Genomic DNA, 57,671 nt, shown 5'->3' with positions numbered 1-57,671 from the left:
CACGATGCCCGCCGTCACGCCGAGGCCCAGCGTCAGCAGTTTCGGGTCGGTGATCGACACCGGATCGGTCGAAATGTTCCCCGGCATCACCCACACCACGAGGATGGTGAAGATGACGACCAGGTTGTTGATCACCGGCGCCCACGCTGTCGGGCCGAAGATGTTCTTCGCGTTCAGGATCGCCGAGAGCAGCGCGAACACGCCGTAGAAGAAGATCTGCGGCAGCAGCAGGTAGGCGAACGCGGTGACCAGCGCGGGATTGGCGTCACCGTTGTCGTCGACGTAGAGCTTGGTGATCAGCGGCGCCGCGAAGACCGCGATCGCCGTCCCGGCGACGAGCAGCGTGCCCGCCACCGTGACCAACCGCTGGGTGTACTCCTCTCCGCCGTCCTTGTCGTCCTGGGACCGCACGAGCAGCGGGACCACGAGGCTGGAGAGCACACCGCCCATCAGCAGTTCGAAGATGATGTTCGGCATCGTGTTGGCGACGTTGAACGAGTCGTTCTCCACCTGGGCGCCGATGGCCGCGACCAGCAGCAGCTTCCACGCGAAACCGGTGATGCGGCTGATCAGCGAGGCGATCGCCATCCGGCCGCTGGACTTCGCGATCGACGGCGCCTTCGCCGGGGCGGCGACATCCTGCTCGCCTGTCTCCCCCGGCCGCGGTTTGACCAGCGGCGCGTCCTTGATCGCCGGCATGACCTGCGTGGCGAGCTGGTCGTACGGGCGGAGGACGTCGGGGTCGGCGACCGGCCAGCGCGATCCCATCGGGACGCCGGGGGTGCGCGGGATGAACCGGGTCGCGTCGGGTTCGTCGCGCCGGTCCTGCTGCCACGGGCGGACCGGTGGCGGCTGGCGACGACCACGATGCGGCGGAGGCGGTGTCTGGTTGAGCGCCTGCGGTGCCGTCGTCGGACGGCGCGGCGGCGGTTTCGGCGTTGGCGTCGACGCCGGCGGGTTCTGGGACGGCTGCGGCCCCTGCGGTGGCGGAACCGGCTGACGCCGGGTCGGCGGCGGTGGTGTCCCCTGTGGCGGTGTCCCCTGCGCCGGGGGCACCTTCCGCGGCGGCACCTGCACCGGCGGCGGGTTCTGGGGTGGCCTCAGCCGCCGTGTCTCGTCGTCGGGACGGCCGGCGATCCGCTGACGCCTGCCGTCGGGCGGTGGCTGCTGAGGAGGCGGTGGCTGCTGAGGAGGCGGTGGCTGCTGAGGAGGCGGTGGCTGCTGAGGAGGGGGCGGCTGCTGGGAAGGCGGCGGCACCGCCCGCCGCGGCCGCTCACCGCGTTCGGGCGGGAGCTGCTGCGGGGGCGGCGGACGACGTTCGGGACGTCGTGCCGGACCATCGGGGCGGCGGGGCGGGGGCGGAGTACCTTCGCGCCGGGGACGGCCTGCACGCTCGGGCGGTACACCCGGCTCTCTTTCCAACGCGTGCCCAATCCTCGGTGCTCGGCTACGTGATGCCCGGTGGCATCGTTCGACCCAGGGTAATCGGCAACGGCCGGAAACACTTAAACCTGTGCGTCCTCGGTCACACGTGGGGTGGTTTCGTCCGCCGGATCGGCTCGCGAGTCCTTGATCCTCCGGTAGATCCGGCGGGACGCGAGCAGCAGCAACGCGCCCGCCGCGGTGATCGTGATGATGATGGTGATCGCGCCGTATTCGGTGGAGGTCAGCTCGAACCGCGCGTCGGTGCCGAGTCTGGTCCCGTCGGGCGTGGTCAGGGAGACGTCGACGCTGAACCGGCCCGCCCGGAGCGCCTCGACCGGGAGCAGCTGGTTGACGGCGCCGTTGGCCGGGACGGTCCGCTCCGGGACCGCTTCGGTGGGGCGCAGGCCCACGTTGTTCTTCAGCACGGTGCGGACGCTGATGCCGACCGGCAGGCCGTTGGTGATGTACGCGGGCAGCGGTGACGCGCCGGAAGCCAGCGCGATCGTCTGCTTCGGCCGCTCCACGGTGACCTGGCCGCGGATCGCGTCGAGGTCGCCGCGGGCGTTGCCGGTGACGGTCGCGGCGTCCGCACCACGCCACGACGTCGAGGCGGCCCGGATGAGGGCGAGCCGGACCGGGGCGATCACGTCGGCCGGATTCACCCGTTTGGTGGCATCCATCTTCATCGCCGACGACAGGCTCAGCGTCTCGTTGTCGATCTGGGACATCTTCGCGGTGACGTCGCCGCTGGTCGCGGCCGTCAGATCCTGCGGGTCGTAATTGACCGACGCCGTCCCGGACGGGCTTTCACCGAGCAGGTCGGGCAGCGGCGCCGACTTGACGAGGCCCGCGGCGTAGAACTCGCCCATCCGCTCCAGGAACGTGGTGAGTTCGGCGCGGGTCGCGTCCCAATGCCGCGGCGGTGCGATCAGCAGCTGCGAACGCTCCTGGCCGGTCTGCCCGCCGAGCCCGGCACGGAAGGCGATGGCGCCGAGCCCGTTCTGGGTGGACTCCGAACCGTTCAGCGCGGACGTGATCAGCGCGTCGATCGGCTGCGCGCGCAGGTCCGTGCCTTCGAGGGCGACCATGCCCGAGAGGGGTGAATCGGACTGGAGCTTGCCCGAATCGGTCAGCACGGTTTTGACGCCCGCCTCGCCGATCGCTTCGACGGTCTGCGCGTCGAGGGCGCCGCCAGGCCAGAGCACGCCGTCCTGCGGCTGGATGCCGAGCAGGTTCTTGATCGTCGAGGCGCCACCGATCGCGCTGGCCAGGAGCGCGGTGTCGGTGGCGTCGCCGGCACGGACCTTCGTCAGCGCGGTGAGGTCGGCGTCGGCGAACGGGAGGGTGACCACGCAGCGGCCCGCGACCAGCGCCTTCAGCTGGCCGAGCCAGTTCTTCGCGGTGTCGGCCCCCTTGCCGGGGACGGGTCCGCCGCCGGTGGCGATCTGGTAACCGCGGGTCATCCCGTCCACGGTCACGACCAGGTCGGGGTCGATGGCCAGGCACAACGACGACGAGACCTTCGTGTCCGCCTCGGCCGCGCGCGCCGCCGCGACCAGTGAGTCCAGCCGTCCACCGGGGGCCAGCTCATCCGCGAGCCGCTCGTCCGCCAGGGTCAGCGGGCCGCCGAACGGGGCCGAGACGACGTGCACGGTGCTGTTCGCGATCGGCCACAGCAGGCTCGCAGACGGCGCAGGCGGCGCGGACGGCGGACGCGACGCCGGCGCCCTGCCGGGGATGCCGAGCACCGGCATCAGCAGGGTGACCGCCGCGAGCCGTTCCGGCCCGCCGAAGTCCGGGGTGCCGTTGACGTTGACCAGCAGCGGATACACGCCGGGCTTCGGGAACTGAAGCTTCGAGGACTGGCCGAGCGGGACGGCGAGGTTCAGCGCGGCGCTCTGGCCCGGCTCCAGGGTGTCCGGCACTAGGTCGACGAACTCCGTCGCCGCGAGGTCCTTGAACTTGTCGCCCGCGAGGACGTCGCCGATCTGCTGCTCGGTCTGCAACCGGGTGCCCAGTTGCAGCCGGACGCCCAGTTTGCTGATCGTCCGGTCGCCGACGTTGGTGACGCGGCCGGTGACGGTGAGCGAAGTCGAGGTCGTGGAGACCACACGGGGGTTCAACTCGTCGAGGTCCACGCGCAGCCGGGGCTGCTCCTGCGCCTGCGCGACCGCACCGGGCAACGCGGGCAGAACCAGGAACAGGATCGACAGGACAGTGGCGGCAAGCCGCTTCACTCAGGTGCTCCCTCGGCGGTGTGCTGTTGCGCGAAGAATTCTTTGGCCTTCCGGACCAGCTTGCGCTCGTCGGAGTAGGCGAGTTTGGTCTCCAGGTCGGCGAGCGGCACCCAGGCGACTTCGGTCACCTCGACATCCTCGTCCGAAAGTTCGCCGCCGGTGGATTCCAGGATGAAATGGTGCACCGTCTTGTGCACCCGCCGACGCTCGGCCACGAACCAGTAGTCGATGGTGCCGAGTGGCTGGAGGACCTGCGCGGAGATGCCGGTCTCTTCGCGCACCTCGCGCACCGCTGTCTGCGCATGAGTCTCCCCGTCCTCGATGTGGCCCTTCGGCAGCGACCACAACAATCTGCCGTGCCGATCGAGCCGCCCGATCAGCGCGGCGTTCGCCCGTTCGGCGTCGACGACGAGTCCACCGGCCGAGGTTTCGTCGACCGTGGTCAGCCGCCTTCCCCGCCTGCGCCTCCGCCGGCGGCCCGGCTTCGAAGCGCCGGAGCGGCCGGCTGATCCAGACATGCTGCGATGCTAGAGCAAACGGCGGTACGGGTACGCTGGCTCACCGTGCCCGTGTTGGGCCCGGCCGTAGTAAGTACATCCAAATCGTGGTGGGATTGTCGTGAACAAGGTGGTCGCCGGGCAGGCGATTGCGGGGAAGAGCACTGCGATGCAGAAAGCCGTGATCGAGCTGATGCGCGTCTCCCCGCTGGCGGACGAGCTCGCGAAGCTCTTCGCGAAGGCGGGGCACAGCCTGTACCTCGTCGGCGGCAGCGTCCGCGACATGATGCTCCGCAGGCTGTCGAACGACCTCGACTTCACCACCGACGCCCGGCCGGACCAGGTGCTCAAGATCGTCAGCGCCTGGGGCGACGCGGTCTGGGACGTCGGTATCGCGTTCGGCACGGTCGGCGTGACCAAACAGGGCATGACGCTGGAAATCACCACGTTCCGCGCCGACAGCTACGACCGCGTCGGCCGCAACCCCCAGGTCACCTTCGGCGACAGCATCGAGGGAGATTTGCTTCGCCGCGACTTCACCGTCAACGCGATGGCGATCGACCTGGCGAACAAGACCTTCGTCGACCCGTACGGCGGGCTCCAGGCACTGCAGGACAAGGTGCTCGACACGCCGGCGACCCCGCAGGAGTCCTTCGCGGACGACCCGCTGCGCATGCTGCGGGCCGCGCGGTTCGCCGCGCAGCTCGAGTTCACCGCGGCACCGCGGGTGATCGACGCGATGACGTCGATGGCCGACGAGATCGACCGGATCACCGCCGAACGCGTCCAGGCCGAACTGTCGAAGCTGCTGCTGGCGGACGACCCGCGGCCCGGTATCGAGCTGCTGGTCGACACCCACCTCGCCGACCGTGTGCTGCCCGAGGTGCCCGGCATGCGGCTGGCGATCGACGAACACCATCAGCACAAGGACGTCTACCAGCACTCGCTGACCGTGCTCGCGCAGGCGATCGACCTGGAGAAGACCCACGAACCGACGTCGGAACCGGATCTGATCCTGCGGCTCGCGGCGCTCCTGCACGACGTCGGCAAGCCCGCGACGCGCGAGTTCCAACCCGGCGGTGGGGTGAGCTTCCACCATCACGAGGTCGTCGGCGCGAAGATGGCCCGCAAGCGTTTGCGTGCCCTGAAGTTCTCGAAGGAGATCGTCCAGGACGTCAGCCAGCTCGTGTTCCTGCACCTGCGGTTCCACGGCTACGGCAAGGGCGAATGGACCGATTCGGCGGTGCGGCGTTACGTCACCGACGCCGGCGACCTGCTGCCCCGGCTGCACAAGCTGGTGCGCGCCGACTGCACCACGCGCAACCGCAAGAAGGCGGCCGCGCTGCAGGCGACCTACGACGACCTCGAGCGGCGGATCGAATTGATCCAGGCGCAGGAGGACCTCGACCGGGTCCGGCCGGACCTCAACGGCGAGGAGATCATGCGGATCCTCGGGCTCAAGCCGGGGCCGGACGTCGGCAAGGCGTGGAAGCACCTGAAGGAACTGCGGCTCGACCGCGGTCCGCTGGAGCACGACGAAGCGGTCGCCGAGTTGAGGAAGTGGGCAGCCGAAAACGACATCGGCTGAGATGGACCCCGTTGGTCTCTGGATCCATCCGGCGTGAACGGGGATACTCCTGCCGGTGCTCCGGGCAGGGGGAAAGTCCATGGCGAAGCGGCCGCCCAGTTTTCTGGTGACGTTGCTGCGTCGTGGCGCGCCCGCGCTGGCCACGGCGACGAGCGAGCTGTCCGACGAGGTCGGCGACCCGACACCGATGCGCGCGCTCCGGCGGATCCAGCACATGTCCGGCCCGATCGACACCGCCCATCGCGACAACCTCCTGCTCAGAGCGGCCCGCTACGTCGCGCTCGTCCCGTTGGTCTATCGGCTCTTCGCGGTGCCCGGCGCGTTCGGCGTCTACGTCTCCACGCACGGCATGATCGGGATCGGCCCGGTCGGGCTGGTGGCACTCGGGTCGGTCGCGCTCTCGCTGTACGGCATCCGGTGGATGCTGCGCTCGGCGCCGTTCCGCCCGCAGCACGCCGTCCGCCTGCTGGCGCTCGACCTCGTGTTCACGCTGCTCGCGCCGCTCGCGGTGGGGGCGCTGGTGCCGGCGTCGGTCTTCACCGAGGCGATGGCGGTGCCCGGCAAACACCTGCTCGGTGAGGTCGCGTTGTTGGCGCTGGCGCTGGGCATGCCCGCCGCCGCGATGCTCGCCGTCGTCAGCTTCCCGGTGCGGATGCTCGCGTCCCTGTTCGGCACCGGCCAAGCCGCACCCGGCGACGCCATGGCCACCTTCCCGTCGATCCTCGGCGTGCTCTTCACCGCGAGCGGCGCCCTCGTCCTGATCGGGCTCGGGACCCGGCTCGCTCTCGCGTACGGCATCCGCAACGGCCGGATCGCCGAACGCGCCCGCCAGCACCGGATGCTGCACGACTCGGTGCTGCAGACCCTCGAAGCCATCGCGCTGACCAACAAGGGCGACGCGGCCACGCGGCTCGCCGAGGTACAACGGCTGGCACGGGCGCAGTCGATGGAACTGCGGCGGACGATCGAGAACGAGGCTTCGGAACGTTCGGAGGCCGGGTCTCGGCCGCTGGGTGAGAAGCTCGCGTCGCTGGCGGCGGAGATGGCGCGCGACGGCCTGCGCGCCCAGCTCGTGATCGCCGAACTCGACGACGACACGCTTTCGGAGGTCCGGCAGATCGCCATCCGTGACGCCGTCCGCGAGTCCCTGCGCAACACCCTCAAACACGCCGGGACGGACAAGGTCGTCGTACGCGTCGAGGAGCAGGACGGCGGTGTCACGGTGATCACCCGTGATCACGGTGCCGGATTCAGCATCGATTCCCGGCCGGCCGGATTCGGGATCAGCGAGTCCATCACCGCCCGGCTGAACGAGGTCGGCGGGACCGCGAGGGTGGAGTCGGCTCCGGGCAATGGCACCAGAGTCACCCTGTGGGTGCCGTTCTGACGGTAAACAGGAGAACATGAAGAGAACGGACGTCCTGGCCGAAGCGCTCACCGCGTACCGCGACGGTGACCGGGCCAAGGCAGCGGACCTCGCCGAGCGCGCCGGATCCACACTCGGCCGTGAATTGCACCGGTACCTGACCGAAGGCGGCGGCGGAGAAGGGGTGTACGACCAGCCCGCCGCGTTCACGGCGTTCATCCGCGGCGGCGGGAACGTCAAGCTCTACCGCTCGCTCAGCGCCATGCTCGCCCGGCGCTACGGCAGCGTCGGCTCCCTGCTCGACCTCGGTTGCGGCGACGGGCTCGCCGTCGTCCCCGCCCTCGAACAGGCGGACCGGCAGCCGGGCCGCATCGACCTCGTCGAGCCGTCGAGCGCGCTGCTCGCGGAAACGCGCAAGCACCTCGACGGCACCCACGGCCTGCACACCTGGGACGCCACCGCGCAGGACTTCCTCGCTCGCGACGACGACAGGCAGTGGCAGCTGACGCAGTCGACGTTCGCGCTCCAATCGATCCCGACCGCCGAGCGCACCGAGGTCCTCCGCGCGCTCCGGCCGCGCACCGCCTGCCTGGTGCTCGCCGAGTTCGACGTGCCCGAGTACGACGAAGACTCCACCGAGTATCTCCTTTCCCTGGTCACCCGCTACGAACGCGGGATCTCGGAGTACGGCAAGGACGCGTCACTGGTGGCGCAGGGGTTCCTGCTGCCGATCCTGCTCGGCCTCGTCAAACCGGGGACGGGCCGCACGAACTGGGAGCAGCCCGCCACCGATTGGGCCTCGCAGCTGAAGGAAGCGGGCTTCACCGGAATCCGGATCGAGCCGCTGGCGGACTACTGGTGGTCGCCCGCGGTGCTCATCAGCGCGTCCTGAGTTTGGCTACGTTGGGGGTATGGGGATCCCGCTTTCCGCGCTCGAACTCGCCATCGTCGAGGACGGCCGCGCGGCCACCGAAGTACTCGCTTCGACAGCCGCCGTCACCGAAAAACTGGAGGAACTGGGATATAACCGCGTCTGGATCGCGGAGCATCACGGCTCGCCCGCCATCGCGACGGCCTCACCGTCGGTGCTGGCCGCGCATCTCGCCGCGGTGACGTCGTCGATCCGGATCGGTTCCGGCGGGGTGATGGTGCCGAACCACGCCCCGCTCGCGATCGCCGAGCAGTTCGCGACGCTTTCGGCGTTGAACCCCGGCCGGATCGACCTCGGCGTCGGGCGCGGCCCCGGCACGTTCGACGAGAAGATCATCCGCGTGCTGCGACGGGGCGCGGACCCGGCGACGGACGACGAGTACCGCGCCGACGTCGCCGAGTTGCTGGGTCATCTGGCCGGAGAGACCGGTATCCGGGTGTTGCCAGGAGAGGCGCCGGCGCCGGAACCGTGGCTGCTGTGTTCCAGCGCGGCCGGCGCCTCGCTCGCGGCCGAACTCGGTTTGCCGATCGCGGTCGCGCACCACATCCGTCCGCAGCACACGGCCGAGGTGCTGCAGGCCTATCGCGCGAATTTCAAGCCGTCACAGTGGCGCGGAAAACCGTACGTGATCCTCTGCGTCGAGACGATCTGCGCGGACACCGACGCGGAAGCGGCCCATCTCGCCGGACCCTGCGCGGTGATCAAGTCGTACCTGCTCAAGGGCGAAGGCGGCGACCTCGCCTTCCCGACCCCGGATCGGGCGGCCGCGCACGAGATCGCGCCGGAATCCGCCGAGCTGGTCGCGCAGTTCACCGCCGTGCAGGCACACGGCGGGCCCGAGAAGGTGGGGCGGGCGCTGAGGGACCTCGCCGCGGCCACCGGTGCCGACGAGCTGATGCTGACGACACCGGTGTACGACCCGGCAGCGCGGACCCGGTCCTACGAGCTGGCCGCCAAGTCGATTTAGCGTGCGAAGACCCGCATTCAGAGGACTAAATGCGGGAGAGCGCGCCGGTTTCGAGGTGCTGGGCGAGCGGCCGCGGCAGGACGTAGGCCACGGCCCCGCCCGGTGTCCCGTTCCACGGCGCGGTGATGCCGGTGACCACGCGCAGCGGCCGCAGGACGCGGTACAGACGGCGCTCGCGTTCGCGGTCCGCGGCCAGCGACGTCTCGATGAAGCGCGCCGCTTCGGCGTGCACGAGGTTGCCGGTCTCGTTCCCGAACCGCTGCACCGTGGTGCCCGCCGGCAGGACGACGATCCGCTTGCGGCGGAAGAAGTTCAGCGGTGGTTCGCCCCGCAGCGGCAGGATCGGCCAGTCGGCCGGGTTGTCGGCCTCCTCGTTCGCGCCCACCGCGGCCCGTGCCGGGTACAGCAGCAGGGTGCCGAGGAAGAACCGCGCCGCCTCTTCGAGTTTGGCGAACGCCACCGGCTCGTCCGTCGGCGGACGCGAGACCTCCCAGCCGTTCTCGGTGCGGCGCAACGTCCACCGGCCCGGCTCCGGGACCGCGTTCGCGCCGATCCGGTACGACGTCGGCGCGACCCCGTGTTCCGCCAGCCGCTGGTACAGCACGTCCAGCACCTCGACGGCCCGGATGTCGCGGGTGGGTTCGCCGTCCCGTTCGACGCGGGTGCGGATGCTTTCGTCCGGCAGGTCCGCGGCGGTCTGCGGCGGCCGCGGCTTGCCGACGATCTCCGCCTCGGCGGTCGCCCGCACCAGCTCACCGACCAGCGGCGGCCGGAATCCGGCGGCCCGGATGTGCTCGACCAGTTCCGGCTCCGGCGGCACGCCGTATTTGCGCAGGTAGTGCGGCACGGCCGCGGGCCAGACCCAGACGCCGTCGGTGTGGAAGGCGTTCGGCACGTCCGGCGGGCCGTTCGGGGTGAAGATGTCCGGCTGCGGACCCGGGCGGGTCAGCGCCACCGGCGAGCGGAAGAGGTAGTCCAGGACGCCGCGCATCATTTCCGGCGGCACCGGCGGCCGGGTGACGACCGGCCGTTCGCCCTCGTTGTGCGCGTCGACGACCTTCGCGTGCCGGAACACCACGTCCAGCGGCAGGCCCGCCTTGGCCGAGAGCCAGGCCGGGACGTGCTTCTTGTCGCGCGGGAAGATGGTGAGTTCGGTGGCGTACGCGCGCGGCGACGGCTTTCCGCCCTCGTTCGGCGCCAGCCGCCACGTGGGTTCCTGCTCGGCGTCGAAGTCGAAGTCGAAACGCGATTCCGAGTCGAGCGTGAAGGTGCCCTGGAACCAGGTGCCGGTCTCGGGCTGGTGCATCGCCGCACGCAACCGCGCGAACAGCGAGCCGAGCTCCGGCGGGGCCGCGATCGACACCGACACCGGGCCGTTGCCCTCGTCGCCGACCGAGCGGACCTCGAGTTCGGAATAGTCGCCGACCTGCCGGAACTGGGCGCCGACCCGCTGCCAGCCCGGCGGCAGCACCCGCAGCAGGGTCCGGCCGATGGCGCGCAGCAGCGCGGCCTGGTCACCCGTTCCGGGCGCCGGCCGGGCTTCCGGCGTCTCGACGAAGTCGTGCCTGGTCTGCCACAACGCCGTCAGCCGTGACGGCGCGGCCGTGGTCGAGAAGTCCGTCAGCCCCAGTTCCGCCGCGCGGGCCGCGTCCTCGCCCGCCCAGCGCAAGGTCAGGTCGCCGCCGCCGGTGTTCGGCGCGATCTGGAAGTGCTCGTCGTCGAACCGGCCGTACGACTGGAGGCTGAAGGTCGCCCCGGTTTCGCCGTTCAGCACCACGCGGGCGGGCCGCCCGTTCCAGTCGCGGTCGAATCCCTCCGGCGCCGCTTCCCCCGGCGGCGCGATGAGCAGCAGCGTGCCGTCTTCGGTCGACCGTTGGGCCGCGAAGACGGTGTCCCCCCAGACGGCGTACAGGCCATCCGGCCGCTCCGCCGCTTGTACCCGGTAACGCACGATGTGTCCCCTCCCCAAGTTCCCCAAACCGGAGGTAAATCTAGTGGGCCGGATAGCGGGCGTACCACCGGTCGTCACCCGGCGCGTTTCCGCCGAATTCCGCGAGCGCGTCGTCCGCCAGCTGTCCGATCACTTCGCTCAGCTCCAGCTCCGCGAGCCAGCCGGTCTCGAGTTCTTCCTCGCCGTACATCGCGCCGACGAGGTTCCCGCAGACCGATCCCGTCGAGTCGCTGTCGCCGCTGTGGTTCACCGACGCGAGCAGCGCGACGTTCGGGTCCGTGGTGGTCAGGGCGACGTAGACCGACATGGAGAGCGCGGTTTCGCCGATGTTCCCCTGTCCGAGCGTCTCGAGCTTCTCCGGCGTCGGCGGCCCCTCCTCGGAGAGGGCGAGTGCCTGGTCCAGCGCGACGCTCTGCTCCTCGTGCCCCGGGTACTTCTCCAGTTCGGCACGGGCGGTCGTGATGGCGTCGAGCAGCGGTTTCCCGCGCAGCAGTTCGTGCACGATCACCGCGAAAGCACCCGACGAGAGATACCCGCTCGGGTGACCATGGGTCAGCGCCGCGCTCTCCGCGCCGAGCCGGAACACCTCGGCGAGGTCGTCCGACCACAGCGCGACCGGCGCCGCGCGCATGATCCCGCCACAGCCCTTCGAGTTGTTCACCGGCTTGGCCATGCCGGCGCGCACTCCCGTCTTTCCGTACGCCTCCAGCTCGCTGAAGCAGGTGAGGCCGGGCGCGCGACGGCTGAACAGCTCCCGGTTCGTGATCAGCCAGCCGTCCGGTTCCGGGCTCGTGTTCTCCGGGCCGCGAGCCCGCTCCCAGGAGACGCCTTGGGTGTGCAGCCAGCGCTGGTAGGCCAGCTGCAACGACTGTTCGACGGGCTCTGTGCCGTGCGCGGTAGCAAAGGTCCCCTGCTGCCTCCGGCCGCTGACACTAGCCCTGATCAGGCCTTCCAGGGTGAACAGCGTCATCTGGGTGTCGTCGGTGATCCGCCCGAGGCCGCCGTACGCGGGGATGAGGCCGGTGATCCCGGTCGGTCCGGCGATCTCTCGGATGCGGTCGATCGAGTCGAACTCGGTCTTCGCGCCGAGCGCGTCGCCGAGCGCCCCGGCGTACAGGCTGCCGCGCAGCCGCGACCTGGTCGCCGGGTTCTGAAGCCACTCGCGCATTTCTTTACTGATCTCCTCTTGGGTACCGTTTCGCGTCCCAGCGCCGCCGCTCTTCGGGTTCGCGGGGCAGGCCGAAGCGGTTGAAGTAGTAATAGGCGTCGCCCGCCATGGCGTCGACGACGCCGAGGTCGGGATACGCGGCGAGCCAGGCCTCCGGCAGACCGGGCACGGTGAGCCTGGCGCCCACCATCGCCCCGGTCAGCGCCCCGGTCACCGCGCCGCCACGAGCGGCAAGCGCGAGCGCCGCCTCGGGGTCGTGGCCTCGTTTGGCGGCGGCGAACAGCGCCCTGCCGAGCACCGAAAGCGGCGCCCGGCCGTCTCCGATGCTGTCGAATTGCTCGACGTCAGCGGCACTACCGCCGTCGACGTCGTTCCTGAGGTCGAGCACGGTTTTGACCAGGTCGCCCACCTCGCCGCTGTAGTCGTCGAACCCTTCGAGGAAGTTCGCGACCGCCGGTTGGCCGTCGCGGGCCGCGAGCTGGGCGCGGAACAGGTTGACCAGCAGTTCGGCGCCGTGGACGACCTCGTGGCCCGCCGCGGAACCGACCAGCTCACGGACCACCTTCATCGCGTAGAAGGCACTGTCGGCGGGGCCTTGAACGCCGCCGGTCACCGTCGCGGCGAGCGCGGTCACCAGCATCGCGGAGAACTCCGCGGGGGGATGACCCGCGCCTTCCGTCGCCTTGGCGACCCAGCCGTCCGGCCGTCCGCCCGCGGGCAGCGACGCCGGGATTTCGGGCTTGTCCGGAGTCGGGTCCAGGCCGCGGATCACCGATTCGGTGTGGAACAGCAACTGCCGGGTCAGCCCGCCGAGTGGCAGGCCGTCGGCGGGATCCGCGCCCGAGCCGAGCGCGTCTCCGAGCGCGAAGCCGACGTACGCGCCGAGAAGCCGTGGGTACGCGAAGCTGCCGACAGGGAGCGTCGGGTTGTAGAACTTCCCGAACGTCCAGGCGCTCGGGCGCGGTTCGCCGTTGTCGTAGAAGTGCGTCACCAGGCCGTTGGCGAACAGGTTTTCGGGCAGTTCCGGCAGCGGACGCCCGTCGTACTTCGCCCGGGAGTGCTCGAACGACAGCGTCGCGGCCCGCGTGTAGCGGACGAGTTCGCTCTCGCTCAGCGGGTAGCCGTTGTCCCTCGCCTGGTCGACGAGACTCCGCAGGTTCGCGACGGCGGCGCCGTCGTACTCCCCGCTGAAGTAGGCGGGACGCCCGACGGACTCGGGGCGTTCGGTTCCCGCCGGGAGTTCGAGGTCGGCGACCTGCCGGAGCGTCTCCGGGTAGACGTTGAAGGTCTCCGGCCGTCCCGGGTTGACCAGCAGACCGACTCCGGGGTTGTCCTTGGCCCGGCGCAGCAGCACGCGGGGCTGGATTCGCTGCCACATCGTGTACTCCGACGGCACCTGCGCCTCGGAGGTGTAGACGACGAACCGCACGCCGGCGTCGCCGAAGTCGCGGACCTGCAGGTGGCCGTCCTTCGCCGGGGCCAGGACGTCGAGGTCGAGCATCCAGTGGACGAACTCCTCCGGCGTGATCCACTCGACGCGGAGGTAACCGAGAAGCGTCTCGACGGGGCTTTCCGGCGCCGGACGGCCGGAGAACCGCGGCCCCGGCCGGTGTTCCGGATTCGCGCGGACCGCGCCGGTCGGCTCGCCGTAAAGCGTGTGCTGCTCCCAGCGCAGGATCGCCGCCTTCGGGACGGGCAGGCCGGGGACCGCGGCCGGGTCGAATTCGGGATCGGCGACCTCGGCCCAACGGGTGAAGGCGTCACTGTCGCCACCCGCCGCCGAAACCGCCATCAGCTCCAGGTCGAGCCGGATCTCACCGCCGTCGTCCGGCACGAAGGCGACCGGGCTGGGAAAGAGACCCACGCCCGGATCGGTCCCGTCGAGCCAGCCGACGGTGTTGTAGGTGACGTTCCAGCCGTCGGTCGCGCGCACGACGTAGTCGCGGCGGACCCGCAACGCGCCGGTGCCCTCCCCGCCTCGGCCTGCCAGCCATTCCTCGACCCGGCTGACGGCTTCCTCTTCGTTCATCGTCCCCATCCTGGCCTGTTGGTGAACCCGCGACCGCGATCGACGTCGGCAGGACGCTGCCTGGTCATCCACGTCACAGTGGTCGAAAGGGCGTCCTGCCACCGCGATAGCGGGGCCTTCGGCAGGGCGGGTTCACGCCCTCGGTCACTTTCAGCTTCCATCTCAGCTCCGCCGTCGGCTCTGACCGTTCACCAGCGGGGATACCGCTGGGCCCAGCCGTCGACCTCGTGCAGCGCCGAATGGCGGTCGAAGTGCCAGAACGCGTCGGTGGCGATGTTCTCCACCAGGTAGCGCAGTTCCAGCTGATCGACCCACTTCTGCGGCAGACCGGGGATGCCGGTGCGGGCGCCGAGCAGCGCACCGGCGATGGCGCCGGTGATCGCGCTGCGGCCCGAGTGGTTGACCGCCCGCAGCAGCGCTTGCTCCGGGTAGTTCTCGAAGCCGGACAGCGCCGCGAACGCGCGTCCCAGCACCGAAAGCGTGCCCTTGCCGTCGCCGATCAGCTCCGGGACCCGCAGATCGGGCAGGCCGTGCTTGCCGAAGAACGGCACCGATTCCGCGACCATCGCCTTGAGATCCGCCCAGACGGGCCCCCGCTGGTGCGGGTTCTGGTCGCTGAAGATCTCGCGGGAGATGTTCCAGACCGGATAACTGAACGCCTCCGAGGTCAACGCGGGTTCGAACAGCCAGGTCAGGTAGGTCGCCGCTTCGACGTCGACCTCCCCCGGATGAGTGACCGAAACGAGGTCACGGACCGCCTGGCGGACACCGCCGCTCATCGCGGTCCCCGGTCCCGCGGCGGTCATCGCCGCCGGCAGGGCCGCGACCAGCGCCTCCGGTCCGCTCATCGGCATCGCCGTCGGGGAGATGGTCGCCAGCGCGTGGTAGGCGTTCAGTTCGGCGTCGTCGGGGGTGCGGCGGACGCGGAGTTCCGGCACCTTCACCAGCCAGCCGTCGGCGTTCTCCAGCGGCGCGCCCTGGGTGTGCAGCCAGCGCATCAGCGAGTTGCGGGCGACCGTCCCGAGCGCCTGTTCGGCGGAGCGGTTCTCCGGCTGCTCGCGATGCGGGCTGCGGATGACGGCCTCGGTGTAGAACAGCAGCCGCTGAGTGAGCGGCCCGATCCGGCCGGGCAGGTCGAACGCGACCGGCAGATCGGTGACCCCGTCCATGCCGTAGGTGGTGTGGATCTCGTCGAGCCGCATCCGGTCGACAGCCGCTCCGAGAGCCTCGCCGAGCGCGAAGCCCACGTACGCGCCCGTGACGCGCTGCCAGCCGTAACGCGAGCTGGAGCGGTCTCGCTCGAAGTACTTCCCGAAGGTGTCCAGACGCGGCTGGATTTGCCCCTCGTTGTCGTAGCCCGGTGCCAGCCCGTTCGCCCGCAGGTCGTTCGGGCGGCCGCGCGGCGGTTCCGGCTGCTTGAGCCGCGCCAGCCACGACTGGCCGAGGACGGTCTTCTGGCATTCCTCGGCGGTCAGTTCGAATCCGCGGCGGCGGGCCCGTTCGGCGGGGGCCAGCGGCGGCTTCACCGGTTCGGACAGACCCATCTTCGCGGCGGTTTCGGCGGCGAGGGTCTCCAGTTCCGGATCCGCTTCCGGGCAGCGTTCGTAACCGTCGACAGGTGTGTCCCGGCGCGGGAACCGCTGGGCGGTCTCGGCGAGTTCGGCTCCGCCGACGTCCTCGAACGTCGCCGGGCCACCGTTGATGACCAGGTTCGGCGGGCTTTCGTACCCGGCGAGGGTGGCGATGTCGACCTTCCAGTACCCGTGTTCGCGGGACGGCAGGTTCCTGGTCGAGCTGAACACCCTCAGCTCGGCGCGTTCCTCGTTGAAGTAGAACCGCTCCGTCTTGCCCGACACCAGGTCGACCGGGACGTAGACCTCGCAGCGCAGCAGCCCGATGAGCAGCTGTTCCCTGGTCAACCAGCCGACGCTGGCGAACGACAGCAGCGTTTCGAGCCTGTTCTCCGGCTTCGGGTAGCCACGGCGGATCGGACCGGCCTTGTACTCGGGGTTCTCCCGCTCCTGCCCGGTCTGGACACCTTCGGCGTTGACCTGGACCCAGCCCGCGACGACCGCGGGCGGAACCCCGAGGTCACCCAGTCCGGCCTTGGCGTACTCGGGGTCGACGACCTCACGCCACGCCTCCTGGCCGGGAAACGCGACCGGGACGCTGAGCCCGCCGGGCTGCGGATGCGCCTGGCGCAGTTCGCCGTCCGGTTCGCGGACGATCACCGACGGCGGCGGGAAGATCTCCTTCTCGGCATGACCCTCGTCGAGGTACGCGATCGTGTTGTAGGGGACCGACCAGCCCTCGGGGATGCGCAGGACCTTCTCGTGATTCACGCGCAGGCCGGCGCCGCCCGGTTCGGACACGTCCGGGCCGTGGACCGCGCGCAGCCACTCTTCGACCTTGGCTACCGCTTCCGCCGATTCCACCTACTCGATCCTCTCCAGGCTGCCGTCGGACACGTGCTCGGCGATGGTCCTCGGGAGCACGTAGGCCACCGCCCCGCCGGGCATGTTCGCCCAAGGGACGGTGACACCGATGATCACGTGGAGCGGGCGTCGCAGCCGGTAGGTCCCACCGACGCGCTCCCGTTCCAGCGGCAGGGACGTCGTGGCGAACCGTACCCCTCCGTGGTGAACCAGATTGCCGGTTTCCTCGCCGAACCGCAGTACGACCGTACCGGCGACCATCCGGCTGACGCGTTTGTTGCGGAGCAAGGTGAGGGGAGGCTCACCCGGCGCCGCCTGCACCGGCCAATCGGCGAGTTCCTTCGCCGTCTCCAGGGGCGTCTCGTGCCCGGCGGTCATCCTCGCCGGATGCAGCAGGAGGGCGCCGAGAAGCTGGTGAGCCGCGTCGTCGAGCTTGTCGAAGAATTTCGGCGACACCGGGGCACCGCCCGAATAGGCCGCGACCTCCCAGCCCTTCTCGGTGAAGTTGAGGCACCAGGCGCCGTCCGCGCGATCGCCGATGCGGTACGCCTCCGGCCAGACGCCGTGCTCACCGAGCCTGCTGACCAGCACGACGAGGAGTTCTTCGTCGGTCAGGACCGGATTCGGCGACGTCTCCAGCTCCGCGGCGATGTCGCCCTCGGTCTTCTTGACGTCGGAGCGGCCCGGTTTCGGCCTCGGCTTGCCGAGCAGATCCGCTTCCGCGGTCCGCCGCACGAGGTGCTCGACATACGGCGGCTGGAACCGCTGGCCGCGAATGTGCTCGACCAGCTCCGGCTCCGGCGGGATCCCGTATTTCCGCAGGTAGTGCGGTACGGACGCGTGCCAGATCCAGGTGCCGTCGGTGTGGTAGCTCTCCGGGACGTCGTCGTCGGCTTCCGGCTCGAAGATGTCCTTGCCGAGCCCGCTGCCGGAGAGGATCGCCGGTTCACGCTCGAGGTACTGCGCGACCAGCGGCGCTTCGGATTCGTCGAGCTCCGGCCTGTTCACCACCGGCGGCTCGCCCTCGGTGTACGCGTCGACGATCCGGGCGTGCCGGAACTCGACGCGCAACGGCAACTGCGCGCGCAGCCGCCACCAGTCCGGGACGTGCTCGTCCTCGCGCGGGAACGCGGCCAGCTCGTCCGGATACGCCGAAGCGGGCGGGGTCCTGGACCACGCCGGTTCGTCGTCGAGGGTGAAGTCGAAGTCGAAGGTGCCGTCGGGGTTGAGCGTGAACCGCGACTGGAGCCAGGTTCCGCGGCCGGTGGTGTACATACCGGTGCGAAGCCTGCCGAAAAGCTCGTTCAGCTCGGGAGCGGGTACGACGTTGTGGCCCTCGAGTTCGGTGTACTCCCCGGCCTGCCGGAAATCGGCGGCCGCCGGCCGCACCGCGTCGGTGACACTCGCCCGGATGAGCTTGCCGATCTCGACCAGCAACCCACGCTGCTGTTCGGAAGTGAGTTGTTCCACGTGAATCATCGCGCCCGGTCCGGCCGGTGGAAGGAGATCACTGGCTGTCCCCTTCCTCCGGTGGTTTGTACTCGGGAAAACGTGGTTCCGCCCGGAACGACGGTGTCTCCCCGGCGGCGCGGCGGGCCAGCTCGTCCTCCCACATCTTGAAGGTGCGTTTGCGCAGCGACTGGATCAACGCCGATTCCTGCGGTTCCAGCCCGCGACCTTCCCGCCTGGCCTGGTCGTACAGGCCTTCGATGGTGTCGTAGAGCGCGAAGACCGGGCCCACGCCTTTGAGTTCGTATGCGCGGGCCCGCTCGGTCTCCTGGACGAACTTCTCCTCGGGCACCTTGCTGATGTCCGAACTCGCCATCGCCCACATGACCTCGCGCACGTGCTCCGGCTTCTCGTCGAACTCACCCGTGCGGGGGTTGAGCAGGTAACCGGTGAGGCCGCCGTCGGGAGTCGACTCGATGCGGTAGGTCTTCCCGAAGTACGTGTAGAAGGACGGGGTCTGGATCACGTGTTCTCCTCCGGCGGCAGGCCCTTCCGGAGTCCGGTCATGAACTTCTCCCGGACCCGGTCCATCAGCGCGGCTTCCAGCAGCGCCTGTTCCGGGGTCAGCCGCTTCTTGTTGTTCTCGTCCAGTGTCCGGTTGTACGTCGGGAAGTCCCGGCGGACCTCGTACAGGGCGTGTTCGTAGGCCGAGACGGTGTCGATATGTCTCAGATGCAGCCGCAGTTCGGCGACGTGCCCGTTCGGCAGCCGGACGTTCATCTGCAGATCGCGATATCCGCTGTCCTGCGGATTCGCGAACCGGTCGTCGAAGCTGACGATCCGGAGATCCGGATCGGCCATCACGGCGCTCAGCGCGTTGTAGACGTCGGCCAGCGTGTCGAACTGGATCTTCACGCCCACCAGGTCGGTGAGTTTCGACGCGTCACCGTCGTAACCCGCGATCTTCGCCTTCGCGCGGTCGTCGTCCTTCGGACCGGGCCTGCCCGACGCGTCACCGTCGTTCTCCGCCGCGATCCGTTCGGCGATCCGGTTGAGGTCGCCCTGGTTCTGCGGCCACGCCTGCCGCTCGGCGTCCAGGAATTCCTGGATCTTCACGGGATCGCCCTTGTCCGCGCGATCGAATCCGGCGTGGTACTGATCGCGGCGCTCCACGTCGGCGGCGATGTCCGCCGCCGCCTTCGCGAGGTCCCGCTGGTCCTGGGTCAGCGGTGTGTCGCCGGGACCGTCCTGACGGACGTCGTCGATCATCGGGAAACCGCGCTCCTCGACGTCGCGCAAGGCGTCTTCGAGGAGCGGGATGGCTTCCGGGTGCAGCAGCAGGCTGCCGATGGTCATCGGATTGTTCAGCAGCGAAGCCCGCAGATACGCGTTGTCCGGGTGCTCCATCAGCCGGACCAGTTCCGGATGCGCGGGCAGCTGTTCGCGGATGAAGTCCCGCATCGGCCCGACGTCGTGCTTGACGCCGTTTTCGTCCTCGTGAACGGCCCGCTTCTTGTCCGGGTCGAGTCCGTCCACCGCGGCCGCGACCTCGGGATCGTTCAGGAACCGCTCGCCCTCGGCCCGGTTTCCCTGGGGCTGCTCGTCGTGCGCCATGCCGTAGCCCGCGTCGTGCGGCGGCGTCACGATCGGACGGCCGTCCGGCCCGATCCGTGACGGCTGCACGTCGGGCGTGTCTTCCCTGGCGTAGGCGATCCGCGGGTCGGCGGACCGCGGGTCGGCGGACCGCGGCGAAGCGGTGTCGGTCCGCGTGGTGTGGCCGTCGGTGTGCTGCGCGGCCGGGCCCTCCGGGACGCCGACGTGCATCAGCTTCATGCTCAGCGGCGGATGCGGCAGGTTCATCAGCGCGCCGGACTGCGGGTCGATGAACGCGACGCCGTCACGGGTGTTGGCCACCATGGCGACGTGCCCGCGCTCGACGCCGTTCTCGTCGAGGTACTTCACCGCGACGACCGCGTGGTGATCGGTCGGCATGCCCCGCATCTCGCGGATGACGGTGTCGTAGTCGGCGCGGTCGGAGAACTGCCCGCCGAACCGCTCCTCGACGTGCTCCAGCGCGCCCCGGCTGTTCAACTCGTGCACGAGCAGCGGATCGGCGGTCGAATCGATGCCGTTCAGCCGGTCCATGTACGCGCCCGGCGTGCGGGTGCAGTTGGACCGATAACCGCATCCCAGCGCGTCGGGGTCGTTGAAGTGCGGGTTGACCTCGCCCAGTCGCGGGTGCCGGTCCGCGAGGTACGCGGCCTGCTGCGCGGGGCTCGCCGAGCCGGCGTGGATCGCCGGTTCGCTGGGCGGGTTCGTCGCGACCGCCATCGACGAGTAGTCCCGCTCGGGGATCGGCGACTCCGCCGTGTCGTCGCCGGCGGAGTGGTCCTGAGCGTTCTGCTCGCCGTACTCCGGACCCTTGTCGGCGTCCGCGACCCCGTGCTGAGCCGGGTTCTCCGTGGTGAGGTGCGGGGTCTGCGGCTCGTCGAGGCCACCGAGGCGCGCCATCGACCGTTCCTGGGCCAGGCGCGCGAGTTCCGGCGCGTCCGCGGCGTGCCGGGCCCGCCGCTCGTCCATCTTCTGCTTGGCGGTCTCGGCGTCGAGGTAACGGGGGTCGCCGGGAGTGACCTCTTCGGCGTGGATGACCCACTTCGGCCGGTCGACCAGCGGCGGAGTCTTGAACTCCTTGCTGTGCACGTAAAGCTGCGTCGCCGGCTTGTTGATCGCTTCGTTCTCGCCCGGGTTCTCGGCGAGCGACGAAACGTCCTTGCCGGTCTTAGAGACGATGTGGATCTCGACGTCTTCGCCGAACTTCGACTTCGTGTCCGGCGACGTCTTGATGGTGGAGCTGGTCATCGTCGGCTCGGGCACGGTCTGGCCGGGTTCGTAGTGCGCCGCCATGATCGCGGCGGCGCGCAGGTCGCCCTTGGTGTCGATGCCGCGGATGGCCTCACCGCGGAAGTCCGGCAGCTCGTTGAGCGCGCCGACGATCGCCCGGGTGCTGCGCTGGGCGTTTTCGAAGTCGGGGTGCGACTCGCCCCGGCGGTTCGCGTCGTTGATCGCGTAGGCGTGTTCGCGCGAGTACGAGTAGATCGCTTCCGCGGCTTCGGGCGAGACGCGGTCCTTCAGCGGGCTGGCTTCGAGCCGCTTGAGCGCCTTTTCGCGGGCCTGTTCAGCGAGGTCGGCGTTGTCGTAGCGGTCACGGAGGCTCTTGTGATCCTCAGGCGTGCCACGGAAGTTCTCGTCGCCGAGATAGCTTTCGTCGAGTCGCTTGGGCGTTTCTTCCGGGCCTTTGAGCCGGTCGGCGATGTCGACTTCGGTCTTCGGCGCCTGCTCCTGGACCGGGTTGTCGGCGTCGCTGGACCTGTCGGTGTGCGGCGCTTCCGGCGGGTGCGGGGCATCGCCGCCGCCCATCGGCATCGCCTTGATCGACGTGGGGTCGTCGGGCAGCGTCGCGAGCCGTCCGGTCATCGGGTCGGCGAAGACCACGCCGTGCGGCGTGTGCACCGCGGCGACGATCCGCGTCTCGATCCGGTCCTTGGACCGCGGCGAACCTTCCGGCGCGTTCGGCTCGGCGGCGGCGTGCTGTTCGAACGCCACCGCCGTCCGCGCGCCGACCGGACGTTCCCCCAGCTCACGGGCGACGTCGGCGAAGCCGTTCCGATCCGACCACTGCCCGCCGAGCCGGTCGCCGACTTGCTGCAACGGCGAACCGCCGGTCGACGGCCCGGCGACCGAGTCGCCACCGTTCATCCGGTCCTCGAACGCGACCAGCGACTCGGCCGAGTTCGTCTGGTAGCCGTCCTTCCACGAATCGGGCGCGTAGTAATTGCGGGTGTTGGCCTCGCCGATCGCCGGGATCTCGTCCATGAGCAGCCGGACCTGCTGGTGCGGTGTCTCGGCCGAACCGGCGTGGATGACCGGCGTCCCGCCCTCGTCGAGCGGCTTCGCCAGCTCGGACCAGCCACCTTCGGGAACGTGCTCTCTCGGCTTGGGGATGTCCCGGACCGGGGCGTCGGTGGCGTCGACCCAGCCGCCCTTGCCGTCGGCCAGCTTGGTCTCGAGCCCCGCGAGGCCCTTGTTCTGGAACAGCTCGGGGTGGTCCCGGCGCAGCTGGGCTTCTTGATCGGCCGCTTCCTGCGCCAGCCGCTCCTGCACGGCGTTGTTGTACTCGCGCCGCTCGGCGACCTTCTGCTGGACCTCGTCCGGACTCAGGTGGCCGTCTTCACCGACGACGACCTCTTCGCATTCGACGATCCACTTCGGCAGGTCGTTGGGCGAGCCGTCGTCCAGCCGCTTCTTGTAGTCGGGGTGGTCGGGATGCCCCGGGCCCATCTTGACGTCGGTGACGCGCAACTGCGTCGCCGACTTCATCAGCACTTCGCGTTCGTCCTTGATGGACGCGAGGTCTTCGATGTGGCGTCCGGTCTTCGACTGGATGCGCATCTCGACTTCGCCGGGGAAGGTGCTGCGCGGATGGTCGGGGGTGACCCGCGACGTGCTCAGCATCTGCGGGTCGACGATGACCTGACCCCTGGCGTGCGCTTCGAGGAAACTCCGGATCGCGCTTTCGTTGCCGTTGAAGTTCACCCGCCGCGAGACGAGGCCCTCGTAGGCGGGCATCTCGTTGAGGCCGGAGGTGATCGCCTCGATATGCGGCCGGAGCGCGTCCAGCTCCGCGCCGCCGTGGCGCTGGGCGTGGGTGATCCTCTCGGCCATGTCGGTCCGCGTGTAGCTGTGCACCGCGTACGCGCCCTGATCCGACATTTCCTTGACGCGCGGATCTTCGTGGGTGTCGCGTTTGGCGAGGGCTTCGCGACGGACCTGTTCGCTCCGCGCTTCCCCGGTCTCGGCGTCGAACCCCCGTTTGTCGATCTGCGTCTCGGCGAGGGCGCGATAGGCGGCGGGGTCGTCCGTGTGGAAGTCCGGATCCGTCAGGTACGGCTCGTCGACGGTGGTCTTGTCGTCGGGTGTGACGTCCTGGGGTGCCTCGGTGTCCTTCGGGGTCTCGACGTCGTTCGGCGTCTCGGTGTCCTTGGGGACGTCCGTGTCCTTGGGCAGCTCGGTGTCCTTGGGCAGGTCCTGGGGTGCCTGCTGCGGCGCGTGCTCCACAGGCCGCGTCGGGGGCTGCTGCTGCGGAGGACGCTGCGGCTGCTGGGGGCGGTCCTGGGGACCCGCGTTCCCGTCGTGGCCGGGACGCGGTGCCGGAACCTGCGGCGGACGTTGCGGACCACCGAATCGCGGCGGCTCGGCACCGGGCGGCATCGGACGTCCGGGTTGCGGTCCGGGACGACCGGGCTGACCCGGGTGATGGCCGGGCGGAGGCGGCATGGGGCCGCGGTTGCCGGGGAACGGACCGTTGCCCGGATGCTGGGGTCGCGGCGGATGGCCCGCCGGACCGCGGTTGCCCGGCGGCGGGCCGGGCGGAGGCGTCTGCGGACGTGGCGGGACCCCGCCGTTCGGGCCGGGACCCGGCCCCGGCCTGCCCTGATACCCCTGGGGCGGTCGCGGCGGACCCTGCGGCCCCGGGGGCTGTGGAGGCTGTGGTGGTTGTGGCGGTTGCTGAGGACGCTGCCGCGGCCCGCGGTCCTGCGGATATCCGCCCTGACCGGGGTGCTGGGGCGGTGGCTGCGGTCCGGTCGGACGCGGGCCCAGCGGACCGGGCTGACCGGGCTGACCCTGATGCCCGCGAGGCGGCATCGCGCCGGGAGGAGGCGGCGGCGGAGCGAAACCACCCGGAGGCGGTGGCTGCATCGGCTGCTGGCCCTGGAAGGGCATGGGGGCGGGTGGCTGGTCGAAACGTGGTTGCTGCGGTCCGCCGTTGCCGGTGAAGCCCGCGGCCTGGACGCCGTCGTTCGGCCGGACGGGCCGCGACGGATCGTGGCCGGGAGGCGGGAAACCGCCGGGTGCCGGACCGTTGCCGGGCGGGTTGCCGCCGGGCGCCATGCCGTATCCGCCCGACGGGGCGGGCGAGCTCGAACCGGGATTCGACGCCATGCCGTACCCGCCCGAACTCGACGGCGCGCCCGTCGAGGCGGGGGCGCCGGAGGAAGCGGCAGGCGGCATCGCGCTGGACTGCGAAGGCCCCTGCGACGGACTGTGCGTCGGGCTGGACGCGGGATTGGACGCCGGTGTCTGTGCCGGACTGGACGCGGGATTGGACGCCGGTGTCTGTGCCGGGCTGCCCGCGGGCGTCTGAGCAGCGCCCGCCGCGGGTGTCTGCGCCGGTGCCTGTGCCGCGCCCGCCTGCTGCTGATTCGCCGCCGCGGCCTGCTGCTGCTGACCGGGACCGTTGTCCGCGGCCGCCGCCGGAGCGTTGTGGTTCGGCGGCGCCGCCCGCTGACCGTCACCGGTGTCCGCCGGACGGTCCGGAGCCTGCGTCGAAGACTGGCTGACCCGGTCGCTGTCCGTCGTCCGCTGCGGCCCGCTCTCCGAACGCGGCTGCGGATCGGAAGCCCCGGACGAACTCCGCGGCGAAGAATCGCCATCCGAATCGCGGCTCGAAGCCGCCTCACTGTCCGAAGTGGACCGCGACGAGTCCGAACCCGAAGAACGCGAAGACTCCGGAGAACGCGAAGGCGTACCCGAATCCCCTGAATCCACATCCGGTGTCGTAGGACCGTCCCCCGCCCCCGAGGCACCGGGAGTGTTCGCGGTGCGGATGTCGCCGATCTGGCTCTTCGCCCCGTCGACACCGCCGCCCACGGCCCCGCCGGAAGCGCCCATCAGGACGTCTTTGGCCGAAAGCTTGTCCAGGTCGCCGGTGACGGCGGCCTGTCCGACCGTGCTGGCGACGCCTTCGGCCGCGCCGCGTACGGCACCCCGCGCCGCGCTGTCGACGATCTGGCCGCCCACGCTGTCGGAAAGTCCCTTGGTCGCGCCCTTGCCGATACTGCTGCTGCCCGCGCCGACCACGCCGTCGACGGCGCCGCTGATCGCGGAATCCTTGGTCTTGCTGGAATCCCAGCTGTCGCGGTCGCCCTTGGCCATCTGAAGGCCCTGGATGCCCGCGTCCATGGCGAGGTTCATCGCCGTGTTCTGCAGGACCTCCTTGCCGATCTTCTTCAGGCCCTCTTTGAGGAGTTTCTCGAGGAGTTCCTTCGCGACCTTCTTGAAGCCTTCCTGCGCGAGCTTCTGCATCAGCTGCCGGAAGATCATCTGGACGGTCATGCGGGTGGCGATCTGCGCCGGCGCGATCCCGGCCGTCGAACCACCGAAGGTCACCGCCGCGGCCGCGATCATCGCGACGATCTGCGCGGCGAGGATCACCAGCGAGATGATGATCATGTACTTCGTGTACTCGACGTCCAGCGCGGTCGCGTTGCACGAGTCGCCGAGCGCCTTCGAAGAGTCGGCGAGCGACTTGAAGTACGCCTCGTCGCCCTCGACGAACTTCTTCCAGGCTTCGGCGAACTTCTCCGCGCCCTGACCGCTCCAGCCGCCGAGGACCTCGGTGGCGCCCTTGGTCGCGGTGTCGGCGATCGGCTGGATGGCCTTCGAGGCGTTGTGCCAGGCGTCGCGCAATTCGCGGAGCTTGTCCTCGTCGCCTTCGGGCCAGCTTTCCCCGACGACGATCGGCAAGAGCCACTTGACCGCGTCGGGCATCTCCATACCCACGGCGCTAGACCTTCTTGTCCAGTGTCGTCTTGATCTCTTCCTCGGCGTTCGTGAACGCGGTCATCGACCGTTCGACGTTGTGCTGCATGCCCCGCAGCGCCTCGACGACGTTCGCGAACCCTTCGGAGGAACCCTGCGCGCCCGGCTCGTAGTCCTTCGCGAACTCCTTGCCGGCGTCGTCGTTCCCCCAGCATTGGCCGAGGGAATTGATCGCGGCCAGCAGTTCCTTGCCCGCGTCGTCCAGCTGATCCGCGGCCAGCCCCAGCTTGGCCGCGGCCGTCTTCACCGCGTCCGGATCCGCGGTGAACCCACCGTTCGGCATCAGACTCCCCTGGTCAACCAGCTCGAAGGCGGTTCTTCCTCATCGTCGTCCTGCCGGCGCACCCGTTTCGGAACCGGTTTCGGTGCCGGCGGCGCGGGCGGGGCCGGAGGAGGCGGCGGTGTGTCGTCCTTGATCATCAGCGGGACGTCGAAATCTTCGTCGGACTTCGCCGGCGCCTCTTCTTCTTCCGCGAGGAAGTCCGGGATCGACGGCATCAGCCCTTGCAGCGAAGGAGCGCCTTCGATGAGGTCCGAGAGATCCGGCAGCCCTTCGGTGATCGGGGCCATCAGCTCGGCGACCTGCTGTTTGACCTGCAGCGATCCCTGACGCACCAACGTCAGCACGGTGTTGGCCAGCTGCGCGGGAGTGGTGCGCTCGAAGGCGTTCGGCTGGATCTCCAGTTTGGCGAGCGTGCCGGTCGCGTCGATCGTGGCACGGACGAGGCCGTCCTGTGAAACCACCGTCGCCGAAGTCTGCGAAGCGGCTTCCTGCGCGTCCCGGAGCTGGGCCGTCTGGCGCTCGAACTGCTCGAGCAGCGTGTCGACCTGGTCCTTCATGGCGGCATTGCGCGCTTCGAGGCGTGCGCTGTCGTCGCCGGCCGTCGTCACTTGAGCCCCCGCAAGTACTTGATCCCGGGCCTACGCAACCCGGTGTCGGTAAGCGTCACCCTAATGCCAAGGGCGGAGCCGTATCAGCGGTTCTCCCTTTTCGCACCGCGAGCAGGTAGGCGGCGGCGCCGGTCAGGTAGAGGACCGTGGCCGCGATCAGCAGCCCCGGCGAGCGTCCGTCGGCCGGGATCACCGTCGCGGCCAGCGAAACGGCGGCCACCTGGGTGAGGTTGAAAAGCGTGTCGTAGAGCGCGAAGACCCGCCCTCTCGCCTCGTCGGCGACGTCGAGCTGAACCGACGAATCGACGCAGAGTTTCAGCACCTGTCCGGCCCCGGTCACCAGGAACGCCGCGAGCAACGCGGCAGGCACCACCATCGGCAGGCCGAGCGCGGCCTGCGCGACCGCCGCCAGCACCAGCGCGCCCATCACGACGCGGATCCTGCCCAGCAGCCGGATCAGCCGGGCGGTCAGCAGTCCGGCGACCAGGATCCCCGCCCCGGCGAAAGCGGCCATCTGTCCCAGCCCCGCCATCCCGGCGCGGAAGATCCCGGCGTCGGTGAAGTGGTTGCGCATCAGCAGCACGGTCACCAGCAGCGAGATCCCGTACGACGCGCGATGGGCGAACAGCGCGACGAAACCGGCCGTGACGCTGGGCGTGCGCCAAGCCGCCTTCGCGCCGTCGGCGAGGCCGCGGGCGACGGCGAGGGCCGGGTTCGACGGCTCGTCGACCGTCGACGGCCCGAGCAGCCCGCGCGTGAACCCCGAGGCGAGGATCGCGGCGCCGATCCCGCCCAGCGCGGCGACGGCGGTGACCCACGCGGAACCGGCGTCGTCGGCACCGGTCAGCGCCCGGAGGCCGATCGCGCAACCGCCACCGACGACGGCGAGCACCGAACCCCACGTAGCCGCGAAGGCGTTCGCGGCGACCACGGATTTCTCTTCGACGACGTGCGGAAGCGACGCGGACAGGCCCGAGCCGATGAACCGGGAGATGCCCTCGGACGCCAGCGCGAGGGAGAACAGCCCGATCCCCGCCGCTCCCGTACCCACGGCGGCGGCCGTCGCGAGGATGGTGAGGGATCGCAGGAGGTTCGCGAAGATCAGGACCTTCCGGCGGTCCCAGCGGTCGAGCAGCGCGCCCGCGAACGGCCCGACGAACGAATAGGGCAGCAGCAACGCCGCGAACCCGCCCGCCATGGCGAGCGCGTCGGCGGCGCGTTCGGGGTTGAAGAGGACGGCACCGGCCAGCCCGGCCTGGTACATGCCGTTGCCCCAGTGCGCGGAGAACCGCGTGAACAGCAGACGGCGGAAGTCACGGTCGCGAACGAACGGCCTCGAGCGGACTCGCCCGGGCGCGCTGATCGTCACGGCCGCAGCTTAGTGAGAGGCGCGAGGGTGACGTGTCGGGTCCACGACCACGCCGGAGTTCTAGGCGGTCGGTGCGCTTTAGGGTCGCCTCTCGGCGGCTATGCGCAGTGTGGCTCCAGCCGGACGGTATTCCACAAAGGCGGTTCTTCAGTGAGCCCGGGGGACACGGAAAGCGCACCGACCGTTGTGTCCAACGGTGCTCGTGATGCTGTTGTTCCCAGTGCCGGACGATTTGTCCCCACTCGAAGTGGGATCATGGCGGACGTGCCAGCGGACGCCGAGGTCGAACCGGGAACGCTCCTGGTCGCCGCCCCCACGATGTTCGATCCCAATTTCCGGCGGACCGTCGTGTTCGTCATCGATCACCGGGACGAGGGAACGCTCGGGGTCGTGCTCAACCGGCCGAGTGACGTCCCGGTGTACGACGTGCTCCCCACCTGGGGCGGGCACGTGGCCGAACCGCAGTCGGTGTTCGTCGGCGGTCCGGTGGAGAAGAAGACGGCGTTGTGCCTGGCCGCGCTGCGGACCGGTGAGACGGCGTCCAGCGTGCCGGGGGTGATCGCCGTCCGCGGCCCGGTCGCGCTGGTCGATCTCGACACCGATCCCGAGATCCTGGTCCCGAAGGTCCGCGGTGTGCGGGTCTTCGCCGGATACGCGGGCTGGGACTCCGGCCAGCTGGCGAACGAGATCGAACGCGACGACTGGGTGATCGTCCCGGCGTTGCCCAGCGATGTCCTCGCCTCGCCGAACCACGACCTCTGGGGTCAGGTGCTGCGACGTCAGGGCATCCCGCTGGCGCTGCTGGCCACCCACCCGGGGGACCTCCAGCGCAACTAGGCGGTGGCGGTGTCGGCCTTCTTGAAGACACCGCAGGTGCCGCAGGCGCAGCCACTGCATCCGGCGGGCCGCTCCGGTTCGGGCTCGGGAACCGTCGCGGCGGCGCGGTTGCCGAGCACTCCCCCGGCCGCGACCAGCGCGATCATCCCGATCACGCCCACGATCGAGGCCAGTACGAGGCCGGAGGTCGTCGGCATGATCAGCCCGGCGGTCCCCGCGAGCACGGCGATCACGCCGCCGGCCAGCGTCGGGAGCCCGGCGACCTTGTTGCCGAGGCGGAAGGCCTCTTCGCCGCGCATGGTGGCGGCGGTGCGCACGCCGGCGCCGCGGTCACGCGGCAGCTTCTCGCGCAGGCCGAGGAACCCACCCCAGCCGACGAGGACACCCAGCACGATCGGGACCAGCGCTATGACGAACACTCCACGAGGATAAGCGTGACGTTCCGGCAACCTGCCGGATACCCTGATCGACTGTGCTACAGGCCATGTCACGCCGAGCTCTTGTCATCGCCCTGATCGGGGCCGTCCCCCTCACCCTGATGGCGGCACCCGCCGCCGAAGCGGGTCACCGTCCGCTTCGCCTGATCGGGGAACAGATCGTCCCGAACGCCCTGCCCTACGAGGGCACGGTCGTCGGCGGCCTCTCCAGTATCGACTTCGACCCCCGCACCGGCGAGTACGCGCTGATCTGCGACGACCGGTCCGCCCTTGGCCCCGCGCGGTTCTACACGGCGAAGTTCTCCCTGGACGCCAAGGGGCTCGGCCCGGTCACGTTCACCGGCACGAAGCCGCTCCTGCGTCCGGACGGCACGACGTACCCGCCGCTCGCGAAGAACGACCCCGCGCAGCCGCCGAACATGCAGACCATCGATCCCGAAGAACTGCGCGTCGACCCCTGGACCGGCCGGTACATCTGGTCGCAGGAGGGCGAGCGGTCGGCGGCGGCACGGATCGATCCGTCGATCCGCGAGGCGAAGCGCGACGGCGTCTACGTCCGCGACCTGCCGATCCCCGCCAACGAGAAGATGACCGAGACGGCGGGACCACGGCAGAACCTCGCCCTCGAAGGTCTCACGTTCGCGGGCTTCGGTTCGCTGGTCGCCAGCTCGGCCGAGGGTCCGTTGCTGCCGGATGGGCCGGAGGCGAACACCACGTCGGGCGCCCTTTCGCGCATCACCGTGCAGTCGCGGTTCGGGCCGATCCTGGCGCAGTACGCGTACCCGCAGGAGAAGGTCTTCGCGTCGCCGAATCCGCCCGGCGCGTTCGCGACCACGGGTGTCTCGTCGCTGCTGGCCGTCGACCAGGCCGATCCGACGCGCTACCTGGTGATGGAGCGTTCGTTCGTCACCGGCGTCGGCAACAAGATCCGCATCTACGAGATCGACACCAAGGGCGCCACGAACGTCCTGAACACGCCCTCGCTGGCCGACGCGAAGAAGGTCAAGCCGGTCAAGAAGCGCCTGCTCGCGGACCTCGCGAACTTCACGTTGTCCACTGTGGACAACGTCGAGGGGATGACCTGGGGCCCGCGCCTGCCGAAGGGCGAGCGCAGTCTGGTGCTGGTCAGCGACGACAACTTCTCGGCGACTCAGGTGACCCAGTTCATCGCTCTGGCGGTCCCCTCGGAACGGCTTTGACCAGCGGGTTAAACTGGACTCATGGACACGGCTCGGCTGCTCCTTAGCCTGCCGCGCTGAACTCGGCCGATCGGCCGGGACCAGCGCGGCGACCCCTCATGCCCTCCGGGCTGAGGGGTCGAGTTGTTTCTGGAGTGGCTTGACGTGGATGAGCACGGAGGATTTCGGCGATGAACCAGGCGAGCGAAGGCGCCGACTCGGCCCCTCAGCACCGCTACACGGCGGAGCTGGCGGGCCAGATCGAGCAGCGTTGGCAGGACTACTGGTCCGACCACGGCACCTACCACGCGCCGAACCCGGTCGGCCCGCTCGCGGACGAGAGCGGAGAGGTCCCCTCGGACAAGCTGTTCGTCCAGGACATGTTCCCGTACCCGTCGGGCGCGGGCCTGCACGTCGGGCACCCGCTGGGCTTCATCGCGACCGACGTCTTCGCGCGGTACCACCGCATGATCGGCCGCAACGTGCTGCACACGATGGGCTTCGACGCGTTCGGCCTGCCTGCCGAGCAGTACGCGGTGCAGACGGGGCAGCACCCGCGCAAGACGACCGAAGAGAACATGGAGACCTACCTGCGCCAGATCCGGCGCCTGGGCCTGGGTCACGACGAGCGTCGCCGGATCTCGACGATCGATCCGGACTACTACAAGTGGACCCAGTGGATCTTCCTGCAGATCTACAACTCCTGGTACGACGAGACGGCGGGCAAGGCCCGGCCGATCGTCGACCTGGAGACCGAGTACGCGCAGGACAAGCGTCGTACGCCAGACGGCCGCAACTGGTGTGAGCTGACCCGCGCCGAGCAGCTGAAGATCATCGACTCGCATCGCCTGGTCTACCTGTCCGAGGCGCCGGTGAACTGGTGCCCCGGCCTGGGCACGGTGCTGTCGAACGAAGAGGTCACCTCCGACGGCCGCAGCGAGCGCGGCAACTTCCCGGTCTTCCGCCGCAACCTGCGCCAGTGGATGATGCGGATCACCGCCTACGCCGACCGGCTGGTCGACGACCTGGACCTGCTGGACTGGCCCGAGAAGGTCAAGTCCATGCAGCGCAACTGGATCGGCCGCTCGCACGGTGCGCGCGTGTCGTTCGAGGCGGGCGAGCAGAAGATCGAGGTCTTCACCACCCGCCCCGACACCCTGTTCGGGGCGACGTACCTGGTGGTCGCGCCCGAGCACCCGCTGGTCGACGAACTGACCGCCGCCACCTGGCCGGAAGGTGTCGACGCCCCCTGGACCGGTGACGCGGCGACGCCCGCCGAAGCGATCGCCGCCTACCGTGCGGCGGCGGCGCGGAAGTCCGAATTGGACCGTCAGGAGAGCAAGGAGAAGACCGGCGTCTTCACCGGCTCCTACGCGGTGAACCCGGCCGACGGCAAGGAGATCCCGGTCTTCGTCGCCGACTACGTGCTGATGGGCTACGGCACCGGCGCGATCATGGCCGTCCCCGGCCAGGACACCCGAGACTGGGAGTTCGCCGAGAAGTTCGGCCTGGAGATCATCCGTACCGTCCAGCCGTCGAACGGCTTCAACGGCAAGGCGTTCACCGGCGACGGCCCCGCGATCAACTCGGGCTTCTTGGACGGCATGGGCGTCGGCGAAGCCAAGAAGACGATGATCGGCTGGCTGGAGGAGCACGGCCACGGCCGCGGCACCGTCCAGTACAAGCTGCGCGACTGGCTGTTCTCGCGCCAGCGCTACTGGGGCGAGCCGTTCCCGGTCGTCTACGACGAGGACGGCCAGATCCACCCGCTGCCGGACAGCATGCTGCCGGTCGAACTGCCGGAGGTCGCCGACTACTCGCCGGTGACCTTCGACCCGGAAGACAAGGACAGCACGCCGTCCTCGCCGCTGGCGCGCGCCACCGACTGGGTCGAGGTCGAACTGGACCTGGGCGACGGCAAGAAGACCTACCGCCGCGACATCAACACCATGCCGAACTGGGCGGGTTCCTGCTGGTACCAGCTGCGATACCTGGACCCGACCAACCCGGACGTGTTCGTCGCACCGGAGAACGAGTCCTATTGGGTCGGCCCGCGTCCCGCCGAACACGGCGTCGACGACCCCGGCGGCACGGACCTGTACGTCGGCGGTGTCGAGCACGCGGTGCTGCACCTGCTGTACTCGCGGTTCTGGCACAAGGTGCTGTTCGACCTGGGCCACGTGTCGTCCGAGGAGCCGTACCGGAAGCTGTTCAACCAGGGCTACGTCCAGGCTTACGCGTACACGGACGCCCGCGGCGTCTACGTCCAGGCCGACCAGGTCGAGGAGCGGGACGGCAAGTTCTTCTTCGGCGACGAAGAGGTCAAGCAGGAATACGGCAAGATGGGCAAGAGCCTGAAGAATGTGGTGACGCCTGACCAGATGTCCACCGACTACGGCGCCGACACCTTCCGCTTCTACGAAATGTCGATGGGCCCGTTGGATGTCTCGCGGCCTTGGGCGACCAAGGATGTCGTTGGCGCGCAACGGTTCCTGCAGCGGCTGTGGCGCCTGGTCGTCAACGAGGAGACCGGCGAACTGCGCGTGTCCACTGTGGACGCGACCGACGAGGATCGCAAGCAGCTGCACAAGGCGATCGCCGGGGTCCGCGAGGACTACGCGGAACTGCGGTTCAACACGGCCGGCGCGAAGCTGATCGAGCTGAACAACCACGTCACCAAGACCTACGGTTCGGCCGAAGCCACGCCGCGGGAACTGGTGGAGCCGCTGGTGCTGATGCTGGCGCCGCTGGCCCCGCATCTGGCCGAGGAGCTGTGGAAGCGCCTGGGCCACGCGGATTCGCTGGTGCACGGGCCGTTCCCGGTCGTCGACGAGAAGTACCTGGTCGAGGACTCCGTGGAGTACCCGATCCAGGTCAACGGCAAGGTGCGCGCCCGCGTCACCGTGCCCGCCGACGCGGGCAAGGACGCCGTACAGGCGGCCGCGCTGGCCGACGAGAAGGTCGCCGCACTGGTCGGCGACGGCACGCCGCGCAAGGTGATCGTCGTCCCGGGACGGCTGGTCAACATCGTGCTGTAGCGCCGTGGCCGATAGCCGCCAGCGTCGAGGGTCATGAGGCGATTCGATGGAGTTGTTCAAGGACAACGAAATCGAACGGAGAACACCCCATGACCCTCGACGGCAAGGTGGCTTTGGTGACCGGCGGCAGCCGCGGGATCGGTGCCGCCACAGCGATCCGGCTCGCCGAAGACGGCGCCGACGTCGCACTCACCTATCAGCACAACGCCGCACTCGCGGCCGGTGTCGTGGACGAGATCAAGGCGCTCGGCCGCCGTGCGCTGGCGATCCAGGCCGACAGCGCCGACGCCGCGGCTCTGGTCTCCGCGGTCGACACGACGGTCGCCGAGTTCGGCAGGCTCGACGTGCTGGTCAACAACGCGGGCGTCGGCTTCGTCGGCCCGCTCGATCAGACGAGCCTGGAGGACATCGACCGCGTGCTCACGGTGAACGTCCGCGGTGTCTACGTGGCCACGCAGGCCGCGGCCCGGCACCTCGGCGACGGCGGGCGTGTGGTCACCATCGGCAGCTGCGTCTCGGACCGCGTTCCCGGCCCCGGCATGTCGCTGTACGCGGTGAGCAAGACCGCGCTGCTGGGCATGACCAAGGGCCTCGCCAGGGAACTCGGGCCGCGCGGCATCACCGTGAACATCGTCCACCCCGGCCCGACCGACACCGACATGAACCCGGCCGACGGCCCGTACGCCGCCGACCAGCGGAGCCTGACGGCGTTCGACCGCTACGGTTCGCCGTCGGAGGTCGCCGCGACCGTGTCGTTCCTGGCGCGGCCGGAAAGCAAGTACGTGACCGCGGCGACCGTTTCGGTCGACGGCGGGCACGCGGCGTAGCTCAAACTGCGGTGAGGCCGATCTCGCGCGCGAGATCGGCCAGCATCGCGTCGAAGAGGACGTCCGGTTTCGAGAACGGGATCGGATAGTTGCCGAAGACCTCGAGCGTGACGTGCCCGTAGAGCCGGGCCCAGAACTGGATCATCAGGTACGTCACGCCGAGGTCGAGCTTCTCCAGCGGGAACGTCGCGCCGGATTCCTTCAGCACGGCGAGCAATCCCTTTTGGAAGGACGTGAGATCGTCGCGCAGCTCGGCGGGGACCACGTCGTTCGACGGCGTCACCAGGTCGTGCATCGCGAGCACCCGGCCCGCCGCCGCGAGGAAGATCCGCCCGAACGGCTCGTCCAGCCTGCTCAACGTGTCATCGCCCGAAGGCGACGCGAAGACCAGCGTGAACTCCTTGGTGTGCGTGAGCGCCCAGCGCCGGAATCCCTTGCAGATGGCGAAAAGCTGAAGCGAGCCTTCGTCCGGCAACTGCGCGATGTCCTCGGCGAGCCCGGCCGCGAGATCCGCGACGACGTCCGCACGCAGGTGCTCGACCAGATCGTCCCGTGAGCCGTAGTAGCGGTACAACGCCGGCGCCGTGATGCCGAGCTCGCGCGCGATCGCCCGCAGGGTCACGGCCTCCGGCCCCTGCTCGACCAGGAGTGCCCGCGCCGTCCGGCGGATGTCCTGATCGGTCGCGGCCCGCTCACGACTCCTGCGGCCGGTGTTGGTCATCCGCGCATTCTAGGTGGTCAGTGCGGGGTCGGAGCCGCATGGCCTCACGCTGTCGCGGGCTGGCTTCCGCCTCCGCAACTCGTAGCGTTCCTGTTCGATGAGACGACTACTCCTGCTGATCGTGCCCGCCTTGCTCTGCGCGGCCTGCGTTCCCCGGCCCGGCCCCGCGGACGCCGCCGCGCCTCCGCCGCCGCAACGCTTCTTCTTGAAGGAAACCCCCAGCACCGAACCGGCGGCCACGTTCCAGGGTGGGTTTGTCCACAATGCGTGCGCGGTCCTGAGTTCTGAGGTGCTGGCCGCCGCCGGGATGGTGTTGAAGGACGGCTTCCTCCAGGGCGGCGATCGTCTGAGCACCACCGACGGAGACCGCCCCGAACTCGCCGGAAAGGGGCTGTGGGCGAGTACCTGCGGCGGCAGCGTCACCGTGTCCGGCGCGCCGGACACGACCGATATCAGCGTGCGCCTGCACGTCTTGCACTCGCGTTTTTCGCAACGGATGGATTGGCGAGACGCCGTCCTGGAGGTCGATGTTCGTCGGGTGACACAGGAAGACGTCAGGGTGAGCCTCCAGACCGACTACAACATCCTGGAACTCGGCATCACCGGCTTCACCGAGCTTCCCGATCCCGAAGCGGCTTTGACGACGCTGCTCGACGGCGTCCGCTGGAACGTCGCCCAAGGGCCGCGGTCCATGCCCGTACACAGCTACCCCGCGCCTTACGACCTCGTCGCCGACCCGTGCGCCGCCTTCCCGGCGGAGGTCTTCACCACGATCACCGAGCGGCCGACCGATGGCCTGCAACGGGATTTGTTCAGTCTGAGCGAAACCCCGGGCTCCAAGCACAACAGCGTCGAGACGCGCTGTGACCGCGCCGGCCAGGTGGACATCTCGGAGGGAATCGCACCCAGCGTCACCGTGGGCCAGACCGTGCTGTCCGTACCCGACCCCGCCGCCGCCGTCGCCGGCGTTCGCGAGCAATGCGACTTCAGCCGGGGCGAGCCGCTGTCCCGGCCGATCGGAGAGGCCAGTTGCGGCCTTCCCGGCACTGACGGTGGCCAGGTCCTCTTCCACAGCGGCCGATCGATGGTGCGGATCAGCCTCATCGCCGCCAAAACCGACGCGGCGACGACTCGCGAAAACCTGCTCAAAGGCGCCGAGGCTGTTTATGCCCGACTTACGCCCTCCCCTTGAGGTTCTTCAGGACTTCAGCCGCCACGTCACGACCGAGGATGCAGGAGTCCTTCCCCTCGCGATAGGCATTGTCCCCGAGGCCGAGTGACACTGCATACGCGAGCCGGTCTGAGATGCCAACCACGACGACGCAGAACTTCTTGTCGTCTTTTTGGGCGCCGACGTTGTTGGCATAGCCAATCGCTGGGTAGCCGTCGATAGGGTCCAGTTCGATCCAGCGGGCTGCCTTCGGTTTTACGCTGCGATAGGGGAGGCTGATGCCTTGGTCGGATTTGGTTTGATACCCGATGGAGAATCCTGCGCCACTGCCGGACGCGGCGTTCCAGTTACAGGCGGTTCCGAGTGCGTCGGTCTTGGGTTTGGCGGGGTCTGTCTTGCCCAGGAATTGTTCGAGTTGCTGGGGGGTGAGGGCGCTGTCACAGGGGCTTCCGTCGAGGACTTTGTCTGGTAGGGGGTTTTGCACGGATGGCGCTCCGCTGTTCGGGACGCCTGCCGCGCTCGACGATGAGGCGGGCGTATCCGTGTCCGGTGTCGGGGTGCCGGGAGCGGCGCCGTTGCTATCGCAGGCCACCAGGAGCAAAGTGCCGGCGGCCACGAGACCAAGAGTGCCTAACAGGTGCCGTGATGTCATTCGAGAGACCCGCGTTTCTTCGTTGCTTCGGCTGCTTGGTGGTCGGTTTCCTCGGTCAGTCCTAGTGCCTTCTTCAGTCTGAGAATTAGTTCTGTGTAGTAGTCGTCTTGGAATCGCAGATGCCCTTCATAGAAGCGACCAGTTTCATTGATTCCGTTCTTGCCGTCCACCGCATGTCTACTCGCTGGCTCATTTCCTGGTGGCACAACCTGAGATAACCTGGCCGAATCGAAAAACTGATCGCGAATGAAGTCCCGCTGGTCTTGGCACTTCTTGAGTAGCGCACGCATCTCGTCACCATTCATGGTGAAGCCCTGGCCGCTCGCCGGCGCCGCTCCACCGCCGACGACGTCGTCACTGTTCTGGAACCAGACATCTCCGAAGAACGAAGTCATCGAGATCTCCCCCTTTACTTCAATCCGTGCAGGGTCGCGTAGAGGACGTCGATCAGGACATCCCTGCTCCCCGGTTCGAAGCTGACCAGCAGTTCGCCGTCCTCACCCGGCAGCAGGTAAGTGAGGACACGCCCGGCATGGGCGGTGTCGACCACGGTGAGCGGAGTGCTCCTGGTGCCGTTGTTGACCGCGTAGAGCTGATGCACCCCGGTGCGTTTCGTCGCCATCAGTTCCCGCGCGGAGGGCAGCGGGTCGTACGCGGGCTCCTCGGTCGGGTCCTCGAGGTCGTAGGAATCCTCGTAGACCGGCTGGCCGGAGAAGCGTGATTTAGGAATCTTGACCGGGTTGATCCGGGCCGGTTCGACAGGGGGCAACATGTCGACGAGGGATTCGGCGCCGTAACCGGGGTCGATGACGTCGATGCGGATCTTCTCGTCCTGGCGGATCACCCGGACGGCGTCCGGGCCGGACGCCGACACGAGGATGTTCCCGGTCTCGTTCGCCTCGATGTCGCCGAGCCAGGCGGTGAACCGCAGCGGACCGGTGGCCAGCACGCGGAGGAGGTCGCGGAACTCCCTGGTCAGGGTGCCGCCGGAGGCCAGCTTCAACTCGGTGAGGGTGTCGAGCACCGCGTCGTCGAGCTTCTTCTTGGTGTCTTCGGCGAGCCACAGGTGGTCCGGGCCGAGCACCGCGGGCGGAATGCCGTGGCGCTCCCATTCCCACGCGGTGAGCAGGACGGTCTTCGGCAGGTACAGGGGTGCTTCGAACACGGTCAGAGCCCGATCACCGGCGGGACCGGCTTCGTGTCGGTGCCGCCGAAGACGCTCTCGGGGTCGGCTTCCTGCAGGTACGAGGCACGCTGGTGCTCCTCGTCCTCGCCGCCCTTGCCCTTGCCCGCGCCGGCGCCCATCGGACCCATCCCGGGTGCGCCAGGCCTGCCCGCGCCCCCGGCGGGACCACCGGGTGTCCCGGGGCGTGCCACCTGGCCGGGTTGTCCGGGAGCCATCGCGCCGCTGCCGCGTCCGGTTCCGGGCGTGGCGCCACTTGCCGGACCACCGGACGAACCCGAGCCGGGCCCGAAACCACCGCCGCCGCTGCCGGGACCGAATCCCGGTCCGAAACCACCTCCACCACCACCAGGGCCGAAATTGGTGCCGCCGGTGCCGGGGCCGAAGGACGGCGGCTGGTAACCCGGATACGACGAAGGCTGCGGAGGCGTGTAGCCCGCCGCCCGCGTGCCGTCGTCGTACTGACCTGGGCGGAAGCCCGGATCGGAAGGCTGATGAGGGCGCGGGGGTTCATACGGTCGCGGGTTCGGGGTCTCGTGGCCGGGTGGCGGTCCCGTCGGTGGCGGTGGCTGCACCCCGCCCGGAGGCGGCCGGTACCCGCCGTCGCCGGGATCCGAGCGCCCGTCGAACCCCCGCACTTTGCCGCCATCACCGTCACCGGGGCCGGGGCCGCTGTCGTCGACCTTGAAATCCCCGCCGTCGAACGCGCCGAGCTGCCCGTAGTCGATGGTCCGGCCCGCGGTGTTCGAGCTCGACTGGTCGTTATAGGCGTTGTAGCGGTCGAGGTTCGCTTGCGCCTTCTGGTTGTACTGGTTGACCTTGTCTTCTGTGTCGGTGTCCCACGGCGTCACGTCGTCGTAGGTGCCCGTGGTCGGCGGGTCCGCGGCGACTTCGCGGTCCAGTGAGTTCTTCAGCGACACGAACTGATCCAGCTGCGTCTGCGTCAACCCGGAATTGCGCTCGAGACTCGATGACGCCGAAGTGGAGGAGTCGGCGAGCGGCTGAAGCTTCGCCCGTGCCGCGTCCGCCGCGCCACCGGTCCAGGCGGACTCCAACGCCGTCATCACGCCGCGGGTCCCGTCATGCAACTGGGTCTGGTTCCGCGCTTGCTCACCACCGACCCTGCGCGCCTCTTCCAACGAGCCGGCGCCAGGGCCGTTCAGGACCGCTTCGAGCAGTTGCTTGGGCGTCATTCCGCCCTGATTGACCGCTCCGGAGCCGTCGCTCACGTTCGACCCGACGATTCCGCCGACGATCGCGCCGACCGGCCCGCCCACGACGAAACCGGCCGCCGCACCGGCGCCCGTCTTGCCGAGCAGTCCTGCGGCCGCATCCCATGCGTCCCCGAACAAACCCATCGAAGCCCTCCCCGGCCCAATCGGTCGATGTCTTGCGCTCACGCACAATACCGTGCCGATTACACCAGGTGGGGGGATTCAACCCAGAAGGCGAGCTTGCAGCCTGGTGATCGGCCGGAGCGCCAGGAAGATCGGGATGGCCATTCCGAGCGCGACGAAGAAATGCACGATCCACGCCCTTGCCAAGGTCGGCCCGCCCCACGTGTCCTCCGGGTCGCTCCCGGCCCAGAAGAGCCCGTAGGTCGCGATGCGCCCGACAAGATAGAAGAGCAGCAAAGCGAGCAGGAACGCGACCACACTCGGGCCGAAGGCGGCCGCGAACCGCGGCCGTGTCCCGCTCCCCTGCCCGAGCCAGCGCCGCGCAAGTCCGCGCTGGACCTTCGCGCCACCGAGGTAACCCGGAAGAACGAGGAGCGCGTAGACCGCGCGTTTCCAGTCCGAAGTCGTCATACCAGGCACGCTATGGGCCCCTGACCTGCGCAGACACCGGGCTGGCGGCCGACCCTGGGTAGGGAAAACCGGGATCGCTGTGGTGATCCACACGACCGGCGCTTGGATGCGCGCGAAACGTTCCCCGACGTCAGACGGGTATGCAACACTCGGTCGCCGAATGGCTACGACGTGAACAGGGGAGGTTCGCGTGTCGAACCCTGAGCAGCTCTTCGCTGATTTCGAGGCCAAGCTGGCCGACGCCCAGCGAAAGGCGAATCAGATGCGCACCGAGATCGAAAGCGTTTCGGTGTCCGAACGCAGCAAGGACGGCCAGATCTCGATCAAGGTCAACCACGCGGGGAACCTCGTGGGCCTGGAGATCGGCCCGTCCGTGCGGGACAACCCGGCGCTCGCGCAGGAGATCCTCCGCGTCGTCCAGAGCGCACAGAGCAAACTCGCGAGCGCGATGCAGGCCGGAGTTCCGTCCATCGCGGGCACCGAGACGATGAACGAGCTGGTCAACCAGCTGCAGAGCGAATACCCGGAACCCGAGCCGACGGGCTACGTCGAGGGCGGTCACCAAGCGGTGGACGAGGACGCCCGCTTCGTCGCCGAAGACGAACCCGACGCGCCCCCTCCCGCCCCGAAGCCGCCAGCTCCTCCGGCCACACCCGCGCCGCCGCGCGCCGCGCGCAGGCAGCAGACGGACCACGAGGACGACTACTTCACCGGCGGCGACTTCCTGCGCTGAGCGGGTTCTTGAGGGAGGGAAAGCATGGGACAGCCACAAGGCAGTGAAGACTTCAAGGTCGATCCCGCGGAGCTCGCCGCCCATCGCAACACGATCGACTATTTGGGGCAACGAGTCGCGATGACCGGGTCTGCGGCGGACGCGGCCATGGGTGACGAAGCGTTCGGTCTGGTCGGAATACCACTCGCCGCGATTTGCGCCACCGTTCAGAGTCTGGCGAGGAGTGCGATCGAGTCGGCTGTCGACGCCTCGGCAGACCATGCCGACCGTGTGCACACCTGGCAACAGAGGAAGCAAATGCAGGAGGACGAGTTCAAGAGCCTCTTCAAGGTGGAGGACTGACCGATGGCAGAGACCCCCGTCGCGGCCCAGGGCCCCAACCCGTTGATCAAGACGGACGCCGCTCAAGATGAGAGCTCGCTCGAAGGCGCGGGGATCCTCCAAGACTTCTGGGACACCGGCGCCAAGATCGCGAGTGGTGACTGGGCGGAAGGATTGGCGAACTTCGTCAACGGTGTGAGCGGCCTGGCCGATCTCGTTGCCGACCCGATCGGGACCCTGGCGGCATCGGCCTTCGGCTGGATCATCGAGCATGTCCCCTTTCTCCGTGAGCCGCTGGACTGGCTGGTCGGTGATCAGGTCGCGTTGGACAACATGATCGGGACCTGGGAGAACATCGGCAAAGAACTCGAATCCGTCAGTGAAGACCTGAGTAAGGCCACCGACCGCGACAGTGCGAATTGGACAGGCGAAGCTGCTGATGCCTACAGGGCCTTCGCCAAGAATCGCGCGGACTTGTACGCGGGTATCGCCTCGGGCGCGAACTCCATCGGGACATTGGTCGGCGTCTGCAAGATGATCCTCGCGGTCGTACGTACGATCGTCCGGGACTTGATCTCGGAGTGTCTCGGGAAGCTCGTGAGCATCGCGATGCGCTACCCGGGGCCGGCGATGCCTGCCGGCATCGCCGCGGAGGGAACACCGAAGGCCATCAGCTACGCACAGAGGTGCCTCGGCTGGATCAAGAAGCTGACCAAGGCATTCGATAAGGCGAGGGGGCTTTTCAAGCGCCTCACTGACGGTTTCGACAAGATCAAGGACGCCTTGACCCCGAAGGCGTTGAAGAAGTTCACGGGCAGCGGGAAGAATGCGGTCGACGGTGCCGGGGGCACGACCTTCGCGTCGAAGGTCGCCGAGGCGAGAAAGGATCTGCCTGAGTCTCGCAAGCACATTTTTGGTTTGGAAGATACAGCCAAGGACAAGAGCCTCACCGAGAATCTTGCTCAGGTGAAGGAAAATGTGACCGGTCGCCTCAAAGATAAGTACGGCGAGGACTTCCAGTCGAACCTTGCCAAAGAGAAACGCAAGGCCATCGGGAAAAAGATCGACGAGGCGGCAGGTGACGTTTTCGGTGAGGAAGAGGAAGCACCGAGTAAAAAGACGCCGCCTCCAGTTGGGGTCGTGGGGCCGTATAGCTTGGCAGGTGAGCCACAGGAATCCGGTGATTCGGAAGACCTCGCAGTTGAGCGTCCGATCTTCGACCAACAGGGTGGGCAGCGAATCTCCGGCTCTCTGTAGGGCCTCCAACGACGTGAAAGGAACACCGAGTGACCGATGACCGGTTGGTGATCTCGCGAACACCTGGAGTCACCGGTCACCTGGTGCTGGCAGTTCTGTTCGGCGCCCTGACCGTGGTCATGGCAATCGCCGTGGTCAGCGACTACCAATTGGCGGTGCGCATCGTCGCCGGTGTGCTCTGTGCTGTGTTCATTTATTGCGGAACCATCGAGTTCCGTAACTACCGGACTCCTCCTCCTGCCGATGAACTGATCTTCGATCCGGCCGGAATCAGGCGCATCAAGGGTGGCCTGGTGGCCTGGAGCGCTCGGTGGGAAGACATCGCCCAAGTCATCTTGAGCCTCGAGTTTCGCGAGCACTCCCCGCACCGTTCCGGATCTGACGAGTTCAAGCTCGTGTTTCGCCCGGGATCGGGTTTCGACGCACTGGCCGCGGGCTTTGCCCGCGAACCCGATGGTGACCTCCAGGTGGCGGATATCGACCTCGGGCCTCGTGATGTGGAGCGGCTTCTGCCCTTTCTCGTGAAGCATGTCGAGGTCGCGATCGAGGACGACAACACCGCCGTGCGGACTGTGCCCGACGAACCGGTGGTGGAGACGGCTCGCGAGGAAGATCTCGACGTCGTGGACGACGTGGTGAAGATCCATGTGAACGGCTGGGACAAGCGCAAGATGCGGGTCTTCCGGTTCGCGTCGCTGATGATCGAGGTCACGGCCTTAGTGGTCGCTGTCGCTACCGAAGGCACCTCGGTGCGAGTCTGCGCGCTTGTGGTGCTCTTCGCGCTCTTCGCGGTGACGATAGTGGTGGAAGGGCTCGAAGGAGCGACGCACGAGAAGCGGCGGAGAGTCGTGCTCGAGGTCAGGTCGCAGGGCTTCTACTTCCGGACTTACGGCACCTTCGTCGGCGTGTGGTGGCACGAGATCGACGCGGTCCGGTGGGGAGTCGACCAAGGTTCCACCTACCTGGACTTCCTGCCGAGTTCGGACATGTTCGTCGTTCGTCATCCTCGGTTGGCGGAATTGACCAGAAGCGATCCGTACAACGCAGAGTCCGACGGTCTCGCCGGTGGTTGGTATCGGCTGGGGAGGCCGTTCAGCGTGAACGCCCGACGTGAGTTCGAGAGCGCGATGCGGACGTCCGAAGGCGTGGAATTCCGGGAGTCGGCGGCGTTGGGCTGACCGCCCCGTCAGGCGAACCGGGGCGCCGCCGGCGCCGATCACTCGGGGGGCTACGTGATCGACGCCGGCGACCCGATGCCCCGCTCCCGGCAAGCCGGGATCAGGGCAACGTCACCGCGTGGACGCGGCAACGCATCTCAAGAGCGGGCGTGATCGCCGAAGTGACGCCCGGGGGAAGGTTATCCCCCGAAAGAGTGACGGCGTTCCGCTGCTCGCCTGATTGTCGCACTACGCGCCGAGAAAGTTACAAAGGTCTTCACATCTTCGCCGGGAGAAGGGCCATGCCCGGACAACTCCTGGTCATGGCATCGTTTCCTCCATGAGTTCTCAGGTGCTGGTCATCGGGTCTGCCAATGCCGATCTCGTCGTCCCGGTCGACCGGCGACCCGGGGGTGGCGAAACCGTACTCGGTGGCGACACGATCTTGTCGCCGGGTGGCAAGGGCGCCAACACGGCGGTCGCGGCGGCCAGGCTCGGCGCCGACGTCGCGTTGCTCGGGGCGGTCGGTGACGATCCGTATGGCGAGTTGCTCAAGCGGTCGCTGGCCGAGTCCGGGGTCGACACCGGTTCGCTGCGCACGAGTGAGCGTCCGACGGGGATCGCGTACATCACGGTCACGCCCGATGGCGAAAATTCGATCCTCGTCTCGCCTGGCGCCAATTCCAGCCTGCGGCCTGAGGACGTCGACCTCGACGGCGCCGAGATCGTGGTGTTGTCGCTGGAGATTCCGCTCGAAACCGTCGAGCACGCCGTCGCGAAAGCTGCCGAAAAGGGCGTGAAGACGTTGTTGAACCTGTCCCCGGCGGCCGAGCTTTCCGCGAAGACGCTCCAGGGTCTCGACGTCCTGCTGGTCAACGAGCACGAGGCGGCGTTCCTGCTCGGTGGCGAGACCGGCTTCCCCAAGTTGCTCGATCTCGGTCCGAAGGCCGCTGTCGTGACGCTCGGCGCGAAGGGGGCGGCGGTGGTGACCGCGGATGGGGTGACGGAGGTGCCGTCGCCGAAGGTCGAGGCCGTCGACACCACGGGCGCCGGTGATGCTTTCGCGGGCGCGCTCGCCACGTCGCTCGCGAAGGGTGAGGAGCTGGCCGACGCGGCGCGCAGGGCGGTGAAGGTGGCGGCGATCACGGTGACCCGTCAGGGGGCGCAGCCGTCGTATCCGACGGTGTCCGAACTGGAATGATGTGTACTTCTGTGTTGTGCTGTCGGCTATGAATCAGGTCACGCCGCCTATGAGATATGGTCTAGACCATGCCGTCTGAGTCTTTGACCGGGGTCGCCGTCAGTCCCGGCCGCGCGAGCGGTCCTGTCGTCCGGGTCGCCGAACCGCTCGGCGAACCCGCGAGTACCCCGGCACCGGCCGATCCCGCCGCCGAGGCCGCGCGGATCGCCCCGGCCGCGCAAATCGTGGCGGGCAGGCTCGAGAAGCTTTCCGAGACGGCGGCCGGTGAGGCCGCGACGATTCTCATCACCACCGCGGCGATGGCGGCCGACCCGGCGCTCGTTTCCTCCGCCGAGCAGCTGGTCAAGGATCAGAACCTGCCCGCGCCGCGTGCGGTGCACCAGGCGGCGGGGAAGTTCGCCGACGCGCTCACGGCCGCGGGCGGCTACATGGCCGAGCGTGCTCGCGATGTCCTCGACGTGCGCGACAGGCTCGTCGCCGAGCTGCTGGGCATCGCGCCTCCTGGCGTTCCCGACCTCGAGTCGCCGAGTGTGCTCGTCGCGCGCGACCTCGCGCCCGCCGACACCGCAGGCCTCGACCCGGAGAAGGTGCTCGCGCTCGTCACCGAAGAGGGCGGCCCCACCAGTCACACCGCGATCCTCGCCCGCGCGCTCGGCATTCCCGCCGTGGTCGCGGTCCGCGGTGTCCTCGCACTCGACGCGCAAGCGCTTGCGGTGGACGGTGACACCGGCGTCGTCGAAGTCGCCGACCCCCACGCAGACGTCGTCACGGCCACCAAGACCGGCGCGATCGAGTGGGACGGCACCGGCGCGACCGCCGACGGCCACCGCGTGAAGGTGCTCGGCAACGTCGGTTCCGCGGCCGACGCTCAGGCCGCCGCCGAAGCGGGCGCCGAGGGCGTCGGCCTTTTCCGCACCGAGTTCTGCTACCTCGACGCCTCCTCCGAGCCGAGCGTCGAAGAGCAGCGCAAGGCCTACACCGCCGTGCTCACCCCATTCCGCGGCAAGCCGGTCATCGTCCGCACTCTCGACGCGGGCGCCGACAAACCCCTTGCCTTCCTGGAGCCCGAGGCCGAGCCCAACCCGGCTCTCGGCGTACGCGGGCTTCGGGTCGCCTTCGACCGGCCCGAGATTCTCGATCGCCAGCTCGAGGCCATCGCCGGTGCCGCGCAGGACTCCGGCGCCGAGGTTTCGGTGATGGCCCCGATGGTCGCCACCGCCACCGAGGCCGCCTGGTTCGCCGAGCGCGTCCGCGCGGCCGGTATCGCCCGCGCGGGCGTGATGATCGAGATCCCCGCCGCCGCGCTGACCGCCCGCGAGATCCTCGACGCGGTCGACTTCGTCTCCGTCGGCACCAACGACCTCGCGCAGTACACCTTCGCCGCGGATCGCCAGCTCGGCGCGGTCGCCAAGCTCAACGACCCGTGGCAGCCCGGGTTGCTGCGCCTGCTCGAGATCATCGGCCAGGCCGCGAAGGACACCGGCAAACCCGCCGGTGTCTGTGGTGAGGCCGCCGCCGACCCGCGGCTCGCGCTGGTGCTGGCCGGGCTCGGCCTGACCAGTCTTTCGATGAACGCGCCCGCCGTGCGCGCGGTCGGCGCGAGCTTGGCGGCGACGACGTTGGCGGAATGCGAGTCGTTCGCCGAAGCGGTCTTGGCCGCGTCGGACCCGGTGTCCGCGAGGCAGGCCGCCGCGAAGCGATAGCAAAGGTCCCTTGCTCCCCCGACCGAAAAAGTTCGGGGGCATGTCGAAATCCCGTCCACCGTTTCGACGCCTTGGTGAAAGACACCGAAGCGACGAAAGGACCGGACCATGACGACCACCGTGACCCCGACGCGGGCGGGACGCCGGGAATGGGTCGGGCTGGCCGTGCTGGCCCTGCCCACCTTCCTGGTTTCCCTCGACGTGTTCGTACTGATCCTCGCGCTGCCGAAACTCAGCCAGAGCCTCGGCGCCGACAGCACTCAACAACTGTGGATCATGGACGTCTACGGCTTCATGATCGCCGGGTTCATGGTCACCATGGGCACCCTCGGTGACCGCATCGGCCGCCGGAAACTGCTGCTCATCGGCGCCACGGCGTTCGGACTGGCCTCCGTGCTGGCCGCGTTCTCGACCACCGCGCTGATGCTCATCGCCGCCCGCGCGCTCCTCGGTATCGCCGGTGCCACGCTGGCGCCGTCGACGCTCGCCCTGATCAGCAACCTGTTCCCCGACAACCGTCAGCGTTCCCTCGCGATCGGCATCTGGGCCGGCTGCTTCACCGTCGGCGCGATCGTCGGGCCGATGGTCGGCGGCGTGCTGCTGGAGCACTTCTGGTGGGGTTCGGTGTTCCTGCTCGGCGTTCCGGCGATGGTCCTGCTGCTCGTGGTCGGCCCGAAGCTCCTGCCCGAGTACCGCAACGAGAACGCCGGCCGGGTCGACCTGCCGAGTGTCGTGCTCTCGCTGGTCACGATCCTTCCCTCGGTCTACGGCATCAAGGAACTCGCCCGCGACGGCGTTCACGTGGTCCCGGTGGCCTCGCTCCTGATCGGTCTCGGCTTCGGCGTGATGTTCGTGCGGCGCCAGCGAATCCTCCAGGACCCGTTAATCGACCTGACGCTGTTCCGCGCCCCCGCGTTCACGACGGCGATCGGCGGGATGTGCGCGTTCACCATGCTGGGCGGCACGACCATGCTCTTCGTCGCGCAGTTCTTCCAGATCGTGCTGGAGCTTTCGCCGGTCGGCGCCGCGCTGGCGTTGCTGCCGGGCATGCTCGCCTCGACCGTCAGCTTCCTGGGCGCGCCGATCCTGGCCCGCCGCGTCCGTCCCGCCACGCTGATCGCCACCGGGCTGGCGGGCGCTGTCGGCGGATTCCTGCTGCTGACGCAGGTGGAGGCGGGTGCGGGGCCGGTGATCCCGTCGATCGCCTTCGCCATCACCTGCCTGTGCGGCGGTCCGCTGGTCACCCTGGGCACGGATCTGGTCGTCGGCTCGGTGCCGCCGGAGAAGGCCGGTTCGGCGGCCTCGCTTTCGCAGACGGGCAACGAATTCGGTTACGCGCTGGGCATCGCGACCGTCGGGACGCTGGGCAACGCCGTCACTCAGTCCCGGCTCGCGGACGCGGTCCCCGCGCACGACGCGTTCGCCAGCGGGATGCACGCGGTGTCCGGGCTGGCGGCGCTGGTGCTGGCCGCCGTCGCGTACTTCGTGCTCCGGCACCTCCGCCACGTGCGGCCGGTCGGTGTTTAACCGAAGAAGCCCCGCCGCGGGTATTTGATGATCAGCGACCCCCCGTGCACGCGCCCGGTGATGACGAACCGGGGCGTGCCGGGGCGGCCGTTCGAACGCGTCCGGTCGTCGAGGTTGCCGAACTTGATGTCGGTGATCGAGTTGGTGTCGACGGCGCCGTTCTCGGGGATGGTGATCTCCACCGGACCCCATTTGGCCTGCAGTTCGATATGCACGACCGGGTGCCGGATCTCGGCCTGGGAGAAGTCCAGTTTCGTGGCGCCGTACTTGTTCCGGATCACCATCGACTCGGGGACCAGCCAGTTCCCGTTGCGCTGCAACGCCGAGTACTTGCCGTTGAGCTCCATGACCTGCCCGGACGACTGCGCGTAGGCGTGCTGCGCCGGCGGCGACCACGGGTTCTGCTGCTGCCGCGGCACCATTCCCGCTTCGGGATGCGCCAGGCCGGGCAGATCCGTGAGAACCGCGTTCAGCTCACCGCGGGTCTTCGAAGCGAGGGCGCGGTCGGTCCGTTCGGTGAACTCGTCGAGGTTCAGCATCCCGAGGCCGATCGCCTTCTGCAGGATCTCGATGACGTGTTCGCGCTCCGCGTCGGAGACCCGGATGTCCCGTCCGGTCAACGGCTTGGTCTCGGTCGTCGACTGCTCTTCCTCGCCCATGCCTGGAATGGTAGAACCGGATCTCACGCGCGAGATCGGGGAAATACCCTGAACAGACCCGCATTTTTCCCCTGGGCCGCCCTGTCGGCGGCGTTCCTCCTGCTGGCCGGTTGCACTAGCGCCACGCCGCAACCTGCCCCTGCTCCCTTGCCGTCACCTCCGCCACCGTCGAAACTCGAAGGCGAACCGGTGGACTACAGCGGTTTCCGGCTCGTCATGGCGACCTCGCCGCCGTCGATGCTCGATCCCGCCACCGGAGCCACCACTCCGCTTCCGGGGGCTCCGGCCGGGGACCGGGTCAACGAGGTCCTCCGCGTCGGCAAGTTCCCGGTCGTGCTGTCGGCCGCCCGCTGCGGGCCGTCGTGCCTGGAGCCGTCCGAAGTGCTCGTCTACGGCGATCCCCAGAACCAGCCGTGGAGGCTGGGCAAGGCCCGCAGCGTCGCCCCGGCCACCGACGAAAGCGGCGTCTGGCTGATCCGTGACGACGGTAACGACCTCTGCCGCCTCCAATACGTCTCGCTGCTCGGCGCGGAGCGCGATCGCGGCCGTCCGGCGAGCTGCACGACAGCCGTTCGCCAAGAGGTACCGAAGGGCCTGCTGATCACGGTGAACAGCGGGACGGCCAGTGCCGAGGACGTGCTGATCGACCCCGCCACCGGCCGCGCCCTGCACCAGTTCCCCCGCGTACTGGCGCTCACCAAGGAGCGGATGCTGCTGGCCGAGCTGACCGAGTTCTCCGTGCTCGACCTGCGTAACGATCAACGCGTACCGGTCGAGCGGCCGGTGGCCAACGGCGCGCCCGGCATGGTGGTGCCGAGCCGCGACGGCTACCAGGTCGCCGTGCTCTTCGGCGACCCCGCCTGGGCCGGGACCGCGACGCAGACCGCGGACGTCTGGGTGCTGGCTCTCGACACCCTGACCTGGACGCACGCGCCCTCGACGCCGTTCGCGACCGAGCTCAAGCGGGCCGCGATCGAGTGGACCGAGGGCGACCACCTGGTGATCGCCACCGACGTCGTCGCGAACTGGCGCCTCGATCGGCCGCGGTGGACGGTCGTCAAGACACCGTTGCCCGCCGAGCGGAACCAGCGGGTGGTGGCCATCGCGCAGGGCTGACTAATCCTCGTCGAGCCCGTGCTCGATGGCGTAGCGAGCCAGTTCGACACGGTTGTGCAGCTGAAGTTTCCGCAGCGTGGACTGGACGTGGTTTTCCACCGTCCGATGCGAGAGCACGAGCTTCTCGGCGATCTGCCGCGCCGTCATCCCCTTCGCGACCAGGCGCAGGACGTCGGTCTCGCGTTCGGTCAGTCGCGGCGGTGCGGGCCCGTCGTCCGGGGCGTCGGCCATGCGGCGGTACTCGCCGAGGACCAGCCCGGCGAGTCCGGCGGTGAACACCGGGTCCCCCGCCGCGGTCCGCTTGACCGCGTCCACGAGTTCGCTCGCCGAGGCCGACTTGACCAGATACCCGGAGGCACCGGCCTTCACCGCCTCGAGGACGTCGCTGTGCTCGCCGCTCGCGGACAGCACCAGCACCTTCGTCGACGGCAGTTCCGTGGTGATCTCGCGGGTGGCGTCGACCCCCGACGTCTCGCCGAGGTTGAGGTCCATCAGGACGACCTCCGGCCGGACCGTACGCGCGATCCGCACCGCGGCGGGCGCGTCCGGCGCGGTGGCCCGCACGTCGAAACCGTGTTCGGCCAGGTCGCGCGCGACCCCGTCACGCCACATCGGATGATCGTCGACCACCATCACCGAGATCCGAGCCTCACCGGTCATCGCTTTCCCCTCGCCGCGACTGGAACCTTGACTTCCCATTCCGTGCCCTGGCCGGGCGCGGTGTCCAGGACGGCGCTTCCGCCCAGATCCCGCACCCGGCCCTTGATGGACTCCGCGATACCTAGATGTCCTTCGGCCGCCGCTCGTTCCAAAACGCCGGGCGCGATTCCGGGTCCGTCGTCGCGGACGCTGACCACGACCTCGGTGCCGAGGTCCTCCAGCAGCACCCAGGCGTGCGCGTCTTCGCCCGCGTGCTTCTCGACGTTCGACAGCGCCTCGCGCGCCACGGCCACCAGTTCCGCGGTCACGTGCTCGGGCAGTTGGACCGCACCCGCGGGGGCCGACACCTGCACGGACGGCGTCGCGAGCAGTTGCAGCGCGGCCCGGAGGTCGGTGGTCCCGTTCTCGCTCGGATGCGTCGGCTCGGTGGTGACCAGTGCCCGCAGTGCGATCTCCTGCTCACCGGCCAGTTTCGCCAGTTCGGCCGCCTCCCCGCCGAATTCGGCGCCGCGTTTGCGCACCCGTGCGAGCACCTGCAGGACGCTGTCGTGGATCGAACGGGCGAGCCGCTCTCGTTCGGCCGTCGCGGCCTCCATGCGCGACGCCCTGGTCAGCGCGTCGGCGGACCGGCGGGCCATGGTCGCGGCGAGACCGATCACGAACCCACTCGCGGTCAGCAGGAAGCCGTCACGCGCGACGTCGACGTCGAATCGCCACCGCACCAGCCCGGTGACCACCGAGACCACCAGTCCGGCGAGCACGCCGCCGACCGCGCCGAACCGCGTCCCGGCGGCCGCGGGCGGGACGGCCGCCCACACCGTCGTGATGAGCGGGGTGCTGGCGTCGAACTGCGCGGTGGTCAGGATCCACGCCGACGTGAACATGAGGACGACGGTCACCACGAGGTCGACGCCGACCAGCCACGGCCAGCGGCTCGACGGCCGCGCGTAGAACACGCTGCTCAGCACCGTCCAAATCGTCATCGCGCCGAACGCGGTCCACGCGAGCCACTTATTCGCGTAGCCGTCGTAGTGGACGATGAACGAGCCCAGCGCGAAGAGCAGCGTCGTCACCCGAAGCACGATCACCCCGCGCCACAACGGGGTGACCGGGTCCCGCGTGTCGAGCGCCGAGACGGCGCGCCAGAGCGGGTTCTCGGTCACGACTTGGCTTCGGACTCTTCCCCGGAGTCGTTCGGCTCCGCCGCCTGATCCCGCAGGACGTCGATCTCGGCCGGATCGGGATCGTGTTCGTGCAGCAGTGACCGGATACCCGCGTTGAGCACCGCGAGCAGCGGCACCGAAAGCAGCGCGCCGGCGATTCCGGCGGTGACCAGGCCGGCGGTGATCGCGAGCACCACGGCGAGCGGGTGCAGCTTCACCGCGCGGCCGAGCAGGAGCGGCTGCAGCACATGGCTCTCCAGCTGCATGACGCCGATGACGATGGCCAGCACGATCAGCGCGCCGACGACGCCCTTCGTCACCAGCGCGATCAGCACCGCGACCGCGCCCGCGATCACGGCGCCGATGATCGGGATGAAGGCGCCGAGGAACACCAGCGTCGCCAGTGGGATCACCAGCGGCACGCCGACGATCGCCAGCCCGACGCCGATGCCGACCGCGTCGACCACGGCCACCGCCGCCGTCGCGCGCACGTAGCTGACCAGCGACGCGAAGCCGCGCCGCCCGGCGACGTCGACCCGGTTCCGCACGCGGCCCGGAACGCCGCGGACCAGGAACTTCCAGATCTGGTCGCCGCCGGAGAGGAAGAAGATGAGGATGAACAACGTCAGGATGAAGCCGGTGACGATCTCGCCGACCGTGCCCGCGGTGGTGAGCGCGGTCGTGGTGATCGACGCCTGATTGTTCTGCAGGAAGCTGATCGCCTGGTTGATGAACTCCTGGATCTGCTCCTGGCGCAGGTGCAGCGGCCCGTCGATGAGCCAGACCTTGATCTGGTTGAGGCTCTCCGTCAGCTGCTTCTGCAGCTCCGGCAGGCCGGAGGAGAACTGCGCGACGACGAACGTCAGCAGCCCGCCGAGTACCGCGAGCCCGGCGATCAGCACTATCCCGGCCGCGAGCCCGCGAGGGAACCTCAGCGTCATCAGCTTGGAGACCGCCGGCGCGAGCAGTGCCGCGAGCAGCAACGCGATCGACAGCGGGATCACGACGACCGACAGATAGCCGATCAGGAACACGATGACGTAGAGCGCGGCGATCACCACGATGAAGCGCCACGACAGCGCCGCGCCGATCCGCAGGCCGCGTGGCACGAGAATGGTGACGTCTTCGCCTGCCTCGGAGAGGAACGGGTTCGCCGGGTCGAATTCCGGCTGTTCGGGTTGTTTGCGCTGTGGCTCGCTCACGGGCACACCGTAGCGGTCCGAGGCGACGTTTCCGGAGCATCCAGGCAACGCGGACGGGGCGAATTCGCCCAATGCGACGCTTGACACACCGGCAGATGATCAACTCGGGAGTAACCGGCCGCCGCCAGTACCGATCACTCATCGTGATTTCGTATTGCACCCTGTGTTCTTCACACGATCGTGCGATCAAGGTGTTGCGAAGTCGCGCCGGGCTTCCGCACTTTGCTTATGTCGGTCCCGTAACGACGAACCGAGGCGGCAGGAGACCGAGTGACGAACGCGAAGAACGAGGGGCGGGGCGCGGCGCGCTTCGGCCGTCTCGCTTCGCGTGCGCTATTCGTCATCGGCGGCGCCGTCGCCGGTTCCGCCGCCGCGTGGGCTGTTTCCGGCGCCTCCGCTTCGGCCGACGTCGGCCCGTCCGACCCGGTGATCTCCACTCCCGGGACGAGCGTCACCCCGGTCACCGACGCCACCGCGGCGGGCTTGACCGACGTTTCCCACGGCAGTTCGAAGTTCGCGGGCGACGTCGCCGGTGCGATGTGCGGTAACCGGCACCAGGAAGTCACCGCTTGGTCGATGCCGGACGAGACCGGCTCCGCCCCCGCGAAGCACCACTGCGGCGACATCCGTGCCGACGAGCACGAGGTCTCCGCCCGCGTCAGCGACGCGGTCGGCGATTTCGCGGACGATTCGGTGGTCACCCCGCTCAAGCGCACCCTCGGCGCCGTCGAGCACATCGTGCGCAAGCCGCAGGACACCCGCCAGGTGCTGGACGAGACCTTCGCCCCGTCGCCAGAGGCGCGGGACTTCGGCCGCAAGGTCTGGAAGTTCCTCGACCCCCGCGGTCGCGGCGAACTCGTCCCGGAGTTCCCGGTCGGCGGCCGCACGCTCGACCCACGGTCCCCGCTGGACACCATCGGCGCCGGTGAGCAGGTCACCGACTTCGCGCAGTTGGCGACGACCCAGTTCCCCGCTCCTTCCGAGACCGTTCTCCCGATGCCGGCCTTCGTGCAGCAGCACGGTGCCTTCGATCAGATCGAGGACGTTCCTTCGCGTGACGGTCACCGCGGCGACTTCCCGCGTCCGATCACCCCGGCGCCGCTTCCCGCCGCGCCTGCCTTCCCGACCGTCCCCGGCGGCGGCACCGCCCCCGGTGGTCACCTCGACGGCCTGACCCACGGCGTTCCCGCCTGGGTCGCCGCCGCCGTCGAGCGTTCCCTGACCGGCTACTCGCCGGCAGGCACGCGGTACATGCCGCTCACCCCGGGCTCGCAGCCCGGCGTCACTCCCGACTGAACACCTCCCTCCGCGGGGTAGCCGACGCGCCTCACGCCTCCCGATTCCGGGCTTGGCTTCGCGTCCGCTCCTGATCCCCCGCGAACGGCGGTGCGCCCGCTTTGAGAAATCTCAGCCGCGCCCGCATTCGCTCCACCCCCTCTGGTGCCTCTCGAACGGCACCTCTCCGAACCCGAAAGGGAACCCGAAATGAAGGAGACAAACCCCATGCAATCCTGGGCAAAGCGCGGACTCCAGACCGCTTTGGTCACGGGTGGGTTGTTGATGCTGGGCACCGGTATCGCCTCGGCTGACGAACAGGTCAACCCGGACACCCCGGCCTCCCCGCTCGACGCGAACCTCACCGTTCCCATCGAGATCGACAACAACGCCATCGGCACGCCCCTCGGACAGGCCGACCTCCCCGGCTACCAGGGCGAAGTCAGCACCAAGACCGTCACCAAGCCCGTCCCCGACGCGCTCGACTCGGCTTCTTCGCCCGGCAGCCGCATCGACGGCATCGGCGGAAGGCTTCCCAGCCTTCCCGCCACCGGCGCCATCCCCGCCCCGCTGGCCAAGGGCGAGCCCGCCCCCCAGCTCAGCGGGGGACTGACCCCGGGTAAATTCACCACCACGGACGACATCCTCAAGGGCAACAAGGTCGTCGGAGACGTGGTCGTCCCGATCCAGATCGTCGACAACGCCATCGGCGTGGTCGGCGACGCCGAGGTCGAGGGTGGAAGCCACCAGCAGACCTGGTCGCACAACCAGGACATCGAGACCACCGGTGAGGACTCCAGCCTCGCCGGGAACGTCGTGTCCCTCGACTGGGCGCTGCCCGTGCAGATCGCCGGCAACGCCGGCGGGCTCGCCGGTGGCACCGGCCGCGTGGTCGGCGGCTCCGCCGACCAGAGCACCACCGAGACCGGCAACATCACCACCGACGGCGAGGGCTCCGCCCTGTCCGGCAACGTGCTGGCCGGCCAGTTCGCCACCCCCGTCCAGGTCACCGGCAACGCCGCGTCCTGGATCATCGGCAACGCCAACAGCTCCGGCTACGAGGCCGAGACCGACGCCACCTCCGGCGGCTGGGTCGAGACCGACGGTGACGACTCCTCCCTCGGCGGCAACGTCGGCGCGGTGCCGATCGCCCTCCCGGTGAAGGTCAACGACAACGCGGCCGCCGCGTGGGGTTCGCTCGCGAACTCCAACAGCAGCTCCTCCGCGGACGCGCAGGCCGGCGACACCACCCCCGGCTGGAGCAACGTCCCCAGCTACGTGCAGACCGAGGGCGAGGACTCGTTCCTCGCGGGTAACGCGGTCGTCCCGCAGACCGCGGACGTCGCGAACGTCGGCGGCGTGGCCGCCAGCTGGATCGGCCTCGCCAACACCGGCACCGAGGGCGGCACCAGCCACTCCGGCGTCGTCGACGCCGGTGGCTTCGTCAGCTCCGAGGGTGAAGGCTCCGCGGGCGGCGGCAACATCGTCGACCCGGCCGTGGCCGCACCCGTCGAGGTGACCTGCATCGCGGGCACCTACATCGGCAACGCCAACGCCGCGTCGTGCGACAACACCGTCGACGCGAACGCCGGCAACGGCAGCCACACCACGGGTGACGACTCCACCCTCGCGGGCAACATCGTCAACACCCAGGCCGCGCTGGCCCCCGAGGTGTTCGGCGTCGCCGGCTCGCACATCGGACAGGCGACCGCCGAAGCGTCCGAAACGAAGACCGTGACCGCGGGTGCGTACGACGGCACCACGGGCAACGACTCGACTGGCTCGGGCAACATCGTCCAGGTCCCGGCCGCGATCCCGGCCGAGGTCTTCGGCGTCGGCGGCTCGTTCATCGGTCAGAGCACCGCCTCGGCCGAGGAGACCAAGGTCGTTTCCGGTGGCGGCGGCGGCAACACCGCCGACGACAACGGCTTCCTCAGCTCCAACCTGGCCACCACGCCGGTTTCGCTGCCGGTGCAGGCGTTCGGGATCGGCGGCGCGCTCATCGGCCAGGGCCACGGTGCCGCCGACGGTGACACCACGTCCAACGCCGGGCATGACGTCCACGCGACCGGTGACGGCGGCGCGGGCTCGGGCAACCTGGTCTACGGCCCGGTCTCCCTGCCGGTCCAGGCGCACAACTTCGCCGCGGTGCTCGGCGGGATCGCGTCGGGTGAGGGCACGAACCTCACCGACTCGAACGCGGGCGGCGACGCCACCGCCAACGGTGAAGAAGGCGCGCTGGCGGGCAACATCGTCCAGACGCCGATCGGCGGAGCGGTCCCGTTCACCGGGCACGGTGTGGCCGGTGCGGGCATCGCCAAGGGCGACAGCGTCAGCGACGTCCTGTCGGAGGCCGGCGGCGACGCCACCACCACCGGTGACGAGGGCGCTGTCTCGGGCAACATCATCGGCGTGCAGGCCCTGCCGATCGTGCCGATCACGCACGACGCGGTCGCGGCCGCCGGCATCGCCGACGCCGAAGGTTCCAACACCGTCGACGCCCTTTCTGGCGGCGACGTCGAGACCTCGGGTCTCGAGGGATCGCTCTCGGGCGACATCCTCGACATCCCGGCCGCGGTCGACCCCGAGGTGTTCGGCAACGCCATCGCGGCGGTCGGCGGCGTGTCCGAGACCGAAGCGGACAGCATCATCACCGGCCAGGCCGGTGGCGACAGCAGCACCGACGGCAGCGGAGAGGCCCTCTCGGGCTTCAACTTCCACCACCCGTTCGTCTTCGTGGTGCCGCTGAACGAGTTCGAGATCCCGATCCTGGCGATCGCGGACGAGAACTCGGACGACTTCACCGAGATCAACGGTGAGGAGTTCATCCGCGCCTTCACCGACTCGGTCGGTTCGGAGATGCCGATCGACGCGCTGCCCGCGCTGCCGTTCGGTGCCACCGCGCTGCCGGCCACCCCGGCGATCGGTGGCGCCCGCGCCAACGGTCCCCAGATGGCCATCGTGCCGGTGCAGGCGGCCGGACAGACCGCGCTGAAGCAGCTGACCGCCGTCCCGGCGACGCTGCAGAAGCCGGAACTGCCCGAGCTGCCCGGCACCCCGGCGCTGCCCGGTGTCCCGGCCCTGCCGAAGACCCCGGCCCTGCCGAAGACCCCGGGTCTGCCGAAGACCCCGGGTCTGCCCGGTGACGCCGGTCGTGCGGCCGCTCCCAAGCTCGCCCAGCTGCCGACCCTGCCGGCGCTGAACGGGCTGCCCACCGCCGGGAAGCTGCCGGTGCAGCCGCCCACCGCGGGCAAGCTGCCGGTGCAGCTCCCGATCGTGGGCGCGCTGCCCACCGTCGGCAAGCTGCCGGTGCAGCTCCCCACCACGGGCAAGCTGCCGGTGCAGCTCCCGACCGCGGGCGCGCTGCCCACCGTGGGCAAGCTGCCGGTGCAGCTCCCGATCGTGGGCGCGCTGCCCACGGCGGGCAAGCTGCCGGTGCAGTTGCCCACCGCGCGTGCGCTGCCCACCGCCGGTGCGCTGCCCACCGTCGGCCAGCTGCCGGTGCAGCTGCCCACGGCGGGTGCGCTGCCTACCGCGGGTGCGCTGCCGGTGCAGCCGCCCACCACGGGCACCCTGCCCGTCGTGAGCAGCACCCCGGCGATGCCGACCGCGAAGGTCCCTGCTCTGGCGGGCGTCGATTCGTCGCCGCAGAGCATGTTCCAGCGTTTCATCGGCACCCTGACCGGCAAGAAGTTCCACACCAAGTGAACCTGCCAGTCGGTTAGCGCCACTGAATGAACCGAAGCGGGGGGGGGGGGGGGGGGGGGGGGGGGGGGGTTTTTTTTGGGGGGGGGGGGGGGGGGGGTGGTGTTTTTTTGTTCAGGAGAGAAGGGGAGGGGGGGTGTTCCCCATCCCTCTTTTTCTCTCCTTTCTCTGTTTTGTT

43 protein-coding genes (1 of these 43 cut by a window edge) are annotated in these 57,671 nt (G+C 69.2%); 19 read left to right on the top strand and 24 right to left on the bottom strand.

Going from position 1 to position 57,671, the window contains the following annotated elements; all coding sequences use genetic code 11:
• From murJ to ACZ6DT_RS03200, 3 genes are all read right to left on the bottom strand, one after another.
• Positions 1-768, bottom strand: the 5' end (the start) of a protein-coding gene (murJ, locus tag ACZ6DT_RS03210; protein ID WP_465588810.1) for a murein biosynthesis integral membrane protein MurJ. 969 nt of this gene lie to the left of the window's left edge; only the first 768 of its 1,737 coding nucleotides appear in the window; the start codon lies at positions 766-768; its stop codon lies off the left edge, out of view.
• A gap of 737 nt (positions 769-1,505) precedes the next feature.
• A complete protein-coding gene (locus ACZ6DT_RS03205) occupies positions 1,506-3,662 on the bottom strand; it encodes a DUF6049 family protein (RefSeq protein ID WP_465587837.1) in 2,157 nt (718 codons plus the stop codon).
• Positions 3,659-4,180, bottom strand: coding sequence for an NUDIX hydrolase (locus ACZ6DT_RS03200; protein ID WP_465587834.1), 522 nt, complete (start codon positions 4,178-4,180; stop codon positions 3,659-3,661). Before ACZ6DT_RS03200 ends, ACZ6DT_RS03205 begins: the two co-directional genes overlap by 4 nt.
• 148 nt (positions 4,181-4,328) lie before the next feature.
• Between ACZ6DT_RS03200 and ACZ6DT_RS03195 the strand changes: the two genes are divergently transcribed.
• The 4 genes from ACZ6DT_RS03195 (at position 4,329) to ACZ6DT_RS03180 (ending at position 9,011) form a co-directional block, all read left to right on the top strand.
• Entirely contained in the window at positions 4,329-5,747 is a 1,419-nt protein-coding gene (locus ACZ6DT_RS03195; protein WP_465587831.1) for a CCA tRNA nucleotidyltransferase, read from the top strand.
• A gap of 79 nt (positions 5,748-5,826) precedes the next feature.
• A complete protein-coding gene (locus tag ACZ6DT_RS03190; protein ID WP_465587828.1) occupies positions 5,827-7,134 on the top strand; it encodes a sensor histidine kinase in 1,308 nt (435 codons plus the stop codon).
• Positions 7,135-7,150: 16 nt separating this feature from the next.
• Entirely contained in the window at positions 7,151-8,005 is an 855-nt protein-coding gene (locus ACZ6DT_RS03185) for a class I SAM-dependent methyltransferase (RefSeq protein ID WP_465587825.1), read from the top strand.
• A gap of 19 nt (positions 8,006-8,024) precedes the next feature.
• A complete protein-coding gene (locus ACZ6DT_RS03180) occupies positions 8,025-9,011 on the top strand; it encodes an LLM class flavin-dependent oxidoreductase (protein ID WP_465587822.1) in 987 nt (328 codons plus the stop codon).
• A 25-nt stretch (positions 9,012-9,036) separates the two neighbouring features.
• On the opposite strand, the gene ACZ6DT_RS03175 is transcribed toward ACZ6DT_RS03180, so the two are convergent.
• The 10 genes from ACZ6DT_RS03175 to ACZ6DT_RS03130 all read right to left on the bottom strand — a co-directional run bounded on the left by ACZ6DT_RS03175 (position 9,037) and on the right by ACZ6DT_RS03130 (position 27,962).
• Positions 9,037-10,962 carry a TNT domain-containing protein gene (locus ACZ6DT_RS03175; protein ID WP_465587819.1) on the bottom strand — a complete coding sequence of 642 codons (1,926 nt, stop codon included), beginning with the start codon at positions 10,960-10,962 and terminating at the stop codon, positions 9,037-9,039.
• 40 nt (positions 10,963-11,002) lie between these two features.
• On the bottom strand, positions 11,003-12,130 hold the full coding sequence (locus tag ACZ6DT_RS03170) for an ADP-ribosylglycohydrolase family protein (protein ID WP_465587816.1): 1,128 nt from the start codon (positions 12,128-12,130) through the stop codon (positions 11,003-11,005).
• A gap of 4 nt (positions 12,131-12,134) precedes the next feature.
• Complete coding sequence (locus ACZ6DT_RS03165) at positions 12,135-14,159, bottom strand: YrhB domain-containing protein (protein ID WP_465587813.1); 2,025 nt, start codon at positions 14,157-14,159, stop codon at positions 12,135-12,137.
• A gap of 188 nt (positions 14,160-14,347) precedes the next feature.
• Positions 14,348-16,594 carry an ADP-ribosylglycohydrolase family protein gene (locus tag ACZ6DT_RS03160; RefSeq protein WP_465587810.1) on the bottom strand — a complete coding sequence of 749 codons (2,247 nt, stop codon included), beginning with the start codon at positions 16,592-16,594 and terminating at the stop codon, positions 14,348-14,350.
• Positions 16,595-18,064 (bottom strand): TNT domain-containing protein, encoded by a 1,470-nt coding sequence (locus ACZ6DT_RS03155; protein ID WP_465587807.1) that lies wholly within the window; start codon positions 18,062-18,064, stop codon positions 16,595-16,597. It abuts the gene before it with no gap.
• Between the two features lie 37 nt (positions 18,065-18,101).
• Positions 18,102-18,569 (bottom strand): hypothetical protein, encoded by a 468-nt coding sequence (locus ACZ6DT_RS03150; protein WP_465587804.1) that lies wholly within the window; start codon positions 18,567-18,569, stop codon positions 18,102-18,104.
• Positions 18,566-25,657, bottom strand: a complete 7,092-nt coding sequence (locus tag ACZ6DT_RS03145; RefSeq protein WP_465587801.1) for a WXG100-like domain-containing protein — start codon at positions 25,655-25,657, stop codon at positions 18,566-18,568. The genes ACZ6DT_RS03150 and ACZ6DT_RS03145 overlap by 4 nt, the downstream gene beginning before the upstream one ends.
• A gap of 10 nt (positions 25,658-25,667) precedes the next feature.
• Positions 25,668-25,985, bottom strand: coding sequence for a WXG100 family type VII secretion target (locus ACZ6DT_RS03140; RefSeq protein WP_465587799.1), 318 nt, complete (start codon positions 25,983-25,985; stop codon positions 25,668-25,670).
• Positions 25,985-26,593 (bottom strand): YbaB/EbfC family nucleoid-associated protein, encoded by a 609-nt coding sequence (locus ACZ6DT_RS03135; RefSeq protein ID WP_465587796.1) that lies wholly within the window; start codon positions 26,591-26,593, stop codon positions 25,985-25,987. The genes ACZ6DT_RS03140 and ACZ6DT_RS03135 overlap by 1 nt, the downstream gene beginning before the upstream one ends.
• 55 nt (positions 26,594-26,648) lie before the next feature.
• Entirely contained in the window at positions 26,649-27,962 is a 1,314-nt protein-coding gene (locus tag ACZ6DT_RS03130; RefSeq protein WP_465587793.1) for an MFS transporter, read from the bottom strand.
• A gap of 255 nt (positions 27,963-28,217) precedes the next feature.
• On the opposite strand from ACZ6DT_RS03130, the gene ACZ6DT_RS03125 reads away from it, so the two are divergent.
• Positions 28,218-28,799, top strand: a complete 582-nt coding sequence (locus ACZ6DT_RS03125) for a YqgE/AlgH family protein (protein WP_465587790.1) — start codon at positions 28,218-28,220, stop codon at positions 28,797-28,799.
• Here ACZ6DT_RS03125 and ACZ6DT_RS03120 read toward each other — a convergent pair.
• On the bottom strand, positions 28,796-29,218 hold the full coding sequence (locus ACZ6DT_RS03120; RefSeq protein ID WP_465587788.1) for an SdpI family protein: 423 nt from the start codon (positions 29,216-29,218) through the stop codon (positions 28,796-28,798). The genes ACZ6DT_RS03125 and ACZ6DT_RS03120 overlap by 4 nt on opposite strands.
• A gap of 65 nt (positions 29,219-29,283) precedes the next feature.
• Between ACZ6DT_RS03120 and ACZ6DT_RS03115 the strand changes: the two genes are divergently transcribed.
• From ACZ6DT_RS03115 to ACZ6DT_RS03105, 3 genes are all read left to right on the top strand, one after another.
• Entirely contained in the window at positions 29,284-30,435 is a 1,152-nt protein-coding gene (locus ACZ6DT_RS03115) for an esterase-like activity of phytase family protein (RefSeq protein WP_465587785.1), read from the top strand.
• 170 nt (positions 30,436-30,605) lie between these two features.
• Complete coding sequence (gene leuS, locus ACZ6DT_RS03110) at positions 30,606-33,452, top strand: leucine--tRNA ligase (RefSeq protein ID WP_465587782.1); 2,847 nt, start codon at positions 30,606-30,608, stop codon at positions 33,450-33,452.
• Positions 33,453-33,541: 89 nt separating this feature from the next.
• Positions 33,542-34,279: a 3-oxoacyl-ACP reductase family protein gene (locus ACZ6DT_RS03105; RefSeq protein ID WP_465587779.1), complete on the top strand. Its 738-nt coding sequence runs from the start codon at positions 33,542-33,544 to the stop codon at positions 34,277-34,279.
• Position 34,280: 1 nt separating this feature from the next.
• Here ACZ6DT_RS03105 and ACZ6DT_RS03100 read toward each other — a convergent pair whose 3' ends face one another.
• Positions 34,281-35,000 (bottom strand): TetR/AcrR family transcriptional regulator, encoded by a 720-nt coding sequence (locus ACZ6DT_RS03100; RefSeq protein ID WP_465587776.1) that lies wholly within the window; start codon positions 34,998-35,000, stop codon positions 34,281-34,283.
• Positions 35,001-35,205: 205 nt separating this feature from the next.
• Here ACZ6DT_RS03100 and ACZ6DT_RS03095 point away from each other — a divergent pair, with 205 nt between their 5' ends.
• Entirely contained in the window at positions 35,206-36,192 is a 987-nt protein-coding gene (locus tag ACZ6DT_RS03095; protein ID WP_465587773.1) for a hypothetical protein, read from the top strand.
• On the opposite strand, the gene ACZ6DT_RS03090 is transcribed toward ACZ6DT_RS03095, so the two are convergent.
• The 5 genes from ACZ6DT_RS03090 to ACZ6DT_RS03070 all read right to left on the bottom strand — a co-directional run bounded on the left by ACZ6DT_RS03090 (position 36,176) and on the right by ACZ6DT_RS03070 (position 39,814).
• Complete coding sequence (locus ACZ6DT_RS03090; RefSeq protein ID WP_465587770.1) at positions 36,176-36,787, bottom strand: DUF3558 domain-containing protein; 612 nt, start codon at positions 36,785-36,787, stop codon at positions 36,176-36,178. The two genes, ACZ6DT_RS03095 and ACZ6DT_RS03090, sit on opposite strands and share 17 nt — an antisense overlap.
• A gap of 32 nt (positions 36,788-36,819) precedes the next feature.
• Positions 36,820-37,218, bottom strand: a complete 399-nt coding sequence (locus ACZ6DT_RS03085) for a hypothetical protein (protein WP_465587767.1) — start codon at positions 37,216-37,218, stop codon at positions 36,820-36,822.
• Between the two features lie 14 nt (positions 37,219-37,232).
• Positions 37,233-37,988, bottom strand: a complete 756-nt coding sequence (locus tag ACZ6DT_RS03080; protein WP_465587765.1) for an ESX secretion-associated protein EspG — start codon at positions 37,986-37,988, stop codon at positions 37,233-37,235.
• 2 nt (positions 37,989-37,990) lie between these two features.
• Complete coding sequence (locus tag ACZ6DT_RS03075) at positions 37,991-39,364, bottom strand: hypothetical protein (protein WP_465587762.1); 1,374 nt, start codon at positions 39,362-39,364, stop codon at positions 37,991-37,993.
• 78 nt (positions 39,365-39,442) lie between these two features.
• Positions 39,443-39,814: a hypothetical protein gene (locus ACZ6DT_RS03070; RefSeq protein WP_465587759.1), complete on the bottom strand. Its 372-nt coding sequence runs from the start codon at positions 39,812-39,814 to the stop codon at positions 39,443-39,445.
• 190 nt (positions 39,815-40,004) lie between these two features.
• On the opposite strand from ACZ6DT_RS03070, the gene ACZ6DT_RS03065 reads away from it, so the two are divergent.
• From ACZ6DT_RS03065 to ACZ6DT_RS03035, 7 genes are all read left to right on the top strand, one after another.
• The gene (locus ACZ6DT_RS03065; protein WP_465587756.1) at positions 40,005-40,547 is read left to right on the top strand and encodes a YbaB/EbfC family nucleoid-associated protein; all 543 of its coding nucleotides are present in this window, start codon (positions 40,005-40,007) and stop codon (positions 40,545-40,547) included.
• Between the two features lie 24 nt (positions 40,548-40,571).
• Entirely contained in the window at positions 40,572-40,889 is a 318-nt protein-coding gene (locus ACZ6DT_RS03060) for a hypothetical protein (protein WP_465587754.1), read from the top strand.
• Positions 40,890-40,892: 3 nt separating this feature from the next.
• Positions 40,893-42,125, top strand: coding sequence for a WXG100 family type VII secretion target (locus tag ACZ6DT_RS03055; RefSeq protein WP_465587751.1), 1,233 nt, complete (start codon positions 40,893-40,895; stop codon positions 42,123-42,125).
• 29 nt (positions 42,126-42,154) lie between these two features.
• Positions 42,155-43,303, top strand: a complete 1,149-nt coding sequence (locus tag ACZ6DT_RS03050) for a hypothetical protein (RefSeq protein ID WP_465587748.1) — start codon at positions 42,155-42,157, stop codon at positions 43,301-43,303.
• A gap of 319 nt (positions 43,304-43,622) precedes the next feature.
• The gene (locus ACZ6DT_RS03045) at positions 43,623-44,483 is read left to right on the top strand and encodes a ribokinase (protein ID WP_465587745.1); all 861 of its coding nucleotides are present in this window, start codon (positions 43,623-43,625) and stop codon (positions 44,481-44,483) included.
• Positions 44,484-44,551: 68 nt separating this feature from the next.
• Positions 44,552-46,186, top strand: coding sequence for a phosphoenolpyruvate--protein phosphotransferase (gene ptsP / locus ACZ6DT_RS03040; RefSeq protein WP_465587742.1), 1,635 nt, complete (start codon positions 44,552-44,554; stop codon positions 46,184-46,186).
• Positions 46,187-46,294: 108 nt separating this feature from the next.
• Positions 46,295-47,713 (top strand): MFS transporter, encoded by a 1,419-nt coding sequence (locus tag ACZ6DT_RS03035; protein ID WP_465587739.1) that lies wholly within the window; start codon positions 46,295-46,297, stop codon positions 47,711-47,713.
• Here the strand turns inward: ACZ6DT_RS03035 and ACZ6DT_RS03030 are convergent.
• Entirely contained in the window at positions 47,710-48,372 is a 663-nt protein-coding gene (locus tag ACZ6DT_RS03030) for a DUF1707 SHOCT-like domain-containing protein (RefSeq protein ID WP_465587736.1), read from the bottom strand. The two genes, ACZ6DT_RS03035 and ACZ6DT_RS03030, sit on opposite strands and share 4 nt — an antisense overlap.
• A gap of 147 nt (positions 48,373-48,519) precedes the next feature.
• Between ACZ6DT_RS03030 and ACZ6DT_RS03025 the strand changes: the two genes are divergently transcribed.
• The gene (locus tag ACZ6DT_RS03025) at positions 48,520-49,488 is read left to right on the top strand and encodes a hypothetical protein (RefSeq protein ID WP_465587733.1); all 969 of its coding nucleotides are present in this window, start codon (positions 48,520-48,522) and stop codon (positions 49,486-49,488) included.
• On the opposite strand, the gene ACZ6DT_RS03020 is transcribed toward ACZ6DT_RS03025, so the two are convergent.
• Genes ACZ6DT_RS03020 through ACZ6DT_RS03010 form a run of 3 tightly spaced genes read right to left on the bottom strand, consistent with a single transcriptional unit; the run spans position 49,489 to position 52,513 of the window.
• Positions 49,489-50,148 (bottom strand): response regulator, encoded by a 660-nt coding sequence (locus ACZ6DT_RS03020; RefSeq protein ID WP_465587730.1) that lies wholly within the window; start codon positions 50,146-50,148, stop codon positions 49,489-49,491.
• A complete protein-coding gene (macS, locus tag ACZ6DT_RS03015) occupies positions 50,145-51,311 on the bottom strand; it encodes a MacS family sensor histidine kinase (protein WP_465587728.1) in 1,167 nt (388 codons plus the stop codon). Before macS ends, ACZ6DT_RS03020 begins: the two co-directional genes overlap by 4 nt.
• Entirely contained in the window at positions 51,308-52,513 is a 1,206-nt protein-coding gene (locus ACZ6DT_RS03010) for an AI-2E family transporter (protein ID WP_465587726.1), read from the bottom strand. The genes macS and ACZ6DT_RS03010 overlap by 4 nt, the downstream gene beginning before the upstream one ends.
• Positions 52,514-52,783: 270 nt before the next feature.
• Here ACZ6DT_RS03010 and ACZ6DT_RS03005 point away from each other — a divergent pair, with 270 nt between their 5' ends.
• Positions 52,784-53,809, top strand: a complete 1,026-nt coding sequence (locus tag ACZ6DT_RS03005) for a hypothetical protein (protein ID WP_465587724.1) — start codon at positions 52,784-52,786, stop codon at positions 53,807-53,809.
• Between the two features lie 207 nt (positions 53,810-54,016).
• The gene (locus ACZ6DT_RS03000; protein ID WP_465587721.1) at positions 54,017-57,496 is read left to right on the top strand and encodes a beta strand repeat-containing protein; all 3,480 of its coding nucleotides are present in this window, start codon (positions 54,017-54,019) and stop codon (positions 57,494-57,496) included.
• Positions 57,497-57,671 lie beyond the last annotated feature (175 nt).

Source organism: Amycolatopsis sp. NPDC041971, from assembly GCF_055588925.1.
The sequence above is the reverse complement of the archived record's forward strand: the minus strand, read 5'-3'. Positions and strand labels throughout refer to the sequence as shown.

Coding starts and splice junctions, on each gene's coding strand:
- ACZ6DT_RS03200 (WP_465587834.1), bottom strand. CDS start 4,180: ATGTCTGGATCAGCCGGCCGCTCCGGCGCTTCGAAGCCGGGCCGCCGG.
- ACZ6DT_RS03195 (WP_465587831.1), top strand. CDS start 4,329: ATGCAGAAAGCCGTGATCGAGCTGATGCGCGTCTCCCCGCTGGCGGAC.
- ACZ6DT_RS03190 (WP_465587828.1), top strand. CDS start 5,827: ATGGCGAAGCGGCCGCCCAGTTTTCTGGTGACGTTGCTGCGTCGTGGC.
- ACZ6DT_RS03185 (WP_465587825.1), top strand. CDS start 7,151: ATGAAGAGAACGGACGTCCTGGCCGAAGCGCTCACCGCGTACCGCGAC.
- ACZ6DT_RS03180 (WP_465587822.1), top strand. CDS start 8,025: ATGGGGATCCCGCTTTCCGCGCTCGAACTCGCCATCGTCGAGGACGGC.
- ACZ6DT_RS03170 (WP_465587816.1), bottom strand. CDS start 12,130: ATGCGCGAGTGGCTTCAGAACCCGGCGACCAGGTCGCGGCTGCGCGGC.
- ACZ6DT_RS03165 (WP_465587813.1), bottom strand. CDS start 14,159: ATGAACGAAGAGGAAGCCGTCAGCCGGGTCGAGGAATGGCTGGCAGGC.
- ACZ6DT_RS03145 (WP_465587801.1), bottom strand. CDS start 25,657: ATGGAGATGCCCGACGCGGTCAAGTGGCTCTTGCCGATCGTCGTCGGG.
- ACZ6DT_RS03140 (WP_465587799.1), bottom strand. CDS start 25,985: ATGCCGAACGGTGGGTTCACCGCGGATCCGGACGCGGTGAAGACGGCC.
- ACZ6DT_RS03125 (WP_465587790.1), top strand. CDS start 28,218: ATGGCGGACGTGCCAGCGGACGCCGAGGTCGAACCGGGAACGCTCCTG.
- ACZ6DT_RS03115 (WP_465587785.1), top strand. CDS start 29,284: ATGTCACGCCGAGCTCTTGTCATCGCCCTGATCGGGGCCGTCCCCCTC.
- leuS (WP_465587782.1), top strand. CDS start 30,606: ATGAACCAGGCGAGCGAAGGCGCCGACTCGGCCCCTCAGCACCGCTAC.
- ACZ6DT_RS03105 (WP_465587779.1), top strand. CDS start 33,542: ATGACCCTCGACGGCAAGGTGGCTTTGGTGACCGGCGGCAGCCGCGGG.
- ACZ6DT_RS03100 (WP_465587776.1), bottom strand. CDS start 35,000: ATGACCAACACCGGCCGCAGGAGTCGTGAGCGGGCCGCGACCGATCAG.
- ACZ6DT_RS03085 (WP_465587767.1), bottom strand. CDS start 37,218: ATGACTTCGTTCTTCGGAGATGTCTGGTTCCAGAACAGTGACGACGTC.
- ACZ6DT_RS03075 (WP_465587762.1), bottom strand. CDS start 39,364: ATGGGTTTGTTCGGGGACGCATGGGATGCGGCCGCAGGACTGCTCGGC.
- ACZ6DT_RS03070 (WP_465587759.1), bottom strand. CDS start 39,814: ATGACGACTTCGGACTGGAAACGCGCGGTCTACGCGCTCCTCGTTCTT.
- ACZ6DT_RS03060 (WP_465587754.1), top strand. CDS start 40,572: ATGGGACAGCCACAAGGCAGTGAAGACTTCAAGGTCGATCCCGCGGAG.
- ACZ6DT_RS03055 (WP_465587751.1), top strand. CDS start 40,893: ATGGCAGAGACCCCCGTCGCGGCCCAGGGCCCCAACCCGTTGATCAAG.
- ACZ6DT_RS03045 (WP_465587745.1), top strand. CDS start 43,623: ATGAGTTCTCAGGTGCTGGTCATCGGGTCTGCCAATGCCGATCTCGTC.
- ptsP (WP_465587742.1), top strand. CDS start 44,552: ATGCCGTCTGAGTCTTTGACCGGGGTCGCCGTCAGTCCCGGCCGCGCG.
- ACZ6DT_RS03035 (WP_465587739.1), top strand. CDS start 46,295: ATGACGACCACCGTGACCCCGACGCGGGCGGGACGCCGGGAATGGGTC.
- ACZ6DT_RS03030 (WP_465587736.1), bottom strand. CDS start 48,372: ATGGGCGAGGAAGAGCAGTCGACGACCGAGACCAAGCCGTTGACCGGA.
- ACZ6DT_RS03020 (WP_465587730.1), bottom strand. CDS start 50,148: ATGACCGGTGAGGCTCGGATCTCGGTGATGGTGGTCGACGATCATCCG.
- ACZ6DT_RS03000 (WP_465587721.1), top strand. CDS start 54,017: ATGCAATCCTGGGCAAAGCGCGGACTCCAGACCGCTTTGGTCACGGGT.